Origin of the sequence: Pleomorphomonas diazotrophica (assembly GCF_002844595.1) — a bacterium.
Taxonomy (GTDB): Bacteria; Pseudomonadota; Alphaproteobacteria; order Rhizobiales; family Pleomorphomonadaceae; genus Pleomorphomonas; species Pleomorphomonas diazotrophica.
This window is the reverse complement of record NZ_PJNW01000004.1, coordinates 55,919-113,589: the sequence shown is the minus strand read 5'-3', so window position 1 is coordinate 113,589 and position 57,671 is coordinate 55,919. Positions and strand designations below refer to the sequence as shown.

Annotated in this window: 48 protein-coding genes and 2 pseudogenes (2 of these 50 running past the window's edge); 12 read left to right on the top strand and 38 right to left on the bottom strand. The window is 65.9% G+C overall.

Annotated features, from left to right (window positions below; all coding sequences use genetic code 11):
• The 10 genes from nirD to CXZ10_RS07830 all read right to left on the bottom strand — a co-directional run.
• On the bottom strand, positions 1–308 hold the 5' portion of the coding sequence (gene nirD, locus CXZ10_RS07875; protein ID WP_101288605.1) for a nitrite reductase small subunit NirD. Its footprint begins 22 nt before the window's first position; the window shows 308 of its 330 coding nt (coding positions 1–308); the start codon lies at positions 306–308; the stop codon falls past the left edge of the window.
• A 77-nt stretch (positions 309–385) separates the two neighbouring features.
• The gene (nirB, locus tag CXZ10_RS07870; RefSeq protein WP_101288604.1) at positions 386–2,833 is read right to left on the bottom strand and encodes a nitrite reductase large subunit NirB; all 2,448 of its coding nucleotides are present in this window, start codon (positions 2,831–2,833) and stop codon (positions 386–388) included.
• A gap of 6 nt (positions 2,834–2,839) precedes the next feature.
• Entirely contained in the window at positions 2,840–3,637 is a 798-nt protein-coding gene (locus CXZ10_RS07865) for an ABC transporter ATP-binding protein (RefSeq protein ID WP_101288603.1), read from the bottom strand.
• A gap of 10 nt (positions 3,638–3,647) precedes the next feature.
• The gene (ntrB, locus tag CXZ10_RS07860; protein ID WP_101288602.1) at positions 3,648–4,535 is read right to left on the bottom strand and encodes a nitrate ABC transporter permease; all 888 of its coding nucleotides are present in this window, start codon (positions 4,533–4,535) and stop codon (positions 3,648–3,650) included.
• 151 nt (positions 4,536–4,686) lie between these two features.
• Positions 4,687–5,970 carry a CmpA/NrtA family ABC transporter substrate-binding protein gene (locus CXZ10_RS07855; RefSeq protein ID WP_101288601.1) on the bottom strand — a complete coding sequence of 428 codons (1,284 nt, stop codon included), beginning with the start codon at positions 5,968–5,970 and terminating at the stop codon, positions 4,687–4,689.
• Positions 5,971–6,270: 300 nt separating this feature from the next.
• Positions 6,271–7,500, bottom strand: coding sequence for a CmpA/NrtA family ABC transporter substrate-binding protein (locus tag CXZ10_RS07850; RefSeq protein ID WP_101288600.1), 1,230 nt, complete (start codon positions 7,498–7,500; stop codon positions 6,271–6,273).
• A 13-nt stretch (positions 7,501–7,513) separates the two neighbouring features.
• A complete protein-coding gene (locus CXZ10_RS07845) occupies positions 7,514–8,101 on the bottom strand; it encodes an ANTAR domain-containing response regulator (protein WP_101288599.1) in 588 nt (195 codons plus the stop codon).
• A gap of 219 nt (positions 8,102–8,320) precedes the next feature.
• The gene (locus tag CXZ10_RS07840; RefSeq protein ID WP_244617226.1) at positions 8,321–9,610 is read right to left on the bottom strand and encodes a TRAP transporter large permease; all 1,290 of its coding nucleotides are present in this window, start codon (positions 9,608–9,610) and stop codon (positions 8,321–8,323) included.
• Positions 9,607–10,137, bottom strand: a complete 531-nt coding sequence (locus CXZ10_RS07835; protein WP_101288598.1) for a TRAP transporter small permease — start codon at positions 10,135–10,137, stop codon at positions 9,607–9,609. Before CXZ10_RS07835 ends, CXZ10_RS07840 begins: the two co-directional genes overlap by 4 nt.
• A 27-nt stretch (positions 10,138–10,164) precedes the next feature.
• Positions 10,165–11,151: a C4-dicarboxylate TRAP transporter substrate-binding protein gene (locus CXZ10_RS07830; RefSeq protein WP_101288597.1), complete on the bottom strand. Its 987-nt coding sequence runs from the start codon at positions 11,149–11,151 to the stop codon at positions 10,165–10,167.
• 246 nt (positions 11,152–11,397) lie between these two features.
• On the opposite strand from CXZ10_RS07830, the gene uxaC reads away from it, so the two are divergent.
• From uxaC to CXZ10_RS07810, 4 genes are all read left to right on the top strand, one after another.
• Positions 11,398–12,816, top strand: a complete 1,419-nt coding sequence (gene uxaC, locus CXZ10_RS07825) for a glucuronate isomerase (RefSeq protein ID WP_101288596.1) — start codon at positions 11,398–11,400, stop codon at positions 12,814–12,816.
• Positions 12,817–12,829: 13 nt separating this feature from the next.
• Positions 12,830–14,332, top strand: coding sequence for a mannitol dehydrogenase family protein (locus CXZ10_RS07820; RefSeq protein WP_101288595.1), 1,503 nt, complete (start codon positions 12,830–12,832; stop codon positions 14,330–14,332).
• A gap of 25 nt (positions 14,333–14,357) precedes the next feature.
• The gene (uxuA, locus tag CXZ10_RS07815; protein ID WP_101288594.1) at positions 14,358–15,548 is read left to right on the top strand and encodes a mannonate dehydratase; all 1,191 of its coding nucleotides are present in this window, start codon (positions 14,358–14,360) and stop codon (positions 15,546–15,548) included.
• 194 nt (positions 15,549–15,742) lie between these two features.
• Entirely contained in the window at positions 15,743–16,435 is a 693-nt protein-coding gene (locus tag CXZ10_RS07810; protein WP_244617227.1) for a GntR family transcriptional regulator, read from the top strand.
• Positions 16,436–16,454: 19 nt separating this feature from the next.
• On the opposite strand, the gene CXZ10_RS07805 is transcribed toward CXZ10_RS07810, so the two are convergent.
• The 6 genes from CXZ10_RS07805 to CXZ10_RS07780 all read right to left on the bottom strand — a co-directional run bounded on the left by CXZ10_RS07805 (position 16,455) and on the right by CXZ10_RS07780 (position 25,033).
• Entirely contained in the window at positions 16,455–19,568 is a 3,114-nt protein-coding gene (locus tag CXZ10_RS07805; RefSeq protein ID WP_101288593.1) for an efflux RND transporter permease subunit, read from the bottom strand.
• Positions 19,569–19,571: 3 nt separating this feature from the next.
• On the bottom strand, positions 19,572–20,753 hold the full coding sequence (locus tag CXZ10_RS07800; RefSeq protein WP_180335911.1) for an efflux RND transporter periplasmic adaptor subunit: 1,182 nt from the start codon (positions 20,751–20,753) through the stop codon (positions 19,572–19,574).
• A gap of 101 nt (positions 20,754–20,854) precedes the next feature.
• Complete coding sequence (locus CXZ10_RS07795; RefSeq protein WP_101288591.1) at positions 20,855–22,210, bottom strand: sensor histidine kinase; 1,356 nt, start codon at positions 22,208–22,210, stop codon at positions 20,855–20,857.
• Positions 22,207–22,875: a response regulator transcription factor gene (locus tag CXZ10_RS07790; RefSeq protein WP_101288590.1), complete on the bottom strand. Its 669-nt coding sequence runs from the start codon at positions 22,873–22,875 to the stop codon at positions 22,207–22,209. Before CXZ10_RS07790 ends, CXZ10_RS07795 begins: the two co-directional genes overlap by 4 nt.
• Before the next feature lie 63 nt (positions 22,876–22,938).
• Positions 22,939–24,294 (bottom strand): ATP-binding protein, encoded by a 1,356-nt coding sequence (locus CXZ10_RS07785; RefSeq protein ID WP_101288589.1) that lies wholly within the window; start codon positions 24,292–24,294, stop codon positions 22,939–22,941.
• On the bottom strand, positions 24,287–25,033 hold the full coding sequence (locus CXZ10_RS07780; protein ID WP_280178926.1) for a response regulator: 747 nt from the start codon (positions 25,031–25,033) through the stop codon (positions 24,287–24,289). Before CXZ10_RS07780 ends, CXZ10_RS07785 begins: the two co-directional genes overlap by 8 nt.
• A gap of 197 nt (positions 25,034–25,230) precedes the next feature.
• Between CXZ10_RS07780 and CXZ10_RS07775 the strand changes: the two genes are divergently transcribed.
• On the top strand, positions 25,231–26,082 hold the full coding sequence (locus CXZ10_RS07775; protein ID WP_101288588.1) for a MipA/OmpV family protein: 852 nt from the start codon (positions 25,231–25,233) through the stop codon (positions 26,080–26,082).
• Positions 26,083–26,134: 52 nt separating this feature from the next.
• Here CXZ10_RS07775 and metH read toward each other — a convergent pair.
• From metH to CXZ10_RS07725, 10 genes and pseudogenes are all read right to left on the bottom strand, one after another.
• Positions 26,135–28,795 (bottom strand): annotated as a pseudogene (gene metH / locus CXZ10_RS07770) (methionine synthase); the annotation flags it as partial.
• A 36-nt stretch (positions 28,796–28,831) separates the two neighbouring features.
• On the bottom strand, positions 28,832–29,281 hold the full coding sequence (locus CXZ10_RS07765; protein WP_101288586.1) for a PIN domain-containing protein: 450 nt from the start codon (positions 29,279–29,281) through the stop codon (positions 28,832–28,834).
• On the bottom strand, positions 29,278–29,724 hold the full coding sequence (locus tag CXZ10_RS07760) for a hypothetical protein (protein WP_101288585.1): 447 nt from the start codon (positions 29,722–29,724) through the stop codon (positions 29,278–29,280). The genes CXZ10_RS07765 and CXZ10_RS07760 overlap by 4 nt, the downstream gene beginning before the upstream one ends.
• An 83-nt stretch (positions 29,725–29,807) precedes the next feature.
• Positions 29,808–30,857 (bottom strand): annotated as a pseudogene (locus CXZ10_RS07755) (homocysteine S-methyltransferase family protein); the annotation flags it as partial.
• A gap of 29 nt (positions 30,858–30,886) precedes the next feature.
• Positions 30,887–31,789 carry a methylenetetrahydrofolate reductase [NAD(P)H] gene (gene metF, locus CXZ10_RS07750; protein WP_101288583.1) on the bottom strand — a complete coding sequence of 301 codons (903 nt, stop codon included), beginning with the start codon at positions 31,787–31,789 and terminating at the stop codon, positions 30,887–30,889.
• A 28-nt stretch (positions 31,790–31,817) separates the two neighbouring features.
• Positions 31,818–32,825 carry an ArsR/SmtB family transcription factor gene (locus CXZ10_RS07745; protein ID WP_101288582.1) on the bottom strand — a complete coding sequence of 336 codons (1,008 nt, stop codon included), beginning with the start codon at positions 32,823–32,825 and terminating at the stop codon, positions 31,818–31,820.
• 116 nt (positions 32,826–32,941) lie between these two features.
• The gene (locus CXZ10_RS07740) at positions 32,942–34,147 is read right to left on the bottom strand and encodes an MFS transporter (RefSeq protein ID WP_101288581.1); all 1,206 of its coding nucleotides are present in this window, start codon (positions 34,145–34,147) and stop codon (positions 32,942–32,944) included.
• 349 nt (positions 34,148–34,496) lie between these two features.
• Complete coding sequence (locus CXZ10_RS07735; RefSeq protein WP_101288580.1) at positions 34,497–35,156, bottom strand: TetR/AcrR family transcriptional regulator; 660 nt, start codon at positions 35,154–35,156, stop codon at positions 34,497–34,499.
• Positions 35,157–35,251: 95 nt separating this feature from the next.
• Entirely contained in the window at positions 35,252–36,220 is a 969-nt protein-coding gene (locus tag CXZ10_RS07730; protein ID WP_101288579.1) for a threonine dehydratase, read from the bottom strand.
• A gap of 81 nt (positions 36,221–36,301) precedes the next feature.
• Positions 36,302–37,051: a helix-turn-helix domain-containing protein gene (locus tag CXZ10_RS07725; protein ID WP_101288578.1), complete on the bottom strand. Its 750-nt coding sequence runs from the start codon at positions 37,049–37,051 to the stop codon at positions 36,302–36,304.
• Between the two features lie 193 nt (positions 37,052–37,244).
• Between CXZ10_RS07725 and CXZ10_RS07720 the strand changes: the two genes are divergently transcribed.
• Positions 37,245–37,829, top strand: a complete 585-nt coding sequence (locus tag CXZ10_RS07720) for a TetR/AcrR family transcriptional regulator (RefSeq protein ID WP_101288577.1) — start codon at positions 37,245–37,247, stop codon at positions 37,827–37,829.
• A gap of 70 nt (positions 37,830–37,899) precedes the next feature.
• A complete protein-coding gene (locus CXZ10_RS07715) occupies positions 37,900–38,643 on the top strand; it encodes a 3-oxoacyl-ACP reductase family protein (RefSeq protein ID WP_101288576.1) in 744 nt (247 codons plus the stop codon).
• 38 nt (positions 38,644–38,681) lie between these two features.
• Here the strand turns inward: CXZ10_RS07715 and CXZ10_RS07710 are convergent, their stop codons facing one another.
• The 3 genes from CXZ10_RS07710 to CXZ10_RS07700 form a co-directional block, all read right to left on the bottom strand.
• Positions 38,682–39,467, bottom strand: a complete 786-nt coding sequence (locus CXZ10_RS07710) for a DeoR/GlpR family DNA-binding transcription regulator (RefSeq protein ID WP_101288575.1) — start codon at positions 39,465–39,467, stop codon at positions 38,682–38,684.
• 146 nt (positions 39,468–39,613) lie between these two features.
• On the bottom strand, positions 39,614–42,931 hold the full coding sequence (locus CXZ10_RS07705; RefSeq protein ID WP_244617228.1) for an autotransporter domain-containing protein: 3,318 nt from the start codon (positions 42,929–42,931) through the stop codon (positions 39,614–39,616).
• A 247-nt stretch (positions 42,932–43,178) separates the two neighbouring features.
• Positions 43,179–44,192: a LacI family DNA-binding transcriptional regulator gene (locus CXZ10_RS07700; RefSeq protein ID WP_101288573.1), complete on the bottom strand. Its 1,014-nt coding sequence runs from the start codon at positions 44,190–44,192 to the stop codon at positions 43,179–43,181.
• Positions 44,193–44,477: 285 nt separating this feature from the next.
• Here CXZ10_RS07700 and CXZ10_RS07695 point away from each other — a divergent pair, with 285 nt between their 5' ends.
• The 5 genes from CXZ10_RS07695 to CXZ10_RS07675 all read left to right on the top strand — a co-directional run bounded on the left by CXZ10_RS07695 (position 44,478) and on the right by CXZ10_RS07675 (position 50,820).
• Entirely contained in the window at positions 44,478–45,770 is a 1,293-nt protein-coding gene (locus tag CXZ10_RS07695) for an ABC transporter substrate-binding protein (protein ID WP_101288572.1), read from the top strand.
• 132 nt (positions 45,771–45,902) lie between these two features.
• On the top strand, positions 45,903–46,826 hold the full coding sequence (locus CXZ10_RS07690; protein WP_210199876.1) for a carbohydrate ABC transporter permease: 924 nt from the start codon (positions 45,903–45,905) through the stop codon (positions 46,824–46,826).
• Between the two features lie 11 nt (positions 46,827–46,837).
• Complete coding sequence (locus tag CXZ10_RS07685) at positions 46,838–47,659, top strand: carbohydrate ABC transporter permease (protein WP_180335910.1); 822 nt, start codon at positions 46,838–46,840, stop codon at positions 47,657–47,659.
• A 9-nt stretch (positions 47,660–47,668) separates the two neighbouring features.
• Complete coding sequence (locus tag CXZ10_RS07680; RefSeq protein WP_101288570.1) at positions 47,669–48,808, top strand: ABC transporter ATP-binding protein; 1,140 nt, start codon at positions 47,669–47,671, stop codon at positions 48,806–48,808.
• An 11-nt stretch (positions 48,809–48,819) separates the two neighbouring features.
• Entirely contained in the window at positions 48,820–50,820 is a 2,001-nt protein-coding gene (locus tag CXZ10_RS07675) for a beta-galactosidase trimerization domain-containing protein (RefSeq protein WP_101288569.1), read from the top strand.
• Positions 50,821–50,927: 107 nt separating this feature from the next.
• Here the strand turns inward: CXZ10_RS07675 and CXZ10_RS07670 are convergent, their stop codons facing one another.
• From CXZ10_RS07670 to CXZ10_RS07630, 9 genes are all read right to left on the bottom strand, one after another.
• On the bottom strand, positions 50,928–51,272 hold the full coding sequence (locus CXZ10_RS07670) for a BrnA antitoxin family protein (protein WP_101288568.1): 345 nt from the start codon (positions 51,270–51,272) through the stop codon (positions 50,928–50,930).
• A gap of 249 nt (positions 51,273–51,521) precedes the next feature.
• On the bottom strand, positions 51,522–52,997 hold the full coding sequence (locus CXZ10_RS07665) for a methyl-accepting chemotaxis protein (RefSeq protein ID WP_101288567.1): 1,476 nt from the start codon (positions 52,995–52,997) through the stop codon (positions 51,522–51,524).
• A gap of 214 nt (positions 52,998–53,211) precedes the next feature.
• The gene (locus CXZ10_RS07660; RefSeq protein ID WP_101288566.1) at positions 53,212–53,538 is read right to left on the bottom strand and encodes a putative quinol monooxygenase; all 327 of its coding nucleotides are present in this window, start codon (positions 53,536–53,538) and stop codon (positions 53,212–53,214) included.
• Positions 53,539–53,736: 198 nt separating this feature from the next.
• Complete coding sequence (locus CXZ10_RS07655; protein ID WP_101288565.1) at positions 53,737–54,537, bottom strand: IclR family transcriptional regulator; 801 nt, start codon at positions 54,535–54,537, stop codon at positions 53,737–53,739.
• 39 nt (positions 54,538–54,576) lie between these two features.
• On the bottom strand, positions 54,577–54,966 hold the full coding sequence (locus tag CXZ10_RS07650) for a RidA family protein (protein WP_101288564.1): 390 nt from the start codon (positions 54,964–54,966) through the stop codon (positions 54,577–54,579).
• Between the two features lie 17 nt (positions 54,967–54,983).
• Entirely contained in the window at positions 54,984–55,754 is a 771-nt protein-coding gene (locus CXZ10_RS07645) for an amino acid ABC transporter ATP-binding protein (protein ID WP_101288563.1), read from the bottom strand.
• Between the two features lie 12 nt (positions 55,755–55,766).
• Positions 55,767–56,426, bottom strand: coding sequence for an amino acid ABC transporter permease (locus CXZ10_RS07640; protein ID WP_101288562.1), 660 nt, complete (start codon positions 56,424–56,426; stop codon positions 55,767–55,769).
• Positions 56,427–56,430: 4 nt separating this feature from the next.
• Positions 56,431–57,093 carry an amino acid ABC transporter permease gene (locus CXZ10_RS07635; RefSeq protein ID WP_101288561.1) on the bottom strand — a complete coding sequence of 221 codons (663 nt, stop codon included), beginning with the start codon at positions 57,091–57,093 and terminating at the stop codon, positions 56,431–56,433.
• Between the two features lie 57 nt (positions 57,094–57,150).
• Positions 57,151–57,671: the 3' portion of a transporter substrate-binding protein gene (locus CXZ10_RS07630; RefSeq protein WP_101288560.1), read on the bottom strand. The gene runs 325 nt beyond the window's last position; the window shows 521 of its 846 coding nt (coding positions 326–846); its start codon lies beyond the right edge, outside the window — the gene reads right to left on this strand; it ends in the stop codon at positions 57,151–57,153.

The window sequence follows — 57,671 nt, the reverse complement described above, 5'->3', positions numbered from 1 at the left end:
TCGGTCAGCTCGAGCAGAAGCGTTCCGTTATCATTGCGCACGGAAATGGTGCGAACCTGACCGCTGTCGGCGCCTTGCGCTGCCCCAGACTCCAGGGAGATCACCCAGTTGTGCAGCGGGCAGGTCACGCTCTTGCCGTGGACGATGCCCTGGCTGAGCGGCCCGCGCTTGTGCGGGCAGCTGTCCTCCATGGCGAACACCTCATTGTCGGCGGTGCGGAACACGGCGATCCGCCCCTCCGGCGTATTGACGCAACGCGCCCCGCGAACCGGAATATCCTCAAGACGGCCGATGGTGACCCAGGTCATCTTATGCTCCTGATCTTGTTTTGGCGCATCCGCTTGGTCCGAAAAGTCTGCAACTTTTCGGGCGGATGCCGTGAACTTTACTCGGCCGCTTCGCTGAAGCCGGTGACCACCAGCGGCTTGAACTCATGCTTGTCCTTGCCCGAGACGCGCTCGGACCAGGGATCGACCTGGGCGAATTTCTGGCTGAACACGAAGCGGTCGAAATAGCCCTTGCGCTTCTCCGCATCGTCCATGATCTGGCGGCGGATCTCGTCGAGGCCGACGCGCTTGGCCCACTTGTAGATGCGCTCGAGATAGCGGCCTTGCTCGCGGTACATCTGCGTCAGCGCCACGATGTGTTCGAGCGCCTCGTCCTCGGTCTTCACCATGCCGAGCACTTCCGTGCCCTTGATCTCCAGCCCCGCCGCGCCGGCGAAGTGGATCTCGAAGCCGCTATCGACGCAGATGACGCCGATGTCCTTGCAGGTGGCCTCGGCGCAGTTGCGCGGGCAGCCGGAGACGGCGAGCTTCAGCTTGGCCGGCGTCCACGAGCCCCACATGAACTTTTCGAGGCGTATGCCGAGACCGGTGGAGTCCTGCGTGCCGAAGCGGCACCATTCCGAGCCGACGCAGGTCTTCACCGTGCGCAGGCCCTTGGCATAGGCCTGACCGGAGACGAAGCCCGCCTTGCCGAGATCGGCCCAGACCGCCGGCAGATCCTCCTTCTGGATGCCCAGGAGGTCGATGCGCTGGCCGCCGGTGACCTTGACCATCGGCACCTGGAACTTGTCGACCACGTCGGCGATCGCCCGGAGCTCGGCCGCCGAGGTGACGCCGCCCCACATGCGCGGCACCACAGAATAGGTGCCGTCCTTCTGGATGTTGGCGTGGACGCGCTCGTTGATGAAGCGCGACTGGTAGTCGTCGGCATATTCGTCCGGCCAGTCGCAGACGAGGTAGTAGTTGAGCGCCGGCCGGCACTTGGCGCAGCCGCAGGAGGTCTTCCACTCCAGCTCCTGCATGACGGCCGGAATGGTCTTGAGGCCCTTGGCGAGGATGAGGCGGCGGACGTCGTCGTGGCCGAGGTCGGTGCAGCCGCACATCGGCGTGACGGCCGCCGGATTGTAGCGGTCGCCCAGCGTCAGCTTCATCAACTGCTCGACGAGGCCGGTGCAGTTGCCGCAGGAGGCCGAGGCCTTGGTATGCGCCCTTACTTCGTCGAGCGTGGTCAGGCCCTTGCCCGAAATGGTCGAGGTGATCTTGCCCTTGCAGACGCCGTTGCAGCCGCAGATTTCCGCGTCATCGGGCAAGGCTGCAACGGCCGCCATAGGGTCCAGGGGCGCCCCTCCCTGGAACGACTGGCCGAAGATCAGCGTGTCGCGCATGGCCGAAACGTCGCTGCCCTTCTTCATCAGGTCGAAGAACCACGAACCGTCGGCCGTGTCGCCATAGAGCACCGTGCCGACGATGCGATTGTCCTTCAAGACCAGGCGCTTGTAGACGCCGGCCGAGGCATCGCGCAGCACGATCTCCTCGCGGTCCGGCGCCTCGGCGAAGTCGCCGGCCGAGAACAGGTTGATGCCGGTGACCTTCAGCTTGGTGTTGGTCACCGAGCCCAGATATTCGGCACTGCCGCCGGCGAGGCGATCGGCCAGCGCCCGGGCGCTTTCATAGAGCGGCGCGACGAGGCCGTAGCAGACGCCGCGATGCTCGGCGCATTCGCCGAGGGCGTAGATCTGGGGGTCAGAGGTCTGCATGCCGTCGTTGACGACGATGCCGCGATTGACCTCCAATCCCGCCGCGTGGGCCAGCGTGGTGTTCGGCCGGATGCCGACGGCCATCACCACCATGTCGCCGGGGATGATGCGGCCGTCGTCGAGCTCGATGCCTTCCACCTTGTCGGTGCCGAGGATCGCCTTGGTGTTGGCCTTGGTGATGATGTCGATGCCGCGATCGCCCAGCGCCTTCTTCAGCATGTAGGCGGCGGGCGGGTCGAGCTGCCGCTCCATGATGGTCGGCATCAGGTGGATGACCGTCACCTCCATGCCCTGGCGCTTCAGGCCATAGGCCGCTTCGAGGCCGAGAAGGCCGCCGCCGATGACGATGGCGCGGCCGCCGCCCCTGGCGATCTCCAGCATGCGGTCGACGTCGTCGAGGTCGCGATAGGCGAGCACGCCGGGCAACTGATGGCCGGGCACCGGGATGATGATCGGCGTCGACCCCGTGGCGATCACCAGCTTGTCGTAGCTGGCGGTGCGGCCGTCGGCGGCAGTGACGATGCGACGCTCGCGGTCGATCTCGGTGACGCGGGCGCCCTTCAGCAGCGTCACGCCGTTCTTCGCATACCAGGCGTCGTCATGGATGACGATGTCCTCATAGCTCTTCTCGCCCGACAGCACCGGCGACAGCATGATGCGGTCGTAGTTCACGCGCGGTTCGGCGTTGAAGATGGTGACGTCATAGGCGCCGGGCGCCTTCTCGAACAGTTCTTCCAGCATGCGGCCGGGGGCCATGCCGTTGCCGATGATGACGAGTTTCTCGCTCATGATGGCTTACTCCGCGGCTTCGACGAAGCGGTGGCGCTCGTAGAGGAACTTCAGCACGGCCTCGCGGCACTTGAGGTAGGACCGGTCGGAGGCAAGGGCGATGCGGTCGCGCGGCCGGGGGATCGGCACCTCCAGCACCTCGCCGATATGGGCCGCCGGGCCGTTGGTCATCATCACGATGCCGTCGGAGAGCAGCACCGCCTCGTCGACGTCATGGGTGATCATGATCATGGTGTTGCCGAGGCGGGCATGGATATCCATCACAGCGTCCTGCAGGTGGGCGCGGGTCAGGGCGTCGAGCGCGCCGAACGGCTCGTCGAGCAGCAGGATCTTCGGCTCCATGGCGAGCGCGCGGGCGATGCCGACGCGCTGCTTCATGCCGCCGGAGATCTCGGCCGGCCGCTTGTCCTTGGCGTGGGCCATCTGCACCAGATCGAGGTTGTGCATCACCCAGTCGTGGCGCTCGGCCCGGCTCTTCTTGCCGGCGAACACCTTGGACACCGCGAGGTTGACGTTCTCATAGACGCTGAGCCACGGCAGCAGCGAGTGGTTCTGGAACACCACAGCCCGCTCGGGGCCGGGCTCGTTCACTTCCCTGCCCTCGAGCAGGATCGCTCCGGCGGAGACGCGCGTCAGGCCGGCGACGAGGTTGAGCAGCGTCGACTTGCCGCAGCCGGAATGGCCGATGATCGACACGAACTCGCCCTTGTCGATGGTCAGCGTCACGTCGGCGAGCACATGGGTGGCGGCGCCGCCGCGGGCGAAGCTCTTGTCGATATGATCGATTTTCAGATAGGCGCTCATCGTTTCCCCCTCAGGCGCTGGTGCGGGCGATGACGCGCCCCAGGAAGGCCACCAGCTTGTCGAGGACGAAGCCGGTGAGGCCGATGTAGGCGAGCGCCACGATGATGTCGGGAAGGCGCGATGAGTTCCACGCGTCCCAGATGAAGAAGCCGATGCCGACGCCGCCGGTCAGCATTTCCGCCGCGACGATGGCGAGCCAGGAGAGGCCGATGCCGATGCGCAGGCCGGTGAAGATGTAGGGCGCCGCCGCCGGCAGCATGATGCGCAGGAAGAACTCCAACTGGTTCAGCCGGAGCACGCGGGCGACGTTGCGATAGTCCTCGGGAATGTTGCGCACGCCGACGGCGGTGTTGATGATGACCGGCCAGATCGAGGTGATGAAGATCACGAAAATGGCCGAGGGGTTGCTGTCCTGGAAGGCGGCGAGCGACAGCGGCAGCCAGGCGAGCGGCGGCACCGTCCTGAGGATCTGGAAGATCGGGTCGAGGCCGCGCATCGCCCACACCGACTGGCCGACCAGCGCGCCGAGCGCCACGCCGACCACGGCGGCAAGGCCGAAGCCGATGGCGACGCGCTGCAGCGAGGTCAGCACCCGCCAGGCGAGGCCGATGTCCTGCGAGCCGTAGTCGAAGAAGGGATAGGCGATGAGATCGTAGCTGTCGGTCCAGATCTGGGAGGGCGGCGGCAGCGGCGCGCCGACGCCCGAGCAGCTCACCTGCCAGACGGCGAGCAGCACCAGAAGCACGACGAGCGGTGGGATGACGTTGCGCGCGAGATTCGCGGCGGCGCGGCCGAAGTCGATCCGGTTCGCCTGGGCGCGACCGAGCGGCACGACCTTGCCGGGTTGGGCCGGCCGGCTGGCCGCTTCGATCGGGACTTTTCTGGCGGTGGCAGTCATTAGGCTGTCTCCGAGGAATCTAGTGAAGTGGAAATTCGCTCCGGCGAGTCGGATGGCGTGGCTTTCGAGAACCGGAGCGGAGCGGACTTTGATGTCCGTGAGCAACGGAAGCGCAGAAAGTCGCGCCAGACGGCCGCCGGAGCGGGATTTCTCAGGCCATGGCCTTGATGGTCAGGCTGTCGAGGTAGGCCTTGGGATTTTCGGGATCGAAAACCTTGCCGTCGAAGAAGGTCTCCGGACCGCGCGAGGAACTGGCGGGAATGTCGGCGGCGGCAACGCCGAGGTCCGCGGCGGCGGCGCGCCAGAGGTCCTCGCGGTTCACCTTGTCGACCAGCGCCTTGATGTCGGTGTCGCCCGGCAACTTGCCCCAGCGAACGTTCTCGGTGAGGAACCAGGCGTCGTGGCTCTTGAAGGGATAGGAGGCGTGCTCCTTCCAGAACTTCATCTCGAGGCCGGTGTTCTCGAGAAGGCGGCCGTTGCCGTAGTTGATGGTGCCCTTGAGGCGGCCGAGCACGTCCTTGGGCGGCACGTTGAACCATTGCCGCTTGCCGAGGATGGCCGCCATTTCCTCCTTGTTGTCCATGCTGTCGGCCCACTGCTGGGCCTCCATCACCGCCATCAACAGCGCCTTGGTGGCGTTCGGGTTGGCCTCGATCCAGTCGGATCGCAGCGCCAGCGCCTTCTCCGGGTGGCCCTTCCACAGTTCGCCGGTGGTGCAGGCGGTGAAGCCGATGCCCTGGTTGACCAGTTGCTCGTTCCACGGCTCGCCGACGCAGAAGGCGTCCATGTTGCCGACCTTCATGTTGGCGACCATCTGCGGCGGCGGCACCACGATGGTGGAGACGTCCTTGTCCGGATCGATGCCGCCGGCCGCCAGCCAGTAGCGGATCCAGAGGTCATGGGTGCCGCCGGGGAAGGTCATCGCCACCTTCACCTCACCGCCGCCGGCTTTCTTGGCGGCGAAGGCCTCCTTGAGCTTGCTCGCGTCGAGGCCGACGCCGGCGCCGGCGTATTCCTTGGCCACCGAGATGCCCTGGCTGTCGAGGTTGAGTCGGGCGAGAATGGACATCGGCACCGGCACGTTGTTCTGCGTCACCTTGCCGGTGGAGATCAGGTAGGGCATGGGCGTCAGGATATGCGCGCCGTCGATGCCGTTGGCCGCGCCGCCGAGCACCAGATTGTCTCGCGTGGCGCCCCAGGAGGCCTGCTTGGCCACCTCGACGTCCGGCAGACCGTATTTGGCGAACAGGCCCTTTTCCTTGGCGATCACCAGCGGCGCCGCGTCGGTCAGCGCGATATAGCCGAGCTTGACGCCGGTCACTTCCGGACCGGCCGTGGCGGCGAAGGCGCCCGACGGAAAGGCGGTGCGGACGGCGCCGAGCAGGGCCACCGTGGCGGAGGTCTTCAGGATGGAGCGCCGGGAGATATCGGTCATGGATTGCCCTCGAGTTGGCGGAGCCTGAACAACAAAAAACGCCGCGAAGCTGAGCCGATGGGGATGGGAGAATCCCGCCAGCAAGAGCTTGCGACGTCGATGTCGGATGGATGTTGTGCGCTACAGAGCGCCCACCTGCCTTCAGGTCGCCGTTGACCGAGGCAGTTCTATAAAAGCAATGGCCGTGCCACTTTCGATCAGTCTGGAATGGTTCTTGTTTTCAAAGGCGTTTTGGCGGTTGCAGGCGCCCTCGCCCATTTCCGCGCCATACGACTTTCTGCTTAAATGGGCGGCGTAGGCCTAGGCAGTTGCACCCTGATTGGGCGAACCGAAGCTCCTGACATAGGCTTCGAGCTCTGCCGGATCGAAGCTGCGACCGTCGATGAACGGATCGGCGACGGCTTCCTCGCAGGGGCTTTCCCTGAGGCCCAGCGCCGAGGCGTAGAGGTCGGCGCGGAAGGCGGAGGCGGCCGTCGCGGCAGCTTCCGGCGAATAGGCGACCTGCCCCCAGCGGACCATCTGGCTGTAGACCCAGAGCGCCTGGGTGGACGACGGGCAGTTGGCCTCCGCCCCGTGGAACACGAAATAGTTCGGCACCACGCGCCGGTTGCCCTTGGCGTCGAGCGCGAACTGGCCGGCCAGCACGTGGCGGATGATCTCGACCGGCGCGCCGAGATTGGCCTCCTGCGCCAGGAGATCGGCCAGCGCCTCGTGGTTGGCCGGATCGTCGCACCAGCGTGCCGAGGCATTCAGCGCCACGATCAGCCGCGAGACGCTGTCGCGATTGCGCTCGGCCCAATCCGGACGCAGGCCGATGACCTTTTCCGGCGACGACGCCCAGATGTCCTGCTTGGTGGCGACGATGCGGCCGACGCCCTTTTCCGAGGCGACCATGTTCCAGGGCGCGCCGACACAGAAGCCGTCGATGGCGCCGGCCGCCAGCGCGTCCGAGGTCATCGGCGGCGGCACCACGCGCAGCCGGACATCCCGGTCCGGATCGACGCCGCCGGCGGCCAGCCAGTAGCGGAGTTCGTAGTTATGGGAGGAATAGGGATAGGTCATGCCGAGCGTCAGCGGCGGCATTCCGCTCTGCTTGCGTCCTGCAATGACGGTGGCCAATGCCTTGGCGCAATCGAGCGCCGAGGCGTCGTCGGCAAGGCCGGTCATCGCCTGCATCGCCTCGAACAGGCGCACCGACAGGGTGATGGCGTTGCCGCCCCGCCCCAGCACGAAGGGCGCGATGGTCGGCGACGGGTTGGAGCCCAGCTCCAGCATGGCGGCGATCGGCATCGGCGACAGCATGTGCGCCAGGTCGAACTGCCGGAAGGCCAGTCGGTCGCGGATATTGGCCCAGGACACGTCGCGCACCAGATCGAGCGTCAGCCCCTCGCGGGCGGCAAAGCCCAGCTCGGCGGCGGCGATCAGCACGGAAGCATCGACCAGCGGAATGAAGCCGGCGCGGAGATGCGTCTGCTCGGGCCCGGAGGTGACGGCCGGGGCGGCGATATCGGGATGGTCGATCGTGGTCATCGCCGTGGCTCCATCACATCAAGAGGCCGGCCGCCGTCACCACGGACTGGGCGATGTCGGCCATCTTCTTCTTCTCGTTCATCGCCGTCTGGCGCATCAGCGCGTAGGCTTCCTCTTCGCTGAGGTTGCGGAGCTTCATCAGGATGCCCTTGGCCCGCTCGATCACCTTGCGATCTTCCAGCGCCGACTTGGCTTCCTCCAGCTCCCTCTGCAGGCGGCTGAAAGCGTTGAAGCGGATCACCGCCATGTCCAAGATCGGCTTCACCCGCTCCTTCTTCAGGCCGTCGACGATATAGGCCGACACGCCCGCCTCCACCGCCGCCTCGATCGACGCCGAATCCGAGCGGTCGACAAACATGGCGATGGGCCGGCTGACCGACCGCGTCAGTTGGAACAGGTGCTCCATCATGTCGCGGTTGGGGTTCTCGATGTCGATGATGATCACGTCCGGCCGGGTCGCCTCGATGACGCGGGCGATGCCGTTCACCGTGTGGACGACGGTGACGTGACTGTGCCCCGCCTCGCGCAATCCATCCTCGATGATGGCCGCGCGGACCGCATTCTCGTCGATCACCAGAATGGCGAGGTCGAAGTGACTCATGCCCTAGGGATGCCCGAGCGGAAGGGCAAAGGCAAGAGAAAATGACTAGTTTTTGTTCATGCAGATTGATGTCTAATTTTTAGGCTGATTCTGATCAGAAACGGTGCAAAAGCGTAGCGAAGGACCCGCCCGGCGCTCCCGTTCCTCTTGGTAAGTAGGCAAGAAAAGCCGGCTGACGATACGCCAACCGGCTCGAAGGCACGCAGTTCTCGCTCCGCCCTACATGAGCAGATTGGGCAGGAAGAGGGATATCTGCGGGAAGAAGATCAGGATCGCGACGAGGATCAGGATGGTGGCGATATGCGGCAGCGCCTCGACGAGATACTCGTCGATGCTGCAGTCGAGGAGGCCGCAGACCGTGAACATGGCGACACCCACCGGCGGCGTCATGCCGCCGAAGGTGACCATGGTCATCATGACGATGCCGAAATGCACCGGGTCGACGCCGAGCTGCAGCACGATCGGCAGGAAGATCGGCGTCAAGAGCAGCACCAGCACCGTCGCCTCGATGAAGCAGCCAGCGATCAAGAGGAACACCACGATCAGGAACAGGATCGCGGTCGGGCTCTGCGTCAGGCCCAGCATGCCCTGGGCGATCGCCTGCGGCGCCTGGTCGAAGATGATGGCGTATCCCACCATGCCCGAGAACATGATGATCAGGACGATCAGGCCATTGTCGATCACGCCGTGCAGCAGCGCCTCCATGGCGCCCTGCCAGGTGAGCTCGCGATGGAACAGCACGCCGACGACAATGGCGTAGACGACGGCGAAGGCACCGACTTCCGACGGCGTGAACATGCCGCTGCGGATGGAGACGAGCAGCGCCACCGGGAAGAACAGCGCCCACTTGGCGTCCCACACCGCACTGCCGACCGCCGACCAGCTCGGCCGCGTGACGGTGGCCGAGCGGTAGCCGCGCTTGCGCGAGACAACCCACACCGTGAACATCAGCCCGGCCATCATCATCAGGCCGGGAATGACGCCGGCCAGGAACAGCCGGCCGATGGAGACGTTGCCGACGAAGCCGTAGAGGATCAGCCCGAGGCTCGGCGGAATGGTGGCGGTGATCAGCGACCCCACGGCGATGGTGGCGGCCGTGAAGCCCTTGGAATAGCCGTTGCGCACCAGATCCGGTCCGAGGATGCGTGCCTCCATGGCAGCGTCGGCGACGGCCGAGCCGGAAACGCCGCCCATCAGCGTCGACAGCACGATGCACACCTGCGCCATGCCGCCCGACATCCAGGAGACCAGCACCTCCGAACAGCGAATGAGGCGGGTGGTGATACCCGTCTTGTTCATCATGTGGCCGGCCAGCACGAAGAAGGGCACGGCGAGCAGCGGGAAGCTCTGCGAGGCCGAGGCCACCTGCTGCACGCCGATCGACGCCGGCATTACCTGGGAGATGATGAAGAAGGAAAAGCCGGAGATGCCGATGGCAAAGGCCACCGGCGCCCCGACGATCAACAGGCCGAAGAACAGGCCGATCAGAAGCAGCATTTCGCCGGTCATAGTTCGCTCTCCCCGGCGGCGGCCAGCGCCTCTTCCTTGCTGCGGGTTGGTGTGAAAATAAGGGCGGGGTTGCCACCCGCCGACTTCACGGCCTCGATGATCTGGCCGATCAGCGTGATGGCGAGCAGCAGGCAGCCGATCGGCACGGCCGCGGTGACATAGGCATAGCTGATGCCGCTGTCGCCGAACTGCCGCTCGAGATTGAGCATGACCAGCCTGTAGCCGAGGTAGCTGAGCGTCAGCAGGAAGGCGAGGATCATGAGCCCGGTGGCGAGGTCGAGATAGACCCGGTAACGGGGCGGGATCCAGCGCACGAACAGGTCGACGGCGATCAGGCCGCGCTTGCGCATCGCCATGTCGGCGCCGATGAACGATGCCCAGACGAACAGGAGCTGCGCCACGTCCATCGACCATACGAGCGGATATCCGAACCAGCGCATGACGCCGGCCATGAAGACGAGGCCGACCATGGCCGCGAGCAATGCTCGGGCCACGACGGACTCCACGCGCATGATCAGGGATGACATGACGCAGGCTCCAGTGACTTGTTTTCGTTACTTGGCGAGAAGGGCGTCGACCTCTTTCTTGAGGTCGGTATAGCCGAGTGTCTCGTAGACGCCGGCGGTCGCTTCCTTGAAGGGCGTCACGTCGATCTCGTCGATGGTCATGCCGGCTTCCTTCATCTTGGCTTCGATGTCGGCGATCGCCGCCTCGGTGCCGTGCGAGGCCACGTCGCCGGACTTCAGCGCCTCTTCCTTGAGGATGGTCTGGAGATCGGGCGGCAGCGCGTCGAACCAGGCCGCCGAGGTGACGAGGCCGGTGATCAGGTTGAAGTGGCCCGTCTTGGTCAGATACTTGGTGACCTCATAAAGCCGCGAGCCGTAGGCCGCCGGGTCCTGCGCCTCGACGGCGTCGATCACCTGCGTCTGCAAGGCCGAATAGACCTCGGCCCAGGCCATCGGCGCCGGGGTCGCGCCCATCGCCTTGACGGTCTCGGTCCACACCGGCGCGCCGGGCGTGCGCATGCGGATGCCCTGGAGATCGGCCGGCACCTTGATCGGCTTGTTGGTGAGGAGATGCCGCTCGCCCTGCCACCAGTTGAAGGACAGCACCTGCAACTGGGCGCCGTCGTGCAGCTTCTTGGCCATCTCGTCGAGCAGCGGCGAGGTCACCACCTTGCGGATGCCCTCATAGCCCGAAGCGAGATAGGGGCCGGAGAGAACGCCGAAGTCCTTGACGTAGACGGCGAGGCGGCCGCCATCGACCACCACGGCATTGCCGGCACCGGCGCGCGCCTGTTCCAGCACGTCCTCGTCCTTGCCGAGCTGCGAACCCGGGAACAGACGGATGGCCAGCCGCCCCTCAGACCGCGCCTCCACGTTCTTCTGCAAATCCTCGAGACCCTTGTAGAGCGGGTCGGACGTGGTGAGCGCCGTGTTGATGTTGAGCGTGTAGTCGGCGGCCGTGGCAACGCCGAGCATTGAGCCAGCAAAAGCCAGCCCGCAAGCGGCCGCCAAGGCGGCCCGAGACATGAATCCCATGGGTTCCTCCCAAACGATCGGCGCGGCAAGTCCTCCACACGCGCCTCGTTGACGAGTAGTATGGTAGACGGCTAGAATGGCTTCGGCAATCAAAAACTGCTGGCCCGGCCTCGCCGGGGACCATCATGAGCGGCCATGACGGGAGATGGCCGATTGGCGATGGCGGTGCAGCGACAAGTATGCCGCCAGGGATGGAAAGCGGGGTCGCGCCTTCAAAGGGCGTGGCGAAAGGGAGAGTTCACGAGCATGTCCGGCCAGTTCACCCTACATCCCGACCGGCTGTTTCCGGCCGATCCGGCGACGCGCGCCATCGCCCGGGAGCTCCATGCCGGCATCGCCAATCTGCCGATCATCAGCCCGCACGGCCACACCGACCCTGCCTGGTTTGCCGAGAACCAGCCCTTCCCCGACCCCGCATCGCTGTTCATCATCCCCGATCACTACGTCCTACGCATGCTCTACTCCCAGGGCATCGGGCTCGATGAACTCGGCGTACCCCGGCTCGACGGCGGACCGGTGGAAACCGACAAGCGCAAGATCTGGCGCATCCTCGCCGAGAACTTCCACGTCTATCGCGGCACGCCCTCCTACCTCTGGCTGACCCATGCCTTTCAGACGGTGTTCGGCATCACCGAGGTGCCATCGAAGGACAACGCCGACCGGCTCTACGACATCATCGCCGAGGCGCTGGAGAAGCCGGAGTTCCGGCCCCGCGCCCTCTACGAACGCTTCAACATCGAGGTGATCGCCACCACCGAAGGCCCGCTCGACGACCTTCGCCATCACCGCAAGATCCGCGAGAGCGGCTGGAAGGGCCGCGTCATCAGCGCTTTCCGGCCCGACCCGGTGGTCGATCCCGACGTTCCCGGCTTTGCCGACAATCTCCAGGCGCTCGGCCGGCTGACCGGCCAGGACACCGCCACCTACCGGGGCTATCTCCAGGCGCTCGCCGACCGCCGCCGCTATTTCATGGAAGTGGGCGGCGCCACCTCGACCGACCACGGCCACCCGACCGCCCGCACCGCCGACTTGCAGGACGAGGACGCCGCCGCGCTCTACGATCGCGTCCGCCAGGGTGGTGCCTTGGCCGACGACGCCGAGCTGTTCCGCGCGCAGATGCTGACCGAGATGGCCCGGATGTCCACGGTAGATGGCCTGGTCATGCAGATCCACGCCGGCCCGCGCCGCGACCACAACCCCGAGATCTTCAGCGTCTTCGGCAAGGACAAGGGCGGCGACATGCCCGGCCCCACCGGCTATGTCGACGAGTTGCGCCCCCTGCTCGCCCGTTTCGGCAACCGCGCCGACCTCACCGTCATCCTGTTCACGCTGGACGAGACGGCCTACGCCCGTGAGCTGGCGCCGCTCGCCGGTCACTATCCGGCCCTGCGCCTCGGCCCGGCCTGGTGGTTCCACGACAGCCCCGAGGGCATGCGCCGCTATCGCGAGCAGATGACCGAGACGGCCGGCTTCTACAACACCGTCGGCTTCAACGACGATACCCGCGCCTTCCTGTCGATCCCGGCCCGCCACGACGTTGCCCGCCGCGCCGACTGCGCCTTTCTCGCCCGCCTCGTTGCCGAGCATCGCCTCGGCCTCGACGAGGCGCGCGAGGTGGCGCATGACCTCGCCTATCGCCTCGCCAAGACGGCCTATCGGCTCTGAATCGGAAAGCGACATGTCTGATACGACGCCGAAGACCATCGACCGCCTCGGCAACGCCCGCCTCGCCGGCCTGCCCGCCGCCGTCGCCCGCCCGTCCTATGACCGGGCCGAGGTGACGCCCGGCATCGTCCACCTGGGGCTCGGCGCCTTCGCCCGCGCCCATCTCGGCGTCTACACCGACGACGTGCTGGCGGCAGGAAGCCGCGACTGGGGCATCGTCGGCGTCAACTTCCGCTCACCCGACGTCATCGACGCCCTGAAGCCGCAGGACGGGCTCTACACCCTGCTCTGCCGCGAGAATGGGGCCGACAGGCTCCGGGTGATCGGCGCCTTCCTTGATGTGCTGAATGCCGGCAGCGAGCTCGATGCCGTCCTCAAGATGATGGCGCGGCCGGAGATCCGCGTCGTCACCATCACCGTCACTGAAAAGGGCTACTGCCACGACCCCGCCACGGGCCGCCTCAACGAGGCGCACCCGATGGTGACGGCCGATCTCGCAGATCCCATGCATCCCCGCAGCCTGCCCGGTCTGATCGTCGAGGCGCTGCGCCTCAGACGGGACGCCGGCGTGCCGCCCTTCACCGTGATCTCCTGCGACAACCTGCCGCAAAATGGCAGCATCACCAAGGCGGTGGTCACCCGCTTTGCCGCGCTGCGCGACGCCGAGCTCGGCCGCTACATCGCCGATAGCGTCGCCTTCCCCTCTTCCATGGTCGACCGCATCACCCCGGCCACCAGGGATCCCGACCGCGCCACGGTGACATCAGGCCTCGGCCTCACCGACGCCTGGCCGGTGGTGGCCGAGCCCTTCCACCAGTGGGTGATCGAGGACCGCTTCCCCGAGGGACGCCCGGCCTGGGACAAGGCCGGTGCCATCCTGACGGATGACGTCCATCCCTTCGAGACGATGAAGCTGCGCTGCCTCAATGGCGCCCACTCGACGCTCGCCTATCTCTCGGTGCTCGGCGGCATCGAGACGGTGGCCGACGCCATGGCCGACAGGCTGCTGCCCAAGGTGATCCGCCGCCTCTGGGACGACGACCTCATCCCCACCGTGCCACCGGTGCCGGGCACCGACGTCACCGCCTACACCCACGACCTCGCGGCACGTTTTCAGAACCCCGGCATCCGCCACCTGACGCTTCAGATCTCCTCCGACGGGTCGCAGAAGCTCGGCCCGCGCCTCCTCTCGCCTTCGACCGAGCTTATTGCCGCCGGCAAGGTGCCCAAGGTGGTGCCGCTCACCGTCGCCGCCTGGATGGCCTTCCTGCGTCAGACCGACGACCGGGGCCGCAACTGGATGGTGGCTGATCCGATGGCGCCGCGCCTGACGGCCATCGCCCACGAGCATGTGAACGACCCCGTGGCGCTGGCGGACGCGCTGTTCGCCGTCAGTGAGATCTTTCCGGCGGCGATTGCCGGCAACGCCGCCTTCCGCAAGGCGACGGCCGATCATCTCAAGAGCCTCATCGCCCTCGGCGTGCCCGCCACGCTCACCGCCTTCCTCGGCCGCTAGGCCCAACGTTTCCCGGAGTATTCCCATGCAAGAGACCTGGCGCTGGTTCGGCCCCGATGATCCCGTCAGCCTAGAGAAGGCCCGGCAGGCGGGCGCCACAGGCATCGTCACCGCCCTCCACCACATGAACCAGGGCCAGGTGTGGACGGTGGACGAGGTCGAGAAGCGCAAGGCGGAAGTGGAAGCCGCCGGTCTCGTCTGGTCGGTGGTCGAGAGCATCGGCGTCGGCGAGGAGATCAAGACCCGCACCGGCAACTATCGGGAAAAGATCGACAATTACAAGCAGTCGATCCGCAACGTCGCCCGCTCCGGCGTCAAGACCATCTGCTACAACTTCATGGTCATCACCGACTGGAGCCGCACCAACCTGATGTTCAAGCTGCCGAACGGCGGCTACGCGCTCCGCTACGACCGGGTGGATTTCGCCGCCTATGACCTGTTCGTGCTGAAACGCCGCGGTGCCGAGGCCGACTATGGCGAGGCCGAGATCGCCGCCGCCAGGGCGCGCCTTGCCGCCAAGAGCGAGGCCGAGGTGGCCGAGCTCGAACGCAACCTGATCGACTGGCTGCCGGCCCGCGACTTCGCCTATACCCGCGACAGCTTCCGCGACATGCTGCAGCTCTATTCGGAGATCGGCATCGAGGATCTGCGCGCCAACCTCGTCGAGTTCCTGAAGGAGATCACCCCGGTGGCCGAGGAGGAAGGCGCCCGCCTCTGCATCCACGCCGACGACCCGGCCTTCCCGATCTTCGGCCTGCCGCGCGTCATGTCGACGGCCGACGACGTCCGGAAGATGTTCCAGGCGGTGCCCGAAGAGGCCTGCGGCCTGACGCTCTGCACCGGCTCCTTCGGCTCGAACACGAAGAACGACCTCGTGGCCATGGCCAAGGAGTTCGGCCCGCGCATTCACTTCGTGCACTTGAGGAACGTCACCCACGAGGCGGACGGCTCCTTCTACGAGGCCGACCACCTCGGCGGCGACACCGACCTGATCGGCGTGGCGGCGGCCATCCTGACCGAGGAAGAGCGGCGTCGCTCCATCGGCCGGGCGGACACTGAGATCCCCTTCCGGCCCGACCACGGCCACCTGATGGGCGACGACATCGGCCAGAAATCCAATCCCGGCTATTCCTTCGTCGGTCGCCTCAAGGGCCTCGCCGAACTGCGCGGTGCCATCAAGACCATCGAAGCCTTCCGCAGCGGCCGCGTCTCCTGACGCGGTCCAGCCCCGATATTTGCTGAAGAGGTGTATCGAGCGGCGCGGAAGTTCGCTAATAGGCTTGGAAAGACCGCAGTTCGCCTCGTTTTCCGCGTTGAACCAAGGGCTTCGCCGGCTGCCGTCTGCCGGCCATTCCGCTGGACGGTTTCCACGGCTTATGCCATGGTAGTATCTCACTCGGAGAGACCAACGTGTTGCCAAACGCCGCCGCCGGTTATGAGCTCGATCCCAAGCAGCCGATCGGCGCCCAGGTCTACGGCCTCCTGAAGCGGATGATCATCGGCCTCACCTTCAAGCCCAACGAAGCCTTGAGCGAGAAGGAACTCGCCGTCCGACTCGGCGTCAGCCGCACGCCGGTGCGCGAGGCGCTGATCCGTCTCGCCGAGGAAACGCTGGTCGATGTCTTCCCGCAGCGCGGCACCATCGTCTCGCCCATCCGCGTCGCCGAGGTGATGGAGGCGCAGTTCCTGCGCGAGGCGCTGGAAGCCGCCGTCGCCCGCCGCGCCGCCGAGCAGCCCTCGACCACCCTGATCCGCGACCTCTCCCGCCTGATCGACGATCAAACCCACGCCGCCAACGCCGGCCTGCCGGAAGACTACATGCCGCTCGACGAGGCCTTCCACCGCACCATCAGCGAGGGCACCGGCATGCCACGCGCCTGGCGCCTCATCCAGAGCGTCAAGGGCCAGATGGACCGCGTCCGCTTCCTGAGCCTGCCCAACAAGGCGCACATGCTGCTGCTCACCGAACAGCACGCCGAGATCTTCAAGGCCATCGAAACCCAGGACCCCGACCGCGCCGAAGCCGCCATGCGCCACCACCTCAAGGAAGTCCTGAAAACCATCCAGGAACTCGCGGCGGAAATGCCGGCGATCTTCGCGTGAGGGGTGGCGCGGCGAGCCGCTAGCCCATAGCACTCTCCGGCTCATGATCGAGGGGCGCCGCCGGGCTTCCGAAAACCCTGCGGAACAGGCCCGACAGCTGCGCGAGATAGGTCAGCATGACCGGGACCACCACCAGGGTCAGCAGGGTCGAGCTGATCAGGCCGCCGATGACCGCCTGGGCCATGGAGGCGCTCTGCTGGCTGCCGGGGTGAATGGCGAGCGCCAGCGGCAGCATGCCGAAGATCATGGCGAGCGTGGTCATGACGATCGGGCGGAAGCGGGTGGTTCCCGCCTCGATCAGGGCCTGCGGCAACGGCAGGCCCTTGGCCGCCTGCTGGTTGGCGTTGTCGACCAGGAGGATGGCGTTCTTGACCACAAGGCCCATCAGCATCACCAGACCGATCATCGAATAGAGGTTCATGGTCGATCCTCCCGCCATCAGGCCGGCAACCACGCCGGCCAGCGCCAGCGGCAGCGCCGCCATGATCGCCAGCGGCTGCAGGAAACTGCCGAACTGGCTGGCGAGGACGAGGTAGATGAAGATGACGGCCATCGACAAGGCCATCATCATGCTGGCCGCCGTCTCGTCCATCAGGTCGGCGTCGCCGTCCTGCCCCACGGTCACCCCCTCCGGCAGATCCATGCCGGCAAGTCCGGCATCGATGTCAGCCATGACGTCACCCAGCACCCGCCCATTGAGGGCCGCCTCGATGGTGATGACACGCGCCCTGTTCTGCCGCTTGATCTTGGCCGGGCCGACCGAGGCTTCGAGCCTGGCAACGTCATTGAGCGCGATGCCATGGCCCTCTCCCTTGACGACCGGCAGCGCGCCCAGCTGCTCGGGATCGGATCGCAGGCTGTCGGGGAGGCGGACCACCACCGGCACCGTCGTGCCGTCGGGGCGCTTCATCGTTGATGCCTCTGTCCCGTCCACCAGGGTGCGCAGGGACGAGCCGACCTCCCTTGCGGAAACGCCGAGGTCGCTGGCGACATCCGGCATGAAGGCGAAGTCCAGGATGGGCTGCGCGGTGTCGACGCTGAGCGTGACGTCCGCCGTGCCGGGAATCTTGGCGATCATGTCGGCGATCTTGCCGGCCGCGCCGGCTAGCGTCTGCGGATCGGTTCCAAACACCTCGACCGCGATCGGCGCCTCGTCGGCGCCCAATCCGCCGGCGGCCGCCACGGTCAGCTCCACGCCGGGAACCTGCCCGAGCAGCGCCCGCACGCCCGGCACCATGGCATCGGCCGAAAGCGACCGTTCCTCCGGGCCGACGAGGTTGGCCTCGATGGTCGCCTCCGTCTCGGCGCTGCCGCTGCCGGCGGCGACCGATGCATAGACGCCGGTGACCTCCGGCAGCTTTGCCAGAATGTCCGAGATCTGCCCCGCCTTGAGAGCTGTATACTCCTTTGAAGAACCGACCGCCGTCTTCAGCCCGATGGTGATCCGGCTTTCGTCGCCCTTGGGCAGGAACTCGATGCCCACCGTCGGCAGCAGAACCAGGCTGCCGGCGAAGATGCCGATGGCGAAGGCCAGCGTCGTCTTGCGAAAGCGCAGACAAAGCCCGAGCACGCCGCGATAGGCCCGCCCTGCCGCCTCGAACAGGCAGTCGAACCGGGCGATGGTCCGCCCCACCGGCCCTCTCTTCGCGCCGGGATGGGCGGCGGGATCGTACCAGACGCTGGAGAGCATCGGGTCGAGCGTGAAGGAGACGAATAGCGAGATCAGCACCGCCACCGCGACCGTGACGCCGAACTGCAGGAAGAACCGCCCGACGATCCCCTCCATGAAGGCGAGCGGGAGGAACACCGCGCAAAGCGACAGCGTCGTCGCCACCACGGCGAGCCCGATTTCCGCCGTGCCATCCAATGCCGCGACGACATGGTTCTTGCCCATGTGGAGGTGCCGCATGATGTTCTCGCGGACGACGATGGCGTCGTCGATGAGAATCCCCACCGTCAGCGTCAGCGCCAGCATGGTCATCATGTTGAGAGAGAAGCCGAGGAGGCTGATGACCGCCAGTGTGCCGAGGAAGGAGATCGGCAAGGTCAGGGCGGTGATGACGGTGGATCGCCAGGAGTTGAGAAAGACGAAGACGATGAGAACGGCCAGGAGCGCGCCTTCCATCAGCGTCGACCTCACCGTCGCATAGTTGGCCTCGATCGCGTCGGCGGAGTTGACCAGCACGTCGATACGCGCGTCGCCGATCCGGCTCTTGAGCCGATCGATCGTGCGCTTCACGTCGGCGGCCACCGCCACCGTGTTGGCCCCATCGACCTTGAGAACGTCGATCGCCAGCGCCGGCTGCCCGTTGCGAAAGGCCAGGCTCTTGGCATCCGAGGTCGAAGCCGCGACCGTGGCGACGTCACCCAGCCGAACCGCGGCGCCGGCCTGACGGGCGATGATCATGTCGGCCAACAGCTCCGGCGTGCGGCTCTCGGCGTTCACCTGCACCGCCCGAACCGTCGCTCCGGTCGTCACCGAACCGGCGGGCTGCAGCAGATTGCCCTGTCGCAGCGCCTCGATGACGTCGTTGACGCCAAGACCGTAGGCCCTCAGTCTGTCGGGATCGATCTGAACGGCGACCTGCTCCTCCACCGACCCGACAACCTCCGCGCTGCCGACGCCCGTCACGGTGGTCAGCGCCGGCACGATGACGTCCTCGGTCAGTCGAGACAGGCGGCCCGGATCGAGAGATGGGCTGCTGACCGCCAGCGACATCACCGGCGTTTCCGTGGGATTGTGGCGCATGACGACCGGCGTCTTGGCGTCTTCCGGCAGATCCGGCGCCACGGCGGCGATCCTGTCGCGAACATCCTGGGCGGCGAGTGCGCTGTTGGTCTCAAGCTTGAACTTGACGACGATGAGAGAGCTGCCGGCACTGGACGTCGAGCTCAGCTCCTCGATGCCCGAGAGCGTGTTGAGCTCGTCCTCGACCGGCTTGGTTATGTCGCTTTCCACGCTCTCCGGCGAGGCGCCGGGATAGGGTATGGCCACGGCGACGACGGGGAAATCGACGTTGGGGTAGCGATCGATCGGCAGCGACCGCCAGGCGAAGACACCCAGCACCATGATGGCGATCATCATCATGGTGGCAAAGACCGGCCGGGATATGCTGATGCGGGTCAGGAACATCGGTCAGTTCCTCTCGATGCGGATGGCATCGCCGGGCCGGAGCCCGCGCAATGGCCGGGCGAGCACCACGTCGCCGGACGAGAGGCCTTGCGTCACCTCGATCGCGGTGCCCGCATTCCATCTGGCCCCGATGACGACCGGCGCTTCGACGATGCGGTCGCCGCGCACCAGATGCACCGACGCGGACCGTATGCCGACGGTGACGGCGTCCTTGGGCAAGGCGACGGCGTCGAGGCTCGACCGGAGGTGAATGCGGCCCATCAGGAACATCGAGCCGCGCAGGGCGCCCTCGGCATTGTCCGCATCCAGATAGACGATGGCCGAACGGGACCCCGGTTCGGCGCGGGGGCTGACGCGCGCCACACGCGCCGGAAAGACGCGTTCGGGATCCTGCGGCAGCCACAGCTCGGCGGCCTGTCCGGGCTGCAGGGCGGCGAGCTTGCCGAGCGGAACCCTGGCCTCCACCGTCACCTTGCTGAGATCGACGACGTCGAACAGCGGCTTGCCGGCCTGAACGAGCTGTCCCGTCTCGATGCTGCGGCTCGCGACGATCCCCGAGATCGGGGCACGCAGGGTGGCGCGCTCAAGGTTGGTTCGCGCCAGATCGATACGGGCGGTCGACGCGTCGATGTTGGCTCTCAGTGTCGCAACCGAACTTTCGATCTCCTCGAGCGCGCTCTTCGGCTTGATGCCGAGGCCGGCAAGCCCGCTGGTGCGATCGAGATTGGCCGTTGCCGCCCGTAGCTGCGCCTCAAGGCTGGCGAGCGTCGCCTCCTCCGCTCGCAGCGCCAGGCGAAAATCGGCGTCGGCAATCGTCAGCAGCCTGTCGCCGGACGACACCCTTTCGCCCGGCAGGGCCATCACCGCCGTGGCGACGCCGGTCACTTCGGCCGAAACCGTGACCTGCGAGGCCGGCTTGACCTCTCCCGACACGGTGAGGTCCTCGCTGAGATCGCCGGGGGCGACGACGACCACTTCCGCGGGATCGAGGATCTTCACCGTCGGACCGGCGGGAGCCTTCAGCTGCGACGTGTCCGGGCGTGCCGGCGCGTAGACCGTGAAGCCCAGCGCCGTGATCAACAAGGCCAGCGTCCCGACGATGCCGACCAGGGCGATCATGCGGAGGACGGGTCTTTCGCTGAGGCGCCGCTCGTTCGACGTATCCTTGGAAAGAGGGAGAGACATGTGATGCGTCCAGTTCATGCCGACTTCGATGTCGCCACAACTGGACGCCCCACTTTGCGGGAACATTGCGCCCGCCGGACCGGATCGACAAAAAACCGATCCTACCCCAGCGGCGCGTCCTTGACGCCCGAGGGCAGCCGCACGACGAACTCGGCGCCGCCCTTTGCCGCGTCGGTGACGTGGACGCTGCCGTGATGACGGGTGACGATTTCCTGAACGAGGTTGAGCCCCAGGCCGGCGCCGCCCCGGTCGGTCGAGCCGCGATGGAAGGGCTCGAAAATGCGTTCGCGGTCGGCCGGCGGCACGCCGGGTCCGTTGTCGCGAATCCGCACCTCGGCGTTTGGTGTCACCTCCACCTCGATGGCGACGCCCGGTCCGCCATGAGCGATGGCGTTCTGGATGAGATTGGTCAGCACGCGCGAGATCGCCTGCCGATCGGCGGCGACCATGACGGGCCAGGGAGGCACGTCCAGGGCGATCTCCGCGCCGGCGGTGACCACCAGCGGCGCAATGTCCCTCGCCACCTCCGAAGCCAGCGCGCAAAGATCGAGCGGCGTCCGCAGCTGACCGTCATTGTCGAGCCGTTGCAGATCGAGCAACTGATCGGCCAGCGTGCCCAACCGGGCAACGTCGAGGAGAAGCCGGGTTCTGTCGTCTCCCGCGGCAAGGAGTTCGATGCGCGTCGTCAGGATGGCGATGGGCGTCCGGAGCTCGTGGGCGGCGGTGGCGAGGAAACGGTGCCGCTTTTCCAGCCCCTGGTCGAGACGCAGCAGCGCCGCGTTCATTGCCTGCACCATGCCCCGGATCTCCTCGGGCACGTTGGCTTCGGTGAGCCGGGTTCCCGGCTGGTCGATGTCGATATGCTCGGCTTCCTCGGCGACGCGCGTCACCCCGCGAAACTCCTTGCGCAACAGGATGGGGGTTCCCACCAAGGTCAACGTCGCCATCAGGGCGAGCAGGCCGAGATAGTATTTGTTGAGTTCCTTGAACCGGTCGAGGAAGCCGGTCACCTCCGGCCCGCCGCCCGTGGCGACGATCACCGGCCCGGCGGGGCCGTCGCGCACCCGCATCAGGACATCGAGGTCGGGATCGCTGCCGTCCGTCCGTATCTCGGCATAGACCACCGCCTTGAACCCATCGAGAAACTGCGAGACCCGTGGCGGCACCGGGCCATATCGCAGCGAACGGCCTTCGCCGTCCCGGACCACGAACCAGAAGCGCGGATGGTCGGCCATCAGGGCCGCCAGATCCTCGTCGCGCCCGACATCCAGACGGCCGTCGGCAAGGGTCAGGTTCGAGGCGACGATGGCGAGGACATCATCGTCGAGTTCCACGCCCTCCAAATGCTCCTTGATGGGCAGGGCGAACACGACGGCGACCGCCGTCAGAACCAGGAGCTGCAGCGCGATCATCTGCCAGGAGAGGCGCGCTACCAGCGATCCGGAAGCCGGTTTCATTCGATGCACCTCAGGAGGTAGCCGATGCCGCGCAGGGTGTGGATCTCCAGGCCCGCCGCGGCTAGCTTGCGGCGCAGCCTGGATATGTGGGCATCGAGCGTATTCGAGGCGATCTCGTCGTCATAGCCATAGACAGCCTCTTCGAGAGAGGCGCGCGTGACGACGCGACCAGCCCGGACGATCAGCGTTTCCAGCACCAGGAGCTCCCGGCGCGGCAGTTCGAGGGCCACCCCGTCGATGTCGGCGGTGCGATGTTCGACGTCGAAACCGAGCCGGCCGAGCGTCACCCGCTCGCGCGCCACCGCCGTGGGGCGGCGGGTGATGGCGCGAAGGCGTGCCAGGAGCTCGTCGAGGGCAAAGGGCTTGGCGAGATAGTCGTCGGCGCCGGTGTCGAGACCTTCCACCTTGTGGTCCAGCGTGCCCAGGGCGGAGAGAATGATGACGGGCGTTCGCTGCGGCATGGCCTTGATGGCGGCGAGAAGGCTCAGCCCGTCGCCGTCCGGCAGGGTGCGGTCGAGCACGATGGCGTCATGTGCCGAGCCGGCAACCGCCTCCCGCGCGATGGCCAGCGTCGGCGCGCAGTCGACGAGGATGCCGTGACGAGACAGCGTCGTCACGAGCATTCTGCTGAGTTCGGCCTCGTCCTCCACCAGGAGTATGCGCATGATCACTCCAAACGAACCCTAAGCTCCAACTGCTGAACAAGCTTTGACCAACCCTGAGAAGGATCAGCGTGCAGCGGGATTTTCCTGGCCCGACGACGGGCTCGTTCGCGGCAGGCTGATGCGCGCGCTGAGACCGTGCGGCTGCCGGGGCAACAGGTCGAGCCGGCCGTCGTGAAGGCGGGCAATGTCGGCCACGATGGACAGCCCCAGCCCAAGGCCCTCTCTGGAGCCCTGGCGCGCTCCGTCCACCTTGAAGAAGGGCTCCAGGACGCGTTCCCGATAGTCCTGCGGAATGCCGGGCCCGTCGTCATCCACGGCGATCACCAGGGCATCCGGCGCTTCGGAGAGCCTGACCACCACCGTCCGGGCGACCTTTACGGCATTGTCGCAAAGGTTGGTCACGGCGCGGGTCAGGGAGACCGGCCGGCACTCGGCGTTCAGCTTGTTGGGTCCGTCATATCTGACGGCATGGCCGAGATCGCTGAACTCGCTGCAGATCGTCTGGAGAACGCTGGCGACATTCACCAGCTCCAGCGGTTCGGTCGCATAATCGTTCCTGAGATAGGTCAGGGTTTCCGTCAACATGCCGTCGATGCGGTCGATATCGGCGATGAGCGCCTCTTTCTCGGAACAGTCCGGCATGCGCTCCACTTTCATCTTCATCCGGGTCAGCGGCGTCCTGAGGTCATGGCCGATTCCCCGCAGCATGCGCGTCCGGGCATCCATCATCAGCTTGATGCGCCGCCGCATGCCGTTCAGCGCGCGGGCAAGCGTCACGATCTCGACGGTGCCCTTTTCCTCGAAAACGACTGCGCCCGTATGGATGTCGGTCCGTTTGGCAGCCTCGACGATCTTTTGTATGGGCGCTGTGATGGCCCTCACGGCAAACACGGAAAACAAGCCCGCGAGGACCACGAAGGCCAGCAGGAAATGCGGCCCCCGCCCCAGGAAATCGCTGGTTACGATCGGTTCCGGCAAAGACAGGGTCATGACGATCGTCGCGTCGTCCACCTTGGCGGCGACAACCCGACGATCGTTCAGAAAGGTCTGCCAGCCGCCGAGCGGCGGATCGTTGTCCGGCGGAAACAGCCAGTCGGTCAAGGCGATCAGCGAGTTCTGCTCGCTCGACGAGTGGGTGAAGGCGTTCGTCGTCGACATCGGAGCGAGGGTGATATCCCATCCGGCGGCCCGCGCATGGCCCATGATGATCTGCCGATCGTCGGGCGATGCCGTGGCGAGGACACGGGCGATCGTATCCAGCCTGTCGGCAAGATCTTCGAGGTCGGAAATGGCGTAAACGTCCTTCACCCAGCTTTCCATCCGGTTGCCGACGACCAGGATCATCGCCAGGGCGACCAGAATGATGACTGTCAACTGCTGGCGGATGGTCGCCTTCGGCCAACTCGGAAGCCTAGTCATGGCTCTCTTCCACGCGTGCCGTGAACATGTAGCCGCCCAGGCGCACAGTTCTGATCAAGACGGGGTTGCGCGGGTCCGATTCCATCTTTTGCCGAAGGCGGCGGATGTGGACATCGACGCTTCTTTCGGTCGGCCCGGCGAGGCCGGCGTGCGTTGCCGCAAGGAGTTGTTCCCGAGTGAGCGTGCGACCGGCGTTGCGGCAAAAGGCGACCAGAAGATCGAGTTCATGCGTCGTCATCGCCACCCTGGCGCCGGCGGCGTCGTGGACCTGCCGCTTGATCATGTCGATCGTCCAGCCCTCGAAGCGGATGAAGCGTGACCGGGGCGGCTCCGGTCCGGCCTCATAGGCAGCCCTGCGCAGCAATCCCTTGATGCGGGCCACCAGCTCGCGCAGCACGAAGGGCTTGGTGACGTAATCATCTGCCCCGAGTTCCAGCCCCAGGATGCGATCGATGTCGTCCCCAAGCGAGGTGAGCATCAGGATGGGAAGGTTGCCTTTCGCCCTGAGACGCCGGCAGATGCTGAGGCCATCCTCGCCGGGCAGCATGATGTCGAGCACGATCAGATCGAAGGACGAGGCGCGCATATGCTCGTCCATCGCCCGTCCATCGCCGGCAATCTCCACCGCCATGCTCTGCTCGGCCAGGCTTTCCCGCAGCATCTCGGCGATCTGCCGGTCATCCTCGACAATCAGGACCCGCGGCGTCGTAGAGGTTTTCTGGCTGGCGATTGCAGTCAACCCGAGGTCTCCGTCGTGGCTCGCTCTTCTATCATGCTCGGTCCAGCCGAAATGTTAAGAAATATTACGAAGGATCGCCGTCTCCTCTGCAACAAGACTTAACATTTCACCACACTCATGCCTTGTGCCATATGGCAGTTTTTGCGGGTGGCGCGATCTCCGGACGGTGGAGACGCGCGGTAGTTTTTGGAGTCACTATGCTCGCCGCCAACCGCAAACTCGTTCTTCGCCTGCCGCTCCTGAGCGCCGCCGCCCTATCCGGCCTTCTCTGGTCCGACGCCGTCCGGGCATCCGACTTGATCGAGCCGGACCTGTCCGTCGCCACCGCCCCGCCCCGCTCCCGGATCGATGCCGCATGGAGCCTCATGCACGACTGGCATGTGGTGGTCGGTGCCGGAGCGTCGTTTGAACCCGAGTACGAGGGCGGCAAGAAGTTCACGGTCTCGCCGCTTCCCTATATCTCGATCCAGCCCTACGACTGGCTGACGCTCGATCCCACCGGCATCTCGGTGAGAGCCTATGAAATCGGCCCGGCGACCTTCGACCTGAAGGTCGGCTACGACACCGGCCGTAGCGAAGGCGATGCCGATAGGCTGCGGGGCATGGGCGACATCGATTTCGGCGCCACCGTCGGCGGTACCGCCACCTACAGCTTCGGCCCGGCCGACTTCTTCCTCGAAGCCGAGAAGACCATCGGCGGCAGCGACGGACTGACGGCCACGGCTGGCGTTTCCGTCACCCACAAGCTGACCGACAGCCTGATCCTCGGCGGCGAAGCCTCCCTGACCGTAGCCGACGAGAACTACATGCAGGCCTATTTCGGCGTCGACGCCATGCAGTCGAGCCGCTCCGGCCACGCGCGGTACGATGCTGGAGCCGGGCTCAAGAGCGTGGGCGTCTCCGCCTCCGCCACCTACCTGATCAATGAGAACTGGTTCGTGAAGGGCGAGCAGAGCGTCGATTTCCTGATGGGCGACGCCGCCGACAGCCCCATCGTCGAACGCAAGTTCGTCTCCAAGTCCATGCTGGTGCTCGGCTACCAGTTCTGAAGCGCGGCCGGCCACCCTTCTTCGCATCAACAGAGCCGCGGTCGAGACAGGCCTACCCCGCCTTCTCGACCACCGCCCTTTTGGGCTCGTAGTTCAGGATCGGCGCCAGCCACTTCTCTGCCGTCGCCATGTCCCAACCCTTGCGGGCGGCGTAGTCGGCGACCTGGTCGGCGTCGATCTTGCCGACGCCGAAATACTGGCTGTCGGGGTGGCTGAAGTAGAGGCCGGAGACGGCGGCGCCGGGCCACATGGCGTAGCTTTCGGTGAGCTGGATACCGGCCTTCTCCGTCGCCTCGAGCAGCGAGAACAGCGTGGCCTTCTCGGTATGGTCGGGCTGGGCCGGATAGCCGGGGGCCGGACGGATGCCGCGGTATTTCTCGGCGATGATCTCCTCCGGCGTCAGCGCCTCGTCCGGCGCGTAGCCCCAGAACTCGCGACGCACCAGGGCGTGCATCCGCTCGGCGAAGGCCTCGGCGAGGCGGTCGGCCAGCGACTGTGACAGGATCTTGGAGTAGTCGTCGTTGGCGCGGGCGAAACGTTCGGCCACCGCGTCCTCGCCGAAGCCGGTGCTGACGGCGAAGGCGCCGAGATAGTCGGCAAGGCCCGTCTCCCGGGGCGCCACGAAATCGGTGATCGAGAAGTTGGCCCGGGTGTTGCCGCGCGCCATCTGCTGGCGGAGGCCGTGGAAGGTGGCGAGCCGCTCCTGGCGGCTGTCGTCGGTGTAGAGCTCGATGTCGTCGCCGACCGCATTGGCCGGCCAGAAGCCGATGACGGCGCGCGCCGTCAGCCATTTCTCCTCGACCATCTGCTTCAGCATGCCTCTCGCATCCTCGTAGAGCGGCCGGGCCGCCTTGCCATAGGTGGCGTCGTCGAGGATCTGCGGGAAATGGCCGCGCATCTCCCAGGTGGAGAAGAAGGGCGTCCAGTCGATGAAGGGCACGAGCTTGGCAAGGTCGTAGCTCTCGAACACCCGCGTGCCCAGGAAGCTTGGCTTGGGCGGCACGTAGCCGCTCCAGTCGGGCGAGAAGCGATTGGCGCGCGCATCGGCGATGGTGAGGCGCCGCTTCTCCTCGCGGCCGCGCGCGTGCTCCTCGGCGATGCGGGCATATTCGGCCCTGATGTCGTCGATGTAGACCACCTTGCGATCGGACAGGAGCGACGACGCCACGCCGACCGCGCGGCTGGCGTCGGTGACATAAACGGCCTGTCCGCGCGCGTAGTTGGGATGGATCTTGACTGCGGTGTGGATGCGGCTGGTGGTGGCGCCGCCGATCATCAGCGGCAACTCGAAGCCCTGGCGCTCCATCTCGGCGGCCACGTGGCACATCTCGTCGAGCGAGGGGGTGATCAGGCCGGAGAGGCCGATGATGTCCGCCTTCACCTCGCGCGCCGTATCGAGGATCTTCTGCGCCGGCACCATCACGCCGAGGTCGACGACCTTGAAGTTGTTGCAGGCAAGGACCACGCCGACGATGTTCTTGCCGATGTCGTGCACGTCGCCCTTCACCGTCGCCATCAGGACGGTGCCGGCCGAGGAATCCTCGGTGATCCCCAGCTCTTCCTTTTCCTTCTCCATGAAGGGCATCAGCCAGGCCACCGCCTGCTTCATGACGCGCGCCGACTTGACCACCTGCGGCAGGAACATCTTGCCGGCGCCGAACAGGTCGCCGACCACGTTCATGCCGGCCATCAGCGGCCCCTCGATGACATGCAACGGACGAGCGGCGGCAAGCCGCGCTTCCTCGGTATCCTCGACGATGAACTCGGTGATGCCGTGGACCAGCGCATGCTCCAGCCGCTTCTCCACCGGCAGCGACCGCCAGGCGAGATCGGCCACCTTCTCCTTGGCGCCGGTGCCGGCATAGCGCGGTGCCGCGTCGACCAGCCGCTCGGTGGCGTCCGGCCGGCGGTTGAGCACCACGTCCTCGCAGAGCTCCCTGAGCTCGGGATCGAGCTCGTCATAGACGCCGAGCTGGCCGGCGTTGACGATGCCGAAATCCATGCCGGCGGCGATCGCATGATAGAGGAACACGGTGTGCATCGCCTCGCGCACCGGCTCGTTGCCGCGGAAGGAGAAGGAAAGGTTGGAGACGCCGCCCGACACGTGGGCTCCCTGGAGGTTCTGGCGGATCCAGCGCGTCGCCTCGATGAAGTCGACGCCGTAGTTGTTGTGCTCCTCGATGCCGGTCGCCACCGCGAAGATGTTGGGATCGAAGATGATGTCCTCGGGCAGCACGCCCACCTTCTCGGTCAGGATCTTGTAGCTGCGGGCGCAGATGTCGATCTTGCGCTGATAGGTGTCGGCCTGCCCCGTCTCGTCGAAGGCCATCACCACCATGGCGGCGCCATAGCGGCGCACCAGCTTGGCGTGGTGGACGAAGGCGTCCTCGCCTTCCTTGAGTGAGATCGAGTTGACGATGCCCTTGCCCTGCAGGCACTTGAGGCCGGCCTCGATCACCGTCCACTTGGAACTGTCCACCATCACCGGCACGCGGGCGATATCCGGCTCGGCCGCCATCAGGTTGAGGAAGGTCACCATGGCCGCCTCGCTGTCGAGCAGGCCCTCGTCCATGTTGACGTCGATGACCGTCGCCCCGCCTTCCACCTGATCGCGCGCCACGGCCAGCGCCGCCGCGTAATCGCCCTCGCGGATCAGCTTGCGGAAGCGCGCCGAGCCCGTGACGTTGGTCCGTTCGCCGACCATGACGAAGCTGGCGGAAGAGGCGGTGGCTGACATGAAATGACCTTTTCAGAGATCGAGAAGGGCGCGGGCGCGGGGGCTGAGCCCCTCGCCGGAAAATGGGTTGACCACTTCGAGGCGGCCGAGGCGGAAGCCGTCGCCCATGTCCTCGGAAAGGATATGCGTGCAGCCGATAGCTTCTGCCGCGGCGAGCAAATTTGCATCCCAGAAGGACAGGCGGCCGGCAGCGGCTTCCGCCAAAGCCCGCAAAGTCGTCGCCGGAGTGGAGGCAAAAACGGGGAAAGAAGCCATGAGATTGCGCGAATGCTGCGCGGCATCCCATGGAGAGACTTTCAGCTTTCGCGTAGCTGCGCGGTAGAATTCGCCGCATATTTGAAGACCGAGCGGAGCCTGCATCGACGCAAGACGATCAAAAATACGAGACGCGGTTTCTCTTTTTTCTGAATACCGAAAATCGAAGACGTAGACCAGTGTGGTGGTATCAAGCGTGATGCTCATCTGCCGTCCTCAGCATACCAGTCGTCGCGCTTGCCGTAGGGCGTACCGTCCGACCGATAGCCGGCGTTCCTGAAGTCTCTGAGAGCCGCAAGAGCCGCCACGCGATTGGCTTCATCAGGCCACTCAATGGCAGGCACGGCATCGTTACCGGCAACGGGAGCCGCCTCGTCAGCCACCAGCTCGATCGTGGCGACCGCGTCACCCTTGGACTGCCTGAAGAGTTCCTTCCAGTAAGCCCGCATTTCTCCCAAGGGGGATAGGCCGGGAGTCGGCCGGCCGGAGGACTTGTAGGCGCTCATCTTGCGCCAAGCGCCCACTCGGCCGTCCACCTTGAGGCGAACAACTTCATCGGGGCGAAGTCTATCCAGCTTCGCCGCCAGCACTTCGTCGCCGTGGATGTGCTTGATCCAGAGGGCAAAGTCGCGAACTTGAACCTGAGCCATGGCAGGCCTCCGTCAGAGGGTCATAATCCCACCATATACCCTCTTGCATACCCCATACAACCCCATCATGCCCCGATCACCGTCGGCTCGAGGCCGGAGAGGCGCATGCGCGGGTCGATCTCAGGCGGCACGCGCGGCGGCAGGCCCTTTACCGCCTCGGCGATCGCCTTGATGTGCGGCGGCGTGGTGCCGCAGCAGCCGCCGACGATGTTGACCAGGCCGGAGCGGGCGAACTCGCCGACCAGCGCCGCCATCGCCTCGGGGCTCTCGTCATACTCGCCGAACTCATTGGGCAGGCCGGCGTTGGGATAGGCGCAGATCAGCGTGTCGGAGACGCGCGAGAGATCGGCGATATGGGCGCGCATCTCGCGGGCGCCCAGCGCGCAGTTGAGGCCGATGGAGAGCAGCCCGGCGTGGCGCACCGAATACCAGAAGGCCTCGGCCGTCTGGCCGGACAGCGTGCGGCCCGAGAGGTCGGTGATGGTGCCGGACACCGAGACCGGCAGCCTGACGCCCTTTTCCTCGAACACCTCCTCGGTGGCAAACAGCGCCGCCTTGGCGTTCAGCGTGTCGAACACCGTCTCGATCATGATGATGTCGGCGCCGCCGTCGATCTGGCCGCGCACCGCCTCTGCATAGGCGCGGCGCAGCTCGTCGAAGGTGATGGCGCGGAAGCCGGGGTTGTTGACGTCAGGCGAGATCGACGCGGTTCGGTTGGTCGGTCCGAGGGCGCCGGCGACGAAGCGCGGCTTGTCGGGGTCCTTGGCCGTATAGGCGTCGGCGGCGCGGCGGGCGATGCGGGCGGATTCGAGGTTCAGCTCGTAGGCGAGCTCCTCCATGCCGTAGTCGGCCTGGGCGACGAAGGTCGAGGAGAAGGTATTGGTCTCCAGGATGTCGGCGCCGGCCTCAAGATACTGGCTGTGGATGTCGAAGATCACGTCGGGACGGGTGATCGACAACAGGTCGTTGTTGCCCTTGAGGTCCTTGTGCCAGTCCTTGAAGCGCTCACCTCGGAAGTCGGCCTCGGACAGCTTGAAGCGCTGGATCATCGTGCCCATGGCGCCGTCGATCACCAGGATTCGCTGCGAGGCCAGCTCGCGCAGGCGGCGTTCGGTCGGAGAGATCTCGGTCATCGGTTTTCTCCTTGGTGATCGATTTGATGTCAGGCGGGGACGGCGACGGCGGGTTCGGTCTTCGCCCGAAGGCCCATCATGTGACAGATGGCGTACACGAGGTCGGCGCGGTTCATGGTGTAGAAGTGGAAGTTACGGAAGCCGCGATCGATCAGGTCCATCACCTGCTCGGCGCAGACGGCGGCGGCCACCAGTTGGCGTGTCGCCGGATCGTTTTCCAGGCCCTCGAAGCGGTGGGCGAGCCAGGCGGGCACCGAGGTGCCGGCCTTTTTCGCGAAGGAGGCCGACTGCTCGAAGTTCACCACCGGCACGATGCCGGGCACGATCGGCACGTCGATGCCGGCGGCGCGCACCCGGTCGACATAGCGCTCGAACTTGTCGTTGTCGAAGAAGAACTGGCTGATGGCGCGGGTGGCGCCGGCTTCGACCTTGCGCTTTAAAATGGCGATGTCGGTGGCGACATCGGGGCTCTCGGGATGCTGCTCGGGATAGGCCGACACCGAGATCTCGAAGTCGCCGATCGCCTTGATGCCGGCGATCAGGTCGGGGGTCGAGGCATAGCCGTCCGGGTGCGGCTGATAACGCGTGCCGAGGCCGCCGGCCGGATCGCCCCGGAGCGCCACGATATGGCGGACGCCGGCGTCGTAATAGCCGCGCACCACGTCGTCGATCTCGGCCCGGCTGGCGCCGACGCAGGTGAGATGGGCGGCCGGCTTCAGGTTGGTCTCCCGGACGATGCGGGCGACGGTGGCATGCGTCCGCTCGCGGGTCGAGCCGCCGGCGCCATAGGTCACCGACACGAAGCGCGGGCCGAGCGGTGCCAGCCGGGTGATCGCCGCCCACAGCGCCTCTTCCATCTTCTCCGTCTTGGGCGGGAAGAACTCGAAGGAAACGCCGAGGTCGAGGGCGCCGATGTTGTGACTGAACCGCATGGTGATATTCCCGGAAAATCGTATCGTGTCAGGCGATGCGCTGAAGATCGTTGGCGATGTCGATCCGCTTGTCGGCGGCGAGGAACAGCGACACCGTCAACCCGTCCGCCGTCTCAGGCGGCAGGTCGTGCACCTTGTCGAAGGCAAGGCCGGCCGCCTCGATCCAGCCGCGCATCTGCTCGTGGCTGAAGCCGAGCCGGCGATGGGCGTGGTCGGCGCGCAGGAACTCGTGGTCGTGCGGCGCGAAGTCGACGATCAGCAGCCGGCCGCCCGGCGCCAGCGCCGCCGCCGCCTCGCGCAAGGCCCGCGCCGGATCGTCGAGATAATGCAGCACCTGATGGATCACCACCAGATCGAAGCCGGCCCCGACCGACAGCGCCGTCACATCGCCCTGGCGAACGTGGGCGTTGTCGATGCCGGCTGCCGCGAGGTTGGCCCGGGCGACGGAGAGCATGTCGTGGCTCATGTCGATGCCGACGGCGCGGCCGTAGCGATCGGACAGCAGCGTCAGCATGCGGCCGGTGCCGGTGCCGATGTCCAGCATGTTGTGAACGGGGCGGTCGCCGACGGCGGCGCGGATCGCCGCCTCCACGTCATGTTCGGCAACGTGCAACGTCCGGAGGCGATCCCAGCTCGCGGCATTCCTGGCAAAATAGCGCTGGGCATCGGCGGCATGTGCCGCCTTGATGGCATCGAGCCGGCGACGGTCGGATTCGACGGCCGGATCGGAGGTGTCGATGCTGGTGATCAGCGTGCGCGTCAGCGCGGCGGCCGGCCCCTCGTCGACCAGGCGATAATAGGCCCAGGCGCCTTCCGGCAGCCGCTCGACAAGACCGGCCTCGGTCAGAAGCTTGAGATGGCGCGACACGCGCGGCTGGCTCTGAGCCAGCACTTCGGTAAGATCCTTCACCGTCGCCTCGCCGAGCGACAAGAGTGCCAGAAGGCGCAACCGCGTCGGCTCGCCGGCACTCCGGAGCACCGACACCACGTCATCGAAGGAAGCTGCCGGCACCCCGGCCAGTCGGATGATAGACATAAAGATATGTTTATGTCGACTGACGGAGTGATGCAAGGGGCAAGCGTCACGGATAAAGCAAACGGAGCGCCCGGGTGAACACCCCAAGCGCTCCGTTCACATCTGCAGAACGGCGCTTACTCGCTGGGCGCCACGGCGGCGGACAGCCGGGACCGGCCAGCGAAGCCGATCAGCGTGGCGCCGGTCAGGGCGAACAGGCCGGCGAACATGAACACGCCGGTCGGTCCCTCGCTGTCGACGATCAGGCCGCCGAGCACCGCGCCGCTGGAGATGGCGATCTGGAAGGTGGTCAGCATCAGCGCGCCGGCGCTTTCCGGTTCGTCGGACGCCGCCTGGTTGACGAAGCTCTGCACGCCCACCGGGAAGGCGCCGAAGGCAAAGCCCCAGAAGGCGGTGGCGACGGCCGCGACCACCGGCGAGGCGCCGGCGAAGGTGAGCAGAAGGGCCATGATAGCGATGCCGCCGGCGGCCAGGGTGAGCGACAGCGACGTGTTGCGTTCGGCCAGGAAGCCGCCGGCGAAGTTGCCCAGGAAGCCGCCGATGCCAAAGGCGAGCAGGATGCGCGACACGCCGTCTATGCCGAACTGCGGCACGTCCTCAAGGAACGGGCGGATGAAGGTGAAGCCCGCGAAATGGCCGGCCACGGCCAGCAGGATGGTCAGGAGCACGATGCGGATGGCCGGCCGGCGCAGCACGGTGACCATGGTGTCGAGGCTGACGGGGCCGTTGGACGGCATGGCCGGCAGCGTCGACGCCTGGGCGATCAGCGTCAGCACGCCGAGCCCGCCGGCGATGCCGAAGGCGTAGCGCCAGCCCAGAACGTCTCCGATCCAGGCGCCCACCGGCGCCGCGCAGACGGTGGCGACCGACACGCCACCCATGATGATGGCCATCGCCCGGGGCATCAGCTCGCTCGGCACGAGGCGCATGGCGAGCGCCAGCGACATGGCCCAGAAGCCGCCGAGGCCGATGCCGAGGAGACCGCGCGCGAGCAGCAACATCGGCAGCCCGGTGGCAAACGCGGCGATGAAGCTCGAGAGGATCAGCATCGCCGTCAGCGCCAGAAGCGTCAGGCGCCGGTCGAAGCGGCTGGTGCCGACCACGATGGCCGGGCCGGCGACGGCGCCGACCACCGCTGTCATGGTCACCGACTGTCCGGCCGCGCCGAGGCTGACGCCGAGATCCTGCGACATGGGCGTGAGCAGGCTGGCCGGCAGGAACTCGGCGGTGACGAGACCGAACACGCCGAGCGACAGCGAGGCAACGCCGGCCCAGCGGGCGCGCCCCTCGCGAGGATCAATGGAATTTCCGGGAGTGCTCATGGGAGGTCCTATCAATGAATGGGGAGGGAAAGGCTTGCCGGCCGCCGGCCGTTCAGATGAGAGTGCAAGCTAGTTGCAGGGGCGACCCGATTGTGTCAGCGGGCAGATCACCTTGTCTCGACCGAGGCGAGCGGGTGGATGCCGGCGTTTGCGAAGAGAGCCGGTCGCATCGGATGTCCGGAAGGCATGCCGCACCTTTCTGTATTGATCGACACAGAAAGTGTAGGCAAACTGGACTTTGTCCGTCAATAATTTATGTATCGATCGATACATAAATAAAACGTGATGAGCGTGCGATGACGCTAAAATCATCGTGATTTCAGCGCCTTGAACGGCCTGGATGGGCGCTTCAGCCCGCCTGGGTCGGCCGCGTATAGCGATCCCAACTCAGCATGGCGACCTCGGCCACCGATTTGAGTTCGGGGCATTCCGCGCCGTCCCGCGCCAGGATCGACATGCCGTTCTGCACGGTCTGCACATAGCGGGCGAGCGCGTTGAGATCGGTCGAAGCGGGGATTTCCCCCTCGGCCACCGCCTGTTCCAGCCGTTGCTTGACGCGGTCGAAGGTGGAGGCGCGGGCGGAGCGGACGAGATTGCCCAGCTCCGGATGGCCCTCGCTGCCGACCGATGACAGCGTCACCATGCAGCCGCAGGGAATGTCGGCCACATAGCCGGTCAGCGCCGACGCCGAATCCACCAGAAAGGCCTCGATCGCCTCGCGCGCCGACGGGGCCTTGTGAAAGTTGCCCCAGACGAAGGCGTCGAAATGCTCTCGATAATAGTCGAGCGCCTCGGCATAGAGCGCGTCCTTGGAGCCGAAGGCGGCGTAGAGGCTGGGCGAGCCGATCCCCATGGCCTCAGTCAGGTCGGAAATCGACGTCGCCTCATAGCCCTTGGCCCAGAAGAGGCGCGTCGCCTCGGCCAGCGCCGCCTCGCGGTCGAAGGCCCTGGGACGGCCGCGGCCGCGGGCCTTTTCCGGCGATGGAGAGAGTGCGTCAGATTTTTGCATCGATCGATATATAATTTTGCCGACACGACAAAGCAATGCCGCGTAAGTCGTTGGGCCCAAGGCTGCCGAACGGCCAGGCCCCCCGATCGGAGGCATCAGGCCGGGGGCGTCTGCCCCGCGAGGACCATGGCCAGGCGGTCGCGATCGATGTTGCCGCCGGTCAGGATCACGGCAACCTTCTTGTTCCGGAACCGGTGGCGGTGCCGCATCAAGGCGGCATAGGGGGCGGCGCCGGCGCCTTCGGCGACATTGTGGGTGGCGCTGTAGAGCGAGCGGATCGCCTCGGCGATCTCGTCCTCGCTGACGGTCATCACGTCGGCCGCCCCGGAGAGCACGATGTCCACCGCCTCTTCCGGCGGTTCCTTGCAGGCCATGCCGTCGGCGAAGGTCGCGGCCTCCGTACCGATCATGCGGCGCTTGGCCTGGAACGACTGGGCGTAGACCGGCGCCCGCTCGGCGCAAACGCCGATGATGGCGGTTCTCATGTTCATGAGGTTGCGCATGGCGATCAGCGAGCAGATGCCCGAGCCCATGCCGAGCGGCACGAACACCGCGTCAAGATCGGGGTGCTGCGAAAACAGCTCCCAGCCGTAGGTCGCCACGCCGCGAACGATGTGGCGGCTGAACGAGGAAACGCTCAGGAAGTCCCGCCGGGCCGCCTCGCTGGCCGCGACCCGTCGCGCCTCGTCGAAATCCCGGCCGGAGATCAGGAGCTCGCCGCCGAACGCCTCCATGGCCGCGTTCTTCTCCCGCGAGTTTCCCTCGGGGACCACGATCACCGAGGGTATGCCCGCCTGCCTGGCGCCGATGGCGATGGACTGGCCGTGGTTTCCCCGCGTGGCGGTGATGATGCCCTTGGGAAGCCCTTCGCGCCGGAGCGCATCGACGAACACCAGCCCGCCGCGCGCCTTGAACGAGCCGGTCGGCGTGTGGTTCTCGTGCTTGACGATCACCTCGACCCCGCTCTCCCGGGCCAGGAGCGGCCAGGCATAGGCGGGCGTCGGCGGAACGACCGGGCGCACGATTTTCAGGGCGTCTTCAATGTCATCGTGAGTGAACTGCATGTGAGGCTCCTTCGCCCACAAAGCTAGCGAAGGCTACCGCCACCGGCTTTCAAAAATCGAACATGAATGGGCGAGCGATTGCTACGCCGACCTGAGGGCGCTGGGCGGGACGCCGAGGCGCATCACGAACTGCGATGTCATGTGGGCGTGCGAGGAAAAGCCGCACTCCAGCGCGATGTCCGCCAGTGAGTGGTCGGTCGTCTCGATCAACGCCCGGGCCCGGCGCAGCCGGCATTCGATGATGTACTCGCGCGGCGATCGCCCCGTCGCCTTGTGAAAGGCGCGGGAGAAGTAGCGCGTCGACAGACCGAGCGCTGCCGCGAGATCGGTGACCAGAAGGTTTTCCGAAAGCCTCACGTCGATGAGGTCGTCGACGCGGCGCAGCCGCTGCGGCGTGATCCAGTCTGGCACCGGCTCCGGCCTGGCCTCGGAAAGCCCTTCGACACGGTCCCGCAGCGCAAGCACCAGGGCTTCGCAATCGAGCGTGTCGGCATGGGTGATCAGCAGTCTCCTGAGACGATGGGCAATGCCCGCCGCCCGCTCGTCTATGAAGTCGTGACACCCGCGACGGGCCTCGAAGTCCTTGCAGATGAGCCTGAGATACTCGCCGCCCCGGCGGGAACTGGAATAGATGTCCCACCCCTTGGCCCGCACCGCCAGACTGTTGGCGCGTACCTTGAACGACGATCGCCGGTCGGTTCCGATCGAATGCTCGCCGGTCTGGCAATCATAGGCAAAGCCGATCTCATTCTCGGCCACCACGTAGCGCACGCTGTAGGGCGAGGCGGGCAACAGCTCCAGGCGCCAGTGGGGTGTAGCGATGGCTTTCAAGGGTGGCTCCGGGCACCGCGATCGTCACGGCGGCACAGCCCATCTTGCCAAGACAATCGCGGGAGGACAACGGCCGTCAGCGCCCCCGTTGCGGCACTCATCACTCCGGAAGATCGGCCCGCTATCCATTCCCCACGCGAACGTGATCGCTCCATTCTTGACCGATCAGTCCAGAACACCTACACCTTGACCCATGGCAAGACCACGGGAGTTCGACAGGGATGCCGCGCTGAAGGCGGCGATCAACGTGTTCTGGTCCAAGGGCTTCGCGGCGACGTCGACGGAGGACCTGGTCCAGGCGATGGGTATTGGCCGCCAGAGTTTCTACAACGCTTTCGGCGACAAGCGCCGGCTCTATCTCGAAGCGCTGGAGACCTACCAGCGCAACGCCACGAGCTGTCACCTCGGCCGGCTCACCACGCCGGCCTCGCCGCTCGACGGGCTTCGCGACCTGCTGGTCGGCCTGATCCCAGATGACGACGCGCTGCGCTGCATGGGCTGCCTCGGCACGGGATCGATCGGCGAGTTCGGCATTACCGATCCCGAGATCACGGACATGTGGGAGAGGATTATCAAGGCCTTCCTGGTGAAGGTCGCAGACCGGATCCGGGAAGGACAGCGCCTCGGCGAGATCGACCCGCAGCTCGACGCCGAGCAGGCGGCCTCGCTCATCGGCATCACCATGAGCGGCCTTCAGCTTGCCGCGCGCGGCGGTGGCGGCGCTGAGGAGCTGCACGCCCTCGCCGCCCTGGCGGTGGAGCGCTTCAGAGCCAGATAACAGGTCAATTCAGCATTTTACCCTCTGCTCGGCCAATTATGGACTGATCAGTCAAAAACGGAGACCAACGATGAGTGACGACAGCAGGAAAGTGGCGCTGGTGTTCGGCGGCTCGCGCGGCATCGGCGCCGCCATCGTGTCGCGGCTGGCGGACGACGGCTACACCGTGCCCTTCACCTACGTCTCGCGCGAGGATGCCGCGAACGATCTGGTCGCAAAGGTGCGTGGCGCCGGTGGCGACGCGCTGGCCATCAAGGCCGACAGCGCCAAGAAGGACGATCTAGCCGCCGCCGTCGGCACCACCATCGACCGCTTCGGTCGGCTGGATGTCGTCGTCGTCAACGCCGGCGTCGCCCGCATGGGCCTTATCGACGCGGTGCCGCTCGAAGACCTCGACCTGCAGCTCGACGTCAACGTGCGCGGCGTCTACCTCGCCATCCAGGCCGCCCTGCCGCACATGAAGGACGGCGGACGCATCGTCACCATCGGCAGCAACATCGCCGTCCGCAGCGGCTTCCCCGGCGCCAGCGTCTACCAGACGACCAAGGCTGCCGTGGCCGGCATGGTCAAGGGCCTCGCCCTCGATCTGGCGCCGCGCGGCATCACCATCAACAACGTCCAGCCCGGCCCGACCCGCACCGACATGATCGGCGCCCTCGGCAACGAGGGAATGGACATGGTGACGAACATGGTGCCGCTGAAGCGCATGGCCGAGCCGGACGAAATCGCCGGCCTCGTCTCCTACATCGCCCGCAATGAGGCCGGCTACATCACCGGCGCCAGCCTGACCATCGACGGCGGCTTCGCGCTCTGACGGCCCGATCTGGGGCACCCCATGGTGCCCCATTTCCCCTAAGCTGCGCTCTCGTCGGGCTTGCCGGCAATGAACAGGCCGACACCCGCCTCGTTCAGCTTGTGCATGAGGTCGGCCCTTGGCGGCGCATCGGTGACCAGTTCATGGACGTCGCGCAGGCTTGCGAGCTTGACGAGAGCCCGACGGCCGAACTTGCTGCCGTCAACGGCGAGAATGATCGTTTCGGCCTGCTTCATGGCGGCCTGGACGGCGGCGACTTCCGCATGGTCGTCGTCGCCGATGTCGCCGGCCGAGTCGATGCCGCTCACCGAGATGATTGCCGTGTCGAACTTGAACCGGCCGATGAACTCCGGCGTATCCTGCCGGAACACGCCGCTGTCGACCCGCCGCACGAACCCGCCAGGGACGGCCACCGTGAAGTCCGTGCCCTCGCTGAGGGCCGTGGCGACCCTGAGGCTGTAGGTCACCACCCTCAGGTCCTTGTGCCCGAGCAGCGCCAGGGCCACGGCCTCGCAGGTGGTGCCGGTGTCGATGAAGATCGCCGAGCCATTGCTGATCCTCGCCGCCACGGCGGCACCGATGCGCTGCTTGGCCTCGGCGTTTTCCACGCGCCGAGCGCGCAGGACGCCGGGATCGATTGGGTGCGCCGCCGTCGCCCCGCCGTGCAGCCGGCGCACCTTGCCGGCCATCTCCAGTTCCTGGATATCCCGCCGCGCCGTTTGCGTCGTGACAGAAAAGCGCGTCGCGATCTCTTCCAGCGAGATGTAGTGAAACTGTTCGAGATGCTGCATCAGGCTTCTCTGACGGCGTGTCTTCTTGTCCATTTCCCTGTTCGGCTCCCCCGACGATACGCCCGCCCGATCTTCCCGGAGGGAAGCATATCGTCGGCAAAATGCAAGTAACCGCAACCGTCCAGACACAACAACGGCGGGCCGTGGCCCGCCGCTCTTCGACAGAACGCTGCTGTAGATCAGAACTTCAGCTTGAAGCCGGCGTTGACGCCGTGATCCGGGCTGCCTGACGCGAACTCGCCGACGTAATTGAGAAACACCGAAGAGTCTTCGGCAAGATCGACGTCGATGCCGGCCTTGACCACCGCCGCGTCGCGCGCAGCCGAGGCGCCCTCGACGGCGAAGCCCGAGCCGCCGGCGAGCGCCATGGACGCCTCCGGCGTGACATCGCCGAAGGCGTGACGCCAGGCGGCTTCGCCCTTGAGATGAACCGTGACTCCCTCGACGTCCACCGTGGTGGCGGCACGCAGACCGATGTTGGCGTAGGTGAGATCATAGGCGTCGTCGTCAACCGACAGCGCCGCCGCGCCGCCGTCCTCACGGAAACCGTCCGTCGACACATGCACCTGGGCAAGGCCGGCGAAGGGTTCGATCACCGCCTCGCCGAGGTCGACCCGATAGGCCGCCTCGCCGAAGATCTGCGCGGTCGCCGCCGTGTAGTCGGAGTGAGGGCTGTCGGAGAAGCTGCTGAAGGCGACGTCGCGATCGGCCTTGATGGAGCTCAGGCCGAAGCTGCCGCCGAAGCTCAGGCGCACGGCGTCGAACGCCGTCGAGCCGTAGACGCCCAGGAGGTAGCTGTCGGCGTCCGCTTCCGCCGACTGGCCATCCTCGGAGAAAGAGGACCGGCCATAGCCACCGAAGAAGCCGAGGCGCAGATCATCCGACAGCTGGCCATCGGCGCCCATCAGCAGGCCGCCGGTGCTGCGGTCGAGCGTGTCGACGCCGCTTCCCTCCATCGACCCCTTGGAGCCGAAGCCCTGGCTCCAGGCCTGATAGTCCGATGCGCCCGCCTGGCCGGCGGCGCGCACCGCGTCTTCTGCGCCGCTCAGCCGCTGCTCGACCGCGTCGCGGACAAAGCGGCTGTCCTCGGCCAGGGCACCGACGATCGATGGATAGATTTCGCCGGACACCTGACGGAAGGCCTGATCGGCGGTGGAGGCGTTGAGGCTGAGGACGGCGTCATAGAGCGCGTTGCCGCCGCCAAGGCTTTCAATGCCGCCGGCGGCCGCCTTGCGGTTTGTCGTCGTGCCGGCACTCGCAAACCCGAGGCCGTTGCGATTGACTTGGAAGCTGATGCCGGAGGCGGAGTAGGTGAGATCGGGGGAAAGGAAGGCGAAATCGGACGCGACACTGCCGAACTGGCCGGTAATGCCCAGATCGGCCGCCAGCAGTTGATAGCTGGTCATGAGGCGATAATTGCTGTTCGCGGCAATCGACAGGCGCGATCCGCTGTCGATGCTGATCGAGCCGGTGGCCTTCAGCAGATCGGCTTGGCCGTTGCTGGCGACTTCCGCCTCGTAGATCGAGCCGGCCTCGAAGGTCACGTTGCCCGTCACGTTCAGCTGGCCGATCGAGTTGCCCGGCGCCACCGTGCCGCCGGAAGCGACCAGGAGGTTGCCCACCGTGCCGTTGCCGCCCAGCGTTCCGCCATCGCGAACGGTGGTGAGCGTGGACGAGGCGATCGTGCCGTTGACGGCGAGGCGTCCCGCCTTGACCACGGTCTCACCGGTGTAGGTGTTGGTTCCGGTCAGGTCCAGCGTGCCGGCGCCGGCCTTGGTGAACGACCCGGTGCCCGAAATGACCTGGGCCATCGTCACCTTGTTGGCGGGGAGGTCCACGTCGATGGTGCCGCCACCGGCTTCGAGAACAACGGGCCGATTGAGCGCGGTCATCGCCTTGCCGGCAATCGTGAGCGTGCCGTCGTCGAGACGCAGTTCCGCCTGGGACGTGCCGAGGGCGGCATCCTCGTCGACGATGACCGTGCCGCCATTCTTGACCAGCGTCTCGCCGATGAAGCTGTGATCGTCGATGCAATAGTCCTGGATGACCTGCTGGAAGCGCGGGTCGGTGCTCTTGCAGTCGAGCAGCGTCTGCTTCTCCGCCGCCGTCAGGCCGGCCAGGATCGGCATGCCCTCATCGTCGGCGACCTGGCCGAGATAGACGTCGGTGCGCATGTTGTTGCGGGTGAGATAGAAGACCTTGCCCTTCTCCTGGAAGGTCGCGGCCTCGCTGCCCCAGACGAGGCGCGTCTGATCGGGCGTGCCGCCCGCGTCGGTGTATTTCTCCAGCGCCGGGCCGATCCACTTCATGGTGTGAGCGACGGGCTCGTGGTCGGACAGCGGGGTGGTGCCGTCGTTGGCGTAACCCACACCATCGAGAACACCGAGATACGGATCGGACGGATCGTCGGCGATGGTCCACCACTTGCCATAGGGGCGAGAGACGAGGAAGTGGTCGATCTTGACGCGGTCCCAGCTCGTCCAGGTGTTGGTCGCGTCCTCGCCGTGGGAGGGCCAGGTGGTGCTGCCGTCGCCGAGGCCGTGCGGCGCGTAGACCTCGCGCTCGCCCGGGTTCTGCAGCAGCATGAACTGCTTCTTCAGGATGTTCATGGTCTGCGGCGTGTTCGAGGCCACCGGGTAGGTCTCGTCGTTGAAGGTCAGGCCCTTGGCGGCCATATCCTTGGCGACGATGTCCTCCCACTGGCGCCAGCTCATGTCGGAGATGCTGTTGATGCCGGGATAGTCGGCCCGGTGGGCGTCAAAATAAGCCTGGATGACGTTGCGATAGTGCGCGCTGCCATTGCCATCGATGGCATGCATGCTGTCCACGTAAGCCTGGAACTCGGCCTCCCGCCCCGCCGGCGTATACTCGCTGGCAAGACTCTTCCACAGGATGGAGCTGCCGCCGTCGATGATGGTGCGCGCGTAGAGATAAGCCTGCTGCTGCGCACTGTGCAGGCCGCGCTCGGAGATGTCGCCGGCGTTGAAGTCGCCGGTGATGATCACCGGTCCCGTAACGCCCTTCGCCCAACTGTTCAGCGCCTTGGCTTCCGCGATACGGCTGTCGGCTTCGTCGGCATAATCGAGATGCACCGTGCCGACCACGGTCTTCGGCAGGCCGGTCACGCCGTCGACCGTGGTGTAGCTGATATTCCTGCCCTGAGTATTGAGGCCCGGCATCGTCTCGGAACCAAATGTGCCGGGAAGGCGCGATATGACGCCAACGTCGCCGATTTGAGTACCGACATAGGTGCCAAGCCCGGCACCGCCGAGGATACCCGGGATCTGAGCGGAATAGGTGCTGTTGCTCCGGAGCTCCTGGAAGGTCATGACATCATAGTTGCCATTGATCAGGAAATTCGAGATCTGGGTCGCATCCGGCTTGAAGCGATCGATCCAGGTGTTGAGCGTCAGAAGGCGAAGCGTTCCCGGATCCCCGGCATGAACAGGGCTCAGCGAAACGCCGAGGAACGCTGCTCCGCAGAGCAGTGCCGCCAAATGACCGCGCGAAATGCGCGCCGATACAATCCCCGCGCTAAAATGATAGTTTTTTGACATTTTACCACCCTGACGAACAATTTCTCGACCAGAACCGGGCCTCGTCCCCGTTCGCCGGTGGTTATTTCAGGGTCAAATGTAACCTTCGTGACATTTTCAGAAACAACAAATCGCGTGTCGCGGCGGCCGGATCGTCCTGGCAACCGGTGGGTGGATCAGGGTACGGAAATCAAACCGCCGGGCGGCGTCACTTCGGTGGCGGCGCGCAGGAATGGCCGATGACCAGCCTGGGCTCGGCGATGTGGCAGCGCCGCGGCCCTCCCCTCACCGCCTCGCCCCGGACGTGTTCCATCATCCACAGCGAGGCGACGCGGGCGAGGTCCTCGATCGGCTGCTCCACCGTGGTGATCCGGGGCATGACGATGCTGCTCCAGGCCACCACGTCGATGCCGGCGATGGACACGTCGTCGGGGCAGCGGAAGCCGAGGTCGGTGACCGCCTGCAGCGCACCGATCGCCATGTAGTTGTTGGCCGCCAGGATGGCGGTCGGCCGCCGGGGCGCCGACATCAGGCGGATGACGTTGTCATAGGCGAGATCGGCGCTGTAGTCGGCCACGACCTCGAACTCCGGCTCCACCGGGATGTCCGCCTTGGCCATGGCAGCGCGGAAGCCCTCCAGGCGGCGCCTTGCCACCCACATGCTTCGCTGTCCCCCGACATAGGCAATGCGGCGGTGGCCGAGCCGCGCGAGATATTCGGTCAGCATCTCCGTGCCGCGGTGGTGGTCGGAGGTGACGAAGTCGAGGGCGGTGCCGTCGACGTCCTGGTCGACCAGCACCACGGGAACGTCGATCTCGTTGAGATAGGCGGCGAACTCGGGGTCGTTGCGGAGCGGCGTCATGATGATGCCCGCCACCCGGTGCCGCTTCAGGAGGGTCAGCGTGCGCAGCTCGCGGTCCGGATCGGAGGCGAGGTTGGCGACGATCAGCATGTGCTCGTGGCCGGAGATCTGCTTGTCGATGGTACCGAACAGCCGGCCAAAGAACGGGTTGGCGGCGTCGCCCAGCACCATGCCCACCAGCTTGGACTGCCCGCGCTTCAGGTTCTGCGCCATCAGGTTCGGGGTGTAGCGCACGGCCGCCACCGCCGCGTCGATGCGAGCGCGCGTTTCCTCGCTGACCGGCCCGGTGCCGTTGAGGGCCAGCGACACGGTGGAAATGGAAACGCCGGCGTGACGGGCCACATCTCTGATCGTCGCCAACTCGCTTGTCCTTTCCGGGGCATGCCGGTCATCGAACCGTTTTTATGCACCACGCCTCCATCCATGCGGATGCGCGGTGAAATGACGATACGACGGTTCTCCCGGTACCCTGGCATAGAAATGACCGGCCGACATATCGCTGTTCGATGATAGTTCGATGCTTGTCAAGCCAAAAGGACGATTATACGATCCAATCGAAACGGTTCGATACCAAGACCCACCAGGGTTTCCGCATCAAGACGGAGTTCGTTCGTCGTTTCGGTCTAGAGGGTCAGGGAGATTATCATGCAACTCCGGTTGAATGGAGAGATGCGCCTTGTCGCCGGCGCCATCCTCGGCGCCGCGCTGCTTGCCGTTCCGGCGCGCGCCGAAGACATCGTCATCAAGATGTGGACGCTCGACAACAACGGCTACAAGGAGTTCATCGCCGAGGCCGCCGAGAGCTTCAAGGCGACCCATCCGAACGTCACCATCGAACACCAGATCTTTCCGGGCGATCCCTACAAGACGGCCCTGAAGGTGGCGCTCGTCGGCTCCGACGGGCCGGATGTGTTCTTCAACTGGTCGGGCGATCGCGCCAAGCAACTCATCAAGGACAAGCTGGCGCTCGACATCACCGACTTCGGCAACGCGCCCGGCGGCTTCGCCAAGGTGCTGCCCGAGGGCTGGCTCGACGCCTTCCGCTATGACGGCCGCCTCTACGGCGTCGCCATGGACGCCGTCTCGAAATACGTCTTCTACGACAAGGCCTATTTCGCCGAACACAAGCTCGAGATCCCCAAGACGCTCGGCGAGCTCGGCGCCCTCTGCAAGGCGGTCCGTGGGATCAATCCCGACACCATCCCCATGCCGCTCGGCAACAAGACGCGCTGGAAGGCCATCCACTGGATGACCATGCTCAACGAGCGCGCCATGGGCGTCGAAGGCACCGCCGCCGACTACGACCTGTCGCGGCCGGCCGACCAGCTCTACACCGATCCGGGCTATGCCAAGGCCTTCCAGGCCCTCGTCGACCTCCAGGACGCCGGCTGCTTCGAGGATGCGCCGAACGCCACCGAATATGCCATCGCCGACTCGATGTTCGCCACCAAGGCGTCGCCCATGGAATACTGCGGCACCTGGTGTACCTCGGGCCTCGACGCGGCGGGCTTCACCGACTACGGCTTCTTCCGCCTGCCCGTGATGGAGGGCGGCAAGGGCAGCGCCGACGCCAACTTCCTGGTGCCCGAGGGCTATCAGGTCTCCGCCAAGACCGCCCATCCCAAGGAGGCGGTGGAATGGCTGAGCTTCCTGGTCTCCGACGAGCAGGGGCTGAAGTTCGCCGAGAAGGTGCAGTTCCTGCCGTCCAACGCCAAGCTGATCGACAAGGCCGAGGGCGTGCCCCAGAGCTTCAAGGACATCGCCCGCGACGTCGGCACGCTGAAGCAAGGCGTCAACGTGCTCGATGCGCTGCTCGAGTCCACCGTCGCCGACGCCTACATGAACGCCACCGTCGAGGTGCTGAACCGCACGCTGACGCCGGAGGCGGCCGTCGGCAAGGTGCGCGAGGCGGCGCTGGCCGCCCAGGCCAAGCAGTAAGGCGCCCTCCCTTCCCCCCCCCGGGGACTGGCGCCACTCGGTCGGGACGACATGATGCAAACCGTCGTCCCGACCGCCTTCCATCCTCGTTGGCCGGCCGCCCTTCGGCGGCGACGGCCGCCAGGGAACAGCATGCCCTTGCCACCGACACCCACCATCACCGGCACGTCCAGCGCCAGACGGCCGGCGCTCACCGCCGGCTCCCTCACCGCGACGGCGATGATGGCGCCCGCCCTCATCCTGATCGGCGTCTTCATCCTGATCCCGGCCGTCGTCGCCGTGATCGGCTCCTTCTTCGACTTCTCGATGACGTCCGCCAACTGGACCTACGTGGGCGGCGACAACTACCGGCGGGCGGTCACCGACCCGCTGTTCTGGCTCGCCATCTCCAACAACGTCTTCATCGTCGTGGGATCGGTGATCTCCCAGGTCGGCGGCGGCGCCATCCTCGCCGCCATCCTCGACCGGGGCATAAGGCGCGGCAATGTCGTCTACCGCACCATCATCTTCATGCCGGTGGTGATCTCGTCGATCGCCGTCGCCTTCGTCTGGATGCTGATCCTCGATCCCAACGTCGGCCCGCTCAATGCCGTGGTGAAGGCGCTGGGCCTGCCGACGCCGCGGCTCGGCTGGCTGGGCGATCCCTCGATCTCGCTGTGGATGCTGCTGCTCATCGCCGCCTGGCAGAACGTCGGCTTCCAGATGATGCTGATCCTCGCCGGCCTGCAGGCCATCCCGAGAGAGCACTACGAGGCGGCCTCGCTCGACGGCGCGCGCGGCCTCAAGGCCTTCTGGTACATCACGCTTCCCGGCATCCGAAACGTGCTGGTGCTGGCGACGCTGATCACCGTGATCGGCGGCTTCAAGGTGTTCGACCTCGTCTTCGTCACCACCGGCGGCGGCCCGGCCAACGCCACGCAGGTCCTGGGCACCTACACCTATACCCAGGCCTTCGCCTTCGGAAACATGGGCTACGCCAACGCCATGGCCGTCGTCCTGCTGGTCACCGCCGTGCTGCTCGGCTGGCTGCAGGTCCGCCTGTCGCGCCGGGCTTGAGGGGAATGGCCATGACGCTTCGCTCCCGCACCGTCGCCATCGGCCTGCACGCCGTCGTCTCGTTGTGGACGCTGTTCGTGCTCTTGCCCGTCTTCGTGATGGTCATCTCCGCCTTCAAGAGCCAGGCCGAGCTGTTCACCCGCCCGCTCGCCCTGCCCAAACAGTTCAGCTTCGCCGCCTTCGAACGCGCCTGGGGCATCGGCATAAGCGGCTTCCTCTTCAACTCGCTCCTGGTCACCGCGCTGTCGGTGACGATCATCATCTTCGCCTCCAGCCTCGCCGCCTACATTCTAGCCCGCTCCGACCGGCCGGTGATGCGCTGGGTCTATGTCGCCATCGTCGCCGGTTTCGCCGTGCCGCTGCAAAGCGTGATGGTGCCGCTCTACCAACTGGTCTCCGGCGCCGGCCTCCTCAACTCGCGCCTTGCCATCGCCCTGCCCTACGCGGCCTACGGCATCCCCTTCACGACCATGCTGTTCTACGCCTTCTTCCTGGAGTTTCCGCGCGAGCTCGAGGAGGCGGCGCGGCTCGACGGCTGCGGTCGCCTCGAGGTGTTCTTCCGCATCGTGCTGCCGCTCTCCGGGCCGGCGATCGCCAGCGGCGCCATCTTCCAGGCCGTCTTCAACTGGAACGAGTTCATCCTCGCCCTCCTGATGCTCACCAAGTCCGACGTGCGGACGCTTCCCGTCGGCATCTACGGGCTGACCGGGCAATACAGCGCCGACTGGCCCGCCCTGATGGCCGGCCTTTCCATCGCCACCCTACCCCTCATCGTCATCTTCCTGCTGGCCCAGCGCCATTTCGTGCGCAGCCTCGCCGGCCTCGGCAAGTAGAGGTTCGCCATGTCCCATCTTGAAGTCCGCGACGTCGTCAAGCGCTACGGCCAGCTCACCGTGCTCTCGGGCGTGTCCTTTGCCGCCCAGCGGGGCGAGTTCGTCGTCATGGTCGGACCGTCGGGCTGCGGCAAGTCGACGCTGCTGCGCTCCATCGCCGGCCTCGAGGAGATTTCCTCGGGCTCGGTCAGCATTGCCGGCCACGACATCACCGCCGCCGAACCGTCCGACCGCGGCGTCGCCATGGTGTTCCAGAACTACGCGCTCTACCCGCACATGACGGTAGCCCAGAACATGGGCTTCGCCCTCAAGGTGGCGCGCCGGCCGCGGAGCGAGATCGACGCCGCCGTCACGCGCGCCGCCGAGATCCTGCGCATCACCGACCACCTCGGCAAGTATCCGAAGGCGCTGTCGGGCGGCCAGAAGCAGCGCGTCGCCATCGGCCGGGCCATCACCCGCGCGCCGGAGGTGTTCCTGTTCGACGAGCCGCTTTCGAACCTCGACGCCGCGCTGCGCTCGCAGATGCGCATCGAGCTATCCCGCCTGCACCGCGAGCTCGGCGCCACCATGCTCTACGTCACCCACGACCAGACCGAGGCCATGACCATGGCCGACCGCATCATCGTGATGAACGGCGGCAACATCGAGCAGATCGGCTCGCCGCTCGACCTCTACAACCGGCCGGCAACGCGCTTCGTGGCCGGCTTCATCGGCTCGCCGCGCATGAACTTCATCGCCGCCCGCGTCGTCCGGCTCAGCGGCCGGACGGTCGGTCTCTCGCTCGGCGAGGGAAGGCCGCTGCTCGACCTGGAGTTCGCGCCCGGCGAAACGCTGCCGGTCCTCGGCGACGCGGTGACGCTGGGCATCCGTCCGGAAGCGCTCGGCGACGGCGGCGAGATCCATCTCGCCGACGCCGAGGTGGCGGTGGTCGAGGCGCTCGGCCGCGAAACGCTGGTCTATTCCGACGCCCACACCCTTCGCACCACCGATTCCGAATCCCTCGACGGCTATTTCGCCGCGCTCGTTCCGAGCCAGTCCGACAAGCGCCCCGGCCAGCGCGTCAGCCTCCGGGCCGACCGCTCGGCCTTCGTGGTGTTCGCCGCCGACGGCGCCACGCTGCACGACGCTTCCCCCGTCCATCACGAGTGACCTCAGCCATCATGCGCTTTCGCCAAGTTCATCTCGACTTCCACACCTCCGACCTGATCGAGAGCATCGGCTCCCGCTTCGACGCGCGCGGCTTCGCCCGCGCCTTCAAGGAAGCCCACGTCGATTCCGTGACGCTCTTCGCCAAATGCCATCACGGCCTCTCCTACCACCCGACCAAGGTGGGCCGGATGCACCCCGGCCTCGGCTTCGACCTGCTGCGCGCCGAGATCGACGCGCTGCATGCCGAGGGCATCGCCGCGCCGATCTACCTTTCGGCCGCCTGGGACGAGCACGCCGCCTTCAACTATGCCGACTGGCGGATCGTCACACCGGACGGGCGCCTGCCCCAGTCGCGCAACGATCCAACCGGCTGGGCCTATCTCGATTTCTCCTCGCCCTATCTCGACTATCTCTGCAACCAGATCGACGAGGTGCTGGAGCTCTACCCCGACGGCGACGGCATCTTCATCGACATCTGCAGCCAGTTGCCGTCGATCTCGCCCTACGCCAAGGCCAAGATGGAGCGACGCGGTCTCGACTGGACGTCGGTCGATGATCGCACGCGTTTCGGCGCCGAGGCGTTGGATCACTTCTATCAGCGGGTGACCGAAACGGTGCGCGCCCGCGCGCCGGACAAGCCGCTGTTCTTCAACTCCGGTCACATCCGGCGCGGCAACCGCCAGCATATCGCCAAGTACTACAGCCACCTCGAACTGGAATCGCTGCCGACGGCCGGCTGGGGCTACGACCACTTCCCCGTCAGCGCCCGCTATGTCGATCCCCTCGGCATTCCCTTCCTCGGCATGACCGGCAAGTTCCATTTTACCTGGGGCGAGATCGGCGGCTACAAGCGGCCGGAGGCGCTCGTCTACGAATGCGGGGCCATGCTGGCCCATGGCGCCCGCTGTTCGATCGGCGACCACCTGCATCCGACCGGCTTCGTCGACGCCTCGACCATGGCCATCGTCGGCGCCGCCTACGACTGGGTGGAGAAGTGCGAGGCCTGGGCCGAGGGAAGCGTCAACCGTGCCGAGATCGGCCTCGTCTCGCTGGAAGCGGCGACCTTCGACCCCTCCAGCATCGAGGCGCCAAGCCAGAAGCAGGCGAGCGACGACGGCGCGACGCGCATTCTCCTGGAGGCGGGCCTCACCTTCGACGTGCTCGACCTCGAAAGCGAGTTCTCGCCCTACCGTCTGATCATCCTGCCCGACGCCGTGCCGATCGGCGCCGACCTCAAGCGCAAGCTGGAGGCCTACCTCGCCGCCGGCGGCCGCCTGCTGCTCACCGGCAAGAGCGGCATCAACCGCCAGGGCTTCGTCCTCGACGCCGGTGCCACCTGGGAAGGGACCTCGCCGATGGCGGGCGGCGACTACCTGCTGCCGACAGCCGACTGGCGCCCCGACGGTGTCGACGAGCCCAACTTCATGTACGCCCCCTCCGAGCGCATCAAGGTCACCGATGGTCAGTCGCTCGGCAGCGTCTACGATCCCTATTTCGACCGGACGCCGAAGCATTTTTCCGGCCACATCAACGTGCCGCGCCGGCCGGACCCCAGTGGCTTTGACGGCGGCAGCCGCAAGGGCGGCATCACCTATCTCGCCCACCCGGTGTTCCGGATCTACACCGAGGTCGGCGCCGTGCGCCTTCTGGAAATGGTGGAGCGCCTCATCATCGGCGCCCTCGGCGGCGAGACACTGGTAACAACCAGCCTGCCACGGGCCGGCCGGGTGACCGTTCGCCGGCAGCCGACGCAGAACCGCGACGTCGTCTATCTCCTGCACGCGACGCCAGCCCTGCGCGGCTATCTCTGGGATAGCAACATCCAGCCGATCCAGGACCTCGTGACGCTCCGCGACATAGCCGTCACCCTGAAGGTGGGCGGCGCCGTCGAAGCGGTGCGCCTCATCCCCGACGGACCGGCGCTCCCCTTCACGCAAGCGGCGGGACGCCTGTCCTTCACCGTGCCCGAGGTGACAGGCGTCGCCATGGTCGAAGTCGCCTACCGGCCCTGAATCGCAAAAGAAAAAGGCGGGGCCGATGTCCCGCCTTTTCACAGCAGTTCCAGCAAGAGCGGAAGCCGGTGTTGGGCCCGAACCGGGCCTTAACAAGGCTCTTGTACTCACCCAGCTTTCCGGTTGGCTTCCATATAGCGTCTGAGGACGCTGTTCATGCGGGTCTGGTATCGCTGCCCCTGGGACTTGAACCACTCGACCACGTCGGAATCCAATCGGATGGTCACGGGCGTCTTGAAGGGATCCACAAGCTTCACCTTGGCCCACTCCTCATCGGTAAGGGGCTGGCCGTCCGCCTCGGAAAGCGCGGCAGCTTCGACCTGCTCCTCCGTCATGGCATCCACGCGCGCCCAGTCGGAGTTACCCTTGAGGGGCCTCAGGGTTCCATCAGGCAAGCTCTCATAGAGAGCATCGCCCACCTTCACGATGTTCACCTGTTTAGAGCTGGCCATATCTCCTGGTCTCCCGCTTTACCCAGGGGCCGACGTTTTCAGCGCTTTTGGTTTCGTCTCACCGCGCCGAAGCATGGACGCGTACATACATTTGTCAATACAACTTGAGAGACCTTGGCACGGCCAGCGCATGTGCATGGCGACCTTCACGCAAACGAACGGCGCCCGTCGTTCACCGTTCCGAGCTAACAGACGTTGCCATGGTCGAGGTTGCTTATCGGTCGCAATCCGTCGGGCCGTCACCGCCCGTCAGGCGATGGCGACGGCTGCTTGTTGCAGGCTTTCGGTGGCGGTGTGGATCGTCCCTACCGAACGGCTGATCTCGCCGAGCGAGAGGGCGATGCTTTCGACGCCTCGTGCCGCCGTCTGCATGTTGCCCGACATGTCCTGCGTCACCGCCGCCTGTTCCTCGACGGCGGTGGCGATCGACGACGACACGCCGTTGATGCGGGTGATGGTCGAGGATATGCCGGCGATGGTCGACACCGCCTCGGTGGTGATCGACTGCACGCCGGCGATCTCTGCCGCGATCTCGTCGGTCGCCCTGGAGGTCTGGGCGGCGAGCTGCTTGACCTCCGAGGCAACGACCGCGAAGCCCTTGCCCGCTTCGCCCGCACGGGCGGCTTCAATGGTGGCGTTGAGCGCCAGGAGATTGGTCTGGCCGGCGATGGTGTTGATCAGCTCCACCACCTGATCGATCTTCTGAGCGGCCGTGGCGAGGCCCGACACCACCTTGGTGGCCGTCTCCGCCTGTTGCACGGCGTCTTCGGACACCGACAAGGCCACGCTCACCTGACGGCTGATCTCGGCGACGGATGCCGCCAGTTCCTCGGTGCCCGCCGCCACCGCCTGCACGTTGGACGCCGTGGCGCCGGCGATGCTGTTGGCACCTGCTGCCTCCTCGTTGGCGCGCGCCACCATGCCTGCGACTTCGTGGACCTCGCGAGTGATGTCGGCCTGCGCCGCCTGACGGGCCTTGCGGCGCTTGACCGCCTGGGTGATGTCGGTGGCGAACTTGGTCACCTTGATGAGACGACCGGCCATGTCGAAGATCGGGTTGTAGGTCGCCTGGATGTAGACGTCGCTGCCGTCCTTGCCGACCCGGCGGAACTCGTCGGACTTGAACTGGCCGGCCCTGAGGTCGTCCCAGAAGGCCTTGTAATCATGCGTGTTGCGCTCTTCGGCCGCAACGAACATCGAATGATGCTTGCCGACGACTTCCTCGCGCCGATAGCCCAGGGCCTTCAGGAAGTTGTCGTTGGCGTCGATCACCGTTCCGTCCGGGTTGAAGGAGATCACCGCCTGCGCGCGGTTGATGGCGGCGATCTGGCCGCGGACGTCGGCGCCCTCCAGCTTGCGGGCGGTGACGTCGGTGGCGAACTTGACGACGCGCACCACCTTGCCCGACCGGTTCAGAACCGGGTTGTAGGTGGCCTGGATCCAGACCTCGCGGCCGCCCTTGCCGATGCGCTTGAACTCGGCCGACTGATACTGCCCGGACGCGAGGTCCCGCCAAAACTTGGCGTAGGCCTCCGATTTGACCTCTGCCGGATCCACGAACAGCGAGTGATGCTTGCCGACGATCTCGGAGAGCTCGTAGCCGAGAACCTTCAGGAAGTTGGCGTTGGCCGTGATGACCTTCCCATCCGGCTCGAATTCGATCACGGCCTGGGAGCGGCCGAGCGCAGCAAGAACGGCGTCAGATTGAGAGGAAAACAGCCCCATTTAGTTGTACCCCTACTCACCATTCAATTCCGATGACATATTCTCATCGGAATTTCTTCGGTTCGACTTTTCACTGGGACCAAGACTACAGGGAGTAGGTTAATCGGAGATTCACGTAGTAACCACGTTGACACTAATTATTTCGTCGTTACTTGAGTTCGCCTTGACGGGCATTTCCCGCGATGGTGGAAAGGATTGGTAAAGCACGCGGGCCTCAGGCACTGGCCTGATTTGACCCGACTCCATCCCTTCGGATCGGAGTCCACATCGTGATGTCTCGTTCGCGGGCGAGGATGCGCTTCAGCGAGGCGTGCCACTCTCTCCGGTAAGGGCGAGCCAGCTGGACTTCAAGCACGTCCTCATGGCTCTGCCAGGTTTCGTAGAGCATAAACCGGAACGGCGAACCTGGATCCTCGTGCAGTATGGCCTCATGGAACATCGGCTCGGCGCGCATGGCATCGAGGACGCCGGTCAACAGCTCGAGGAACTCCTCTCGCCGCTCGGGTACAACGTCGAACTTTACGCAGTAGGTGACGGGCACTCTCGTATCCTCCAGATACACTCGTTGATGCCAAGATGTGCCCGAGAATTACCAATCAGAACCGCGCCAAGTCTATTACCTGTCAGGTAGTTGTCTTCGGCCGGAATCACCACACCGTAGCAACCGGTTTTGCGCCCGGAACGGCGCCTTGACAGGGAGAGGGAGCTTTCCCGGCTGAGCTGATTTCACGGAGAAGCTCTAGCGGGCGTCCTGCCGCCGGTCGGGATAGGCGCCCAGCCGCTCGGAAATCTCCCGGCAGGCGCGCACCAGCGCGTCGATATAGGCGTCGCGGTTGCGCAGCCCGTCTTCCTTGGGCGCCACGAGGCAGAGCGTGGCGATGCAGGCGCCGTCGGCCTGATGGATGGGGGCGGCGAAGCAGTGGGTGTAGGTGTCGACCTGGCTGTTGAAGGTGAAATAGCCGTCGCGTCCGGCCTGCCGCGCCTCGGCGATGAAGGCGGCCGGGTCGAGGCGCCGGCCGTCCGGCATGACGAAGTCGTCGGCCGGGATCAGGTCGACGATCTCCTGGTCGGAGAGATGGGAGACCAGCAGCCGGCCGGACGCCGTCCAGGGAATGGGCACCAGTTCGCCGATGCTCGAGGAGATGCGGAAGGGCCGCGCGCTCTCGCGCATCATGGCGACGGTATACTTGTTGCCTTCGAGAAGGCACATCTGCGCCGTCTCGCGCGTTTCCTCGGCGAGATGGGCCAGCGCCCGGTCGCATTCGCGCATGAAGTCGAACTGCTCGGCATAGGCCGCGCCGAGGAAATAGAGCCGCCGCCCCAGGAAAACGCGGCCGTCGCCGCCCTGATAGTCGAGCATGCCGTGCCGGAGCAGCAGGTTGACGAGCTCGTAGACCGACGAGCGCGGCGCGCCGATCTCCGAGGCGATCTCGTTGGGGCGCATCGGCTGGCGCCGGACGCGCAGGAACTCGAGGATGTCGAAGGCACGATCAAGCCCGCGCGCTCGCCTTGACGTCATGTCTTCGACAGTGTCTGGCATCTTCCCTCTCGTACCGGACGGCCCGGCCTCCTGTAGCCTTCACTTGCGGTCGGCGCGATAGGCGACGCACTCGACCTCCACCTTGCAGTCGACCATCATCCTCGACTGCACGCAAGCGCGGGCCGGCGGATTGGCCCCGAAATACTCGGCGTAGACGCCGTTGAAGCTCCAGAAGTCGCGCGGGTCGTCGAGCCACACGCCGACGCGCACCACGTCGTCGAGCCCGTAGCCGGCCTCCTTCAGGATGGCGATCAGGTTATCGATCGCCTTGCGGCTCTCGGCGACGATGCCCCCCTTGACGATCTCGCCGCCCTCCATCGCCACCTGTCCGGACACGTAGAGCCAGCCGTCGGCCTCGACGGCGCGGGCGAAGGGAAGCGGCTGTCCGCCCGCACCGGTTCCGCCGGTGCCGTAACGCTTGATGGTCATCACATCACTCTCTTTTTTCAGTTGAAACTGGAGGTCTTGAGGAAGTCCGCGAGCCGCTCCGTCTTGGGCGCGACGAACATCTCCCGGGGGTTGCCGTCCTCGCCGATGACGCCCTGGTTCATGAAGATCACCCTTGACGCCACCTCATAGGCAAAGCGCATCTCATGGGTGACCAGCAGCATGGTCATGCCGTCGGCGGCGAGGCCCTTGATCACCTGCAGCACTTCGCCGACCAGTTCCGGGTCGAGCGCCGAGGTCACCTCGTCGAACAGCATCAGGCGCGGGTTCATGGCGATCGCGCGGGCGATGGCGACGCGCTGCTGCTGGCCGCCCGACAGCTGGCCGGGAAAGTGGCCGGCCCGGTCGCCGAGGCCGACGCGGTCGAGCCACTTCAGCGCGATGGCGCGGGCCTCGTCCTTCGGCAGGCGCTTCACCTTGAGAAGGCCGAGCATGACGTTGGCTTCCGCCGTCATGTGCGGGAAGAGGTTGAACTGCTGGAAAGCCATGCCGGTCAGCGCCCGCTGCCGGGCGATATCCTTCTCGCTCTTGCGCCGGCGCATCGAGCCCTCGGCGTGGTAGCCGATCTCCTCACCGTCGAGACGGATGGTGCCGCCCTCGAAGTCCTCCAGCATGTTGATGCAGCGCAGAAGCGTGGTCTTGCCCGAGCCGGACGAGCCGATGATGGCGATCACCTCGCCTTCGTGGACGGCGCAGTCGATGCCCTTCAGCACCTCCAGGGAGCCGTAGGTCTTCCGCAATCCCTCGATTTCGAGAATGGTCTTGGACATGGATCGAAATCCTCAGGATGGGACGGCGGTCTTGCGCTCGACGTATTTGCCGAAGCGCTCGATGCCATAGTTGACGACGAAATAGAGCGCTCCGGCAAAGAAGTAGAACTGGAGGCTCATGAAGTTGCGGGAGATGATCTCCTGGGTGCGCAGCAGCAGCTCGGCAACGCCGATCACCGACAGCAGCGTCGACGCCTTCACCATCTCGGCGGCGGTGTTCACCCAGGCCGGCAGGAACTGGCGCAGCGCCTGCGGCCACAGCACATAGGCGAAGGTCTGTCCGAAGGTGAGGCCGATCGCCTTGGCCGCCTCGGTCTGCCCCTTGGGGATCGCCTGAAGGCCGCCGCGCACGATCTCGCCGACATGCGACGAGCAGAAGACCGCGAGCGCCAGCACGCCGGCCGAGAAGGGATCGAGGTTCACCCCGACGGCCGAGGAGACGTAGTAGCTCGCCAGCACCAGGACCAGCACCGGCGTGCCGCGGATGATGTCGGTGTAGACGCGGAAGATCGGGCGTATCAGGCGGTTGCCATAGGTGAGCGACAGGCCCACCAGCACGCCCAGCACCGACCCCGCGAGGATGGCGAGAAGCGAGATCGATACCGTGAGGCCGAGACCGGAGAGGATGACATTGCGGGCGAGCCACAACTGGTCGAGGAAGGATGGGGTCATGGCGTCACCTCGGCAGGGCCAGGCGCCGCTCGATGCGCCGCATCAGCGCGGCGATCAGGGCACAGGTGGCGACATAGAGCGCCGAGGCGACGATCCACGTCTCGATCACCCGGAAGCTCTCGACGTTGATCTTGCGCGCCTGGAAGGTCAGCTCCGGCACGGCGATGGCGGCGGCAAGCGAGGTGTCCTTGAACAGCGAGATGATGGTCGAGGACATCGACGGCAGCACGTTGCGCAGCATCAACGGCGCGATGATGGTGGTGCGGATCTGTATCGGCGTCAGGCCGATCGCCAGCCCGGCCTCGGTGAGGCCCTTGGGGATGGAGAGAAGCCCGGCCCGGAACACCTCCGCGAGATAGGCGCCCGAGTAGATCGCCAGCACCGCGACGAAGCTCTCGACCTTGTCGAGCCTCACGCCCATCTGCGGCAGCGCGAAATAGGCGAACAGCACCAGGACCAGGATGGGCAGGTTGCGGATCAGCGTCACATAGGCCGTCGCCGGCCAGGAGGCGGCACGGTATTTGGAAATCAGGGCGAAGGCGACGGCAAGGCCGATCGCCGCGCCGATCAGGATCGATATGACGGCAAGGCCGAGGCTGAGCGCCAGCCCCTCCAGCAGCCGGTCGAAGTTGCGCCAGACCACGGCGAAGTTCAGCGTATAGCCCATGGTGCCTCGCTGCATGCAAAGGAGGAGAGCGGAGGTTCCCCCTCCGCTCCACCAGAACTACTTGAACTCAACCGGAAAGCCGATCGCCGGCGGCGGCAGGTCCTTGCCGAACCAGGTCTTGAACGACTTGGCGTAGAAATCGAACTCCACGCCGGTCATCGCCTCGTGCAGCGCCGTGTTGACGAAGTTCAGCCAGTCCGGATCGCCGCGCTTGACGCCGCAGGCATAGGTTTGCGGGTTCCAGCCGTAGCCGGCATCCTTGTAGCGGCCGGGGTTCTGCGCCATGTACCAGGCGAGCGACGACTGGTCGGTGGCCACCGCGTCGGAGCGGCCCGATTCCAGCGCCTGATAGATGAGATCGACCGAGTCATACTGGTCGACCTTGGCCTCCGGCAGGGCGGCGTGCACCATGTCCTCGGCATAGACGTTCTGCAGCACCGACACCGTCACCGACGACCCCGCCGCCTTCAGCGCGGCATAGTCGGCATACTGGCCATCGCCCTTCAGCATCAGGCCGACGCCCTCGCGATAATAGGGAATGGTGAAGGCCACCTGCTGGGCGCGCTCGCCGGTCACCG

Coding starts and splice junctions, on each gene's coding strand:
- nirB (WP_101288604.1), bottom strand. CDS start 2,833: ATGAGCGAGAAACTCGTCATCATCGGCAACGGCATGGCCCCCGGCCGC.
- CXZ10_RS07865 (WP_101288603.1), bottom strand. CDS start 3,637: ATGAGCGCCTATCTGAAAATCGATCATATCGACAAGAGCTTCGCCCGC.
- ntrB (WP_101288602.1), bottom strand. CDS start 4,535: ATGACTGCCACCGCCAGAAAAGTCCCGATCGAAGCGGCCAGCCGGCCG.
- CXZ10_RS07855 (WP_101288601.1), bottom strand. CDS start 5,970: ATGACCGATATCTCCCGGCGCTCCATCCTGAAGACCTCCGCCACGGTG.
- CXZ10_RS07850 (WP_101288600.1), bottom strand. CDS start 7,500: ATGACCACGATCGACCATCCCGATATCGCCGCCCCGGCCGTCACCTCC.
- CXZ10_RS07845 (WP_101288599.1), bottom strand. CDS start 8,101: ATGAGTCACTTCGACCTCGCCATTCTGGTGATCGACGAGAATGCGGTC.
- CXZ10_RS07840 (WP_244617226.1), bottom strand. CDS start 9,610: ATGACCGGCGAAATGCTGCTTCTGATCGGCCTGTTCTTCGGCCTGTTG.
- CXZ10_RS07835 (WP_101288598.1), bottom strand. CDS start 10,137: ATGTCATCCCTGATCATGCGCGTGGAGTCCGTCGTGGCCCGAGCATTG.
- CXZ10_RS07830 (WP_101288597.1), bottom strand. CDS start 11,151: ATGGGATTCATGTCTCGGGCCGCCTTGGCGGCCGCTTGCGGGCTGGCT.
- uxaC (WP_101288596.1), top strand. CDS start 11,398: ATGTCCGGCCAGTTCACCCTACATCCCGACCGGCTGTTTCCGGCCGAT.
- CXZ10_RS07820 (WP_101288595.1), top strand. CDS start 12,830: ATGTCTGATACGACGCCGAAGACCATCGACCGCCTCGGCAACGCCCGC.
- uxuA (WP_101288594.1), top strand. CDS start 14,358: ATGCAAGAGACCTGGCGCTGGTTCGGCCCCGATGATCCCGTCAGCCTA.
- CXZ10_RS07805 (WP_101288593.1), bottom strand. CDS start 19,568: ATGTTCCTGACCCGCATCAGCATATCCCGGCCGGTCTTTGCCACCATG.
- CXZ10_RS07800 (WP_180335911.1), bottom strand. CDS start 20,753: ATGTCTCTCCCTCTTTCCAAGGATACGTCGAACGAGCGGCGCCTCAGC.
- CXZ10_RS07795 (WP_101288591.1), bottom strand. CDS start 22,210: ATGAAACCGGCTTCCGGATCGCTGGTAGCGCGCCTCTCCTGGCAGATG.
- CXZ10_RS07790 (WP_101288590.1), bottom strand. CDS start 22,875: ATGCGCATACTCCTGGTGGAGGACGAGGCCGAACTCAGCAGAATGCTC.
- CXZ10_RS07785 (WP_101288589.1), bottom strand. CDS start 24,294: ATGACTAGGCTTCCGAGTTGGCCGAAGGCGACCATCCGCCAGCAGTTG.
- CXZ10_RS07775 (WP_101288588.1), top strand. CDS start 25,231: ATGCTCGCCGCCAACCGCAAACTCGTTCTTCGCCTGCCGCTCCTGAGC.
- CXZ10_RS07765 (WP_101288586.1), bottom strand. CDS start 29,281: ATGAGCATCACGCTTGATACCACCACACTGGTCTACGTCTTCGATTTT.
- CXZ10_RS07760 (WP_101288585.1), bottom strand. CDS start 29,724: ATGGCTCAGGTTCAAGTTCGCGACTTTGCCCTCTGGATCAAGCACATC.
- metF (WP_101288583.1), bottom strand. CDS start 31,789: ATGCGGTTCAGTCACAACATCGGCGCCCTCGACCTCGGCGTTTCCTTC.
- CXZ10_RS07745 (WP_101288582.1), bottom strand. CDS start 32,825: ATGTCTATCATCCGACTGGCCGGGGTGCCGGCAGCTTCCTTCGATGAC.
- CXZ10_RS07740 (WP_101288581.1), bottom strand. CDS start 34,147: ATGAGCACTCCCGGAAATTCCATTGATCCTCGCGAGGGGCGCGCCCGC.
- CXZ10_RS07735 (WP_101288580.1), bottom strand. CDS start 35,156: ATGCAAAAATCTGACGCACTCTCTCCATCGCCGGAAAAGGCCCGCGGC.
- CXZ10_RS07730 (WP_101288579.1), bottom strand. CDS start 36,220: ATGCAGTTCACTCACGATGACATTGAAGACGCCCTGAAAATCGTGCGC.
- CXZ10_RS07720 (WP_101288577.1), top strand. CDS start 37,245: ATGGCAAGACCACGGGAGTTCGACAGGGATGCCGCGCTGAAGGCGGCG.
- CXZ10_RS07715 (WP_101288576.1), top strand. CDS start 37,900: ATGAGTGACGACAGCAGGAAAGTGGCGCTGGTGTTCGGCGGCTCGCGC.
- CXZ10_RS07710 (WP_101288575.1), bottom strand. CDS start 39,467: ATGGACAAGAAGACACGCCGTCAGAGAAGCCTGATGCAGCATCTCGAA.
- CXZ10_RS07695 (WP_101288572.1), top strand. CDS start 44,478: ATGCAACTCCGGTTGAATGGAGAGATGCGCCTTGTCGCCGGCGCCATC.
- CXZ10_RS07690 (WP_210199876.1), top strand. CDS start 45,903: ATGCCCTTGCCACCGACACCCACCATCACCGGCACGTCCAGCGCCAGA.
- CXZ10_RS07685 (WP_180335910.1), top strand. CDS start 46,838: ATGACGCTTCGCTCCCGCACCGTCGCCATCGGCCTGCACGCCGTCGTC.
- CXZ10_RS07680 (WP_101288570.1), top strand. CDS start 47,669: ATGTCCCATCTTGAAGTCCGCGACGTCGTCAAGCGCTACGGCCAGCTC.
- CXZ10_RS07675 (WP_101288569.1), top strand. CDS start 48,820: ATGCGCTTTCGCCAAGTTCATCTCGACTTCCACACCTCCGACCTGATC.
- CXZ10_RS07670 (WP_101288568.1), bottom strand. CDS start 51,272: ATGGCCAGCTCTAAACAGGTGAACATCGTGAAGGTGGGCGATGCTCTC.
- CXZ10_RS07665 (WP_101288567.1), bottom strand. CDS start 52,997: ATGGGGCTGTTTTCCTCTCAATCTGACGCCGTTCTTGCTGCGCTCGGC.
- CXZ10_RS07655 (WP_101288565.1), bottom strand. CDS start 54,537: ATGCCAGACACTGTCGAAGACATGACGTCAAGGCGAGCGCGCGGGCTT.
- CXZ10_RS07650 (WP_101288564.1), bottom strand. CDS start 54,966: ATGACCATCAAGCGTTACGGCACCGGCGGAACCGGTGCGGGCGGACAG.
- CXZ10_RS07645 (WP_101288563.1), bottom strand. CDS start 55,754: ATGTCCAAGACCATTCTCGAAATCGAGGGATTGCGGAAGACCTACGGC.
- CXZ10_RS07640 (WP_101288562.1), bottom strand. CDS start 56,426: ATGACCCCATCCTTCCTCGACCAGTTGTGGCTCGCCCGCAATGTCATC.
- CXZ10_RS07635 (WP_101288561.1), bottom strand. CDS start 57,093: ATGGGCTATACGCTGAACTTCGCCGTGGTCTGGCGCAACTTCGACCGG.